The sequence below is a fragment of the Azospira sp. I13 genome, from assembly GCF_003112695.1.
In the GTDB taxonomy this organism is placed as follows: domain Bacteria; phylum Pseudomonadota; class Gammaproteobacteria; order Burkholderiales; family Rhodocyclaceae; genus Azospira.
On record NZ_BFBP01000004.1, the window covers coordinates 102,232 to 156,445 of the forward strand.

Annotated in this window: 52 protein-coding genes and 1 riboswitch; of the genes, 27 read left to right on the forward strand and 25 right to left on the reverse strand. The window is 66.5% G+C overall.

The window, feature by feature from the left end:
* From AZSI13_RS05165 to AZSI13_RS05175, 3 genes are all read right to left on the reverse strand, one after another.
* Positions 1 to 211: ESPR-type extended signal peptide-containing protein (locus AZSI13_RS05165; protein WP_201262313.1), on the reverse strand; the 211-nt coding region annotated here is incomplete at its 3' end.
* A 59-nt stretch (positions 212 to 270) separates the two neighbouring features.
* Positions 271 to 1,962 carry a ShlB/FhaC/HecB family hemolysin secretion/activation protein gene (locus AZSI13_RS05170; RefSeq protein ID WP_109040112.1) on the reverse strand — a complete coding sequence of 564 codons (1,692 nt, stop codon included), beginning with the start codon at positions 1,960 to 1,962 and terminating at the stop codon, positions 271 to 273.
* 405 nt (positions 1,963 to 2,367) lie between these two features.
* Complete coding sequence (locus tag AZSI13_RS05175; protein ID WP_109040113.1) at positions 2,368 to 4,527, reverse strand: hypothetical protein; 2,160 nt, start codon at positions 4,525 to 4,527, stop codon at positions 2,368 to 2,370.
* A gap of 385 nt (positions 4,528 to 4,912) precedes the next feature.
* Here AZSI13_RS05175 and AZSI13_RS05180 point away from each other — a divergent pair, with 385 nt between their 5' ends.
* Positions 4,913 to 5,302 (forward strand): hypothetical protein, encoded by a 390-nt coding sequence (locus tag AZSI13_RS05180; RefSeq protein ID WP_109040114.1) that lies wholly within the window; start codon positions 4,913 to 4,915, stop codon positions 5,300 to 5,302.
* Between the two features lie 101 nt (positions 5,303 to 5,403).
* Here the strand turns inward: AZSI13_RS05180 and AZSI13_RS05185 are convergent, their stop codons facing one another.
* Entirely contained in the window at positions 5,404 to 5,970 is a 567-nt protein-coding gene (locus AZSI13_RS05185; protein ID WP_109040115.1) for a hypothetical protein, read from the reverse strand.
* A gap of 165 nt (positions 5,971 to 6,135) precedes the next feature.
* Positions 6,136 to 7,107 carry a sensor domain-containing diguanylate cyclase gene (locus AZSI13_RS05190; protein ID WP_201262314.1) on the reverse strand — a complete coding sequence of 324 codons (972 nt, stop codon included), beginning with the start codon at positions 7,105 to 7,107 and terminating at the stop codon, positions 6,136 to 6,138.
* A gap of 397 nt (positions 7,108 to 7,504) precedes the next feature.
* Between AZSI13_RS05190 and AZSI13_RS05195 the strand changes: the two genes are divergently transcribed.
* Together AZSI13_RS05195 and AZSI13_RS05200 are read left to right on the forward strand one after the other, a co-directional pair.
* Positions 7,505 to 7,735 (forward strand): DUF3079 domain-containing protein, encoded by a 231-nt coding sequence (locus AZSI13_RS05195; protein WP_109040117.1) that lies wholly within the window; start codon positions 7,505 to 7,507, stop codon positions 7,733 to 7,735.
* Between the two features lie 323 nt (positions 7,736 to 8,058).
* The gene (locus tag AZSI13_RS05200; RefSeq protein ID WP_109040118.1) at positions 8,059 to 9,147 is read left to right on the forward strand and encodes a DUF4062 domain-containing protein; all 1,089 of its coding nucleotides are present in this window, start codon (positions 8,059 to 8,061) and stop codon (positions 9,145 to 9,147) included.
* A 367-nt stretch (positions 9,148 to 9,514) separates the two neighbouring features.
* On the opposite strand, the gene AZSI13_RS05205 is transcribed toward AZSI13_RS05200, so the two are convergent.
* The 6 genes from AZSI13_RS05205 to aspA all read right to left on the reverse strand — a co-directional run bounded on the left by AZSI13_RS05205 (position 9,515) and on the right by aspA (position 16,939).
* Positions 9,515 to 10,858 (reverse strand): sigma-54 dependent transcriptional regulator, encoded by a 1,344-nt coding sequence (locus AZSI13_RS05205; RefSeq protein ID WP_109040119.1) that lies wholly within the window; start codon positions 10,856 to 10,858, stop codon positions 9,515 to 9,517.
* The gene (locus tag AZSI13_RS05210) at positions 10,855 to 12,738 is read right to left on the reverse strand and encodes an ATP-binding protein (protein WP_109040120.1); all 1,884 of its coding nucleotides are present in this window, start codon (positions 12,736 to 12,738) and stop codon (positions 10,855 to 10,857) included. Before AZSI13_RS05210 ends, AZSI13_RS05205 begins: the two co-directional genes overlap by 4 nt.
* Before the next feature lie 119 nt (positions 12,739 to 12,857).
* The gene (locus tag AZSI13_RS05215; RefSeq protein WP_109040121.1) at positions 12,858 to 13,643 is read right to left on the reverse strand and encodes a sulfite exporter TauE/SafE family protein; all 786 of its coding nucleotides are present in this window, start codon (positions 13,641 to 13,643) and stop codon (positions 12,858 to 12,860) included.
* A 102-nt stretch (positions 13,644 to 13,745) separates the two neighbouring features.
* Positions 13,746 to 14,096, reverse strand: coding sequence for a GlpM family protein (locus AZSI13_RS05220; RefSeq protein WP_109040122.1), 351 nt, complete (start codon positions 14,094 to 14,096; stop codon positions 13,746 to 13,748).
* Positions 14,097 to 14,126: 30 nt separating this feature from the next.
* On the reverse strand, positions 14,127 to 15,437 hold the full coding sequence (locus AZSI13_RS05225) for a dicarboxylate/amino acid:cation symporter (protein ID WP_109040123.1): 1,311 nt from the start codon (positions 15,435 to 15,437) through the stop codon (positions 14,127 to 14,129).
* 83 nt (positions 15,438 to 15,520) lie between these two features.
* The gene (gene aspA, locus AZSI13_RS05230; protein ID WP_109040124.1) at positions 15,521 to 16,939 is read right to left on the reverse strand and encodes an aspartate ammonia-lyase; all 1,419 of its coding nucleotides are present in this window, start codon (positions 16,937 to 16,939) and stop codon (positions 15,521 to 15,523) included.
* Positions 16,940 to 17,367: 428 nt separating this feature from the next.
* On the opposite strand from aspA, the gene AZSI13_RS05235 reads away from it, so the two are divergent.
* The 3 genes from AZSI13_RS05235 to AZSI13_RS05245 all read left to right on the forward strand — a co-directional run bounded on the left by AZSI13_RS05235 (position 17,368) and on the right by AZSI13_RS05245 (position 19,784).
* A complete protein-coding gene (locus tag AZSI13_RS05235) occupies positions 17,368 to 18,549 on the forward strand; it encodes an MFS transporter (RefSeq protein ID WP_109040174.1) in 1,182 nt (393 codons plus the stop codon).
* Between the two features lie 47 nt (positions 18,550 to 18,596).
* Positions 18,597 to 19,094 (forward strand): single-stranded DNA-binding protein, encoded by a 498-nt coding sequence (gene ssb, locus AZSI13_RS05240; protein WP_109040125.1) that lies wholly within the window; start codon positions 18,597 to 18,599, stop codon positions 19,092 to 19,094.
* Between the two features lie 105 nt (positions 19,095 to 19,199).
* Positions 19,200 to 19,784 (forward strand): flavin reductase family protein, encoded by a 585-nt coding sequence (locus AZSI13_RS05245; RefSeq protein ID WP_109040126.1) that lies wholly within the window; start codon positions 19,200 to 19,202, stop codon positions 19,782 to 19,784.
* A 134-nt stretch (positions 19,785 to 19,918) separates the two neighbouring features.
* Here the strand turns inward: AZSI13_RS05245 and AZSI13_RS05250 are convergent, their stop codons facing one another.
* Positions 19,919 to 20,959: an alpha/beta hydrolase gene (locus AZSI13_RS05250; RefSeq protein WP_109040127.1), complete on the reverse strand. Its 1,041-nt coding sequence runs from the start codon at positions 20,957 to 20,959 to the stop codon at positions 19,919 to 19,921.
* A 325-nt stretch (positions 20,960 to 21,284) separates the two neighbouring features.
* Here AZSI13_RS05250 and pyk point away from each other — a divergent pair, with 325 nt between their 5' ends.
* The 12 genes from pyk to AZSI13_RS05310 all read left to right on the forward strand — a co-directional run bounded on the left by pyk (position 21,285) and on the right by AZSI13_RS05310 (position 34,776).
* Complete coding sequence (gene pyk, locus AZSI13_RS05255) at positions 21,285 to 22,730, forward strand: pyruvate kinase (RefSeq protein WP_109040128.1); 1,446 nt, start codon at positions 21,285 to 21,287, stop codon at positions 22,728 to 22,730.
* 52 nt (positions 22,731 to 22,782) lie between these two features.
* A riboswitch (cobalamin riboswitch) is annotated at positions 22,783 to 22,977 on the forward strand.
* Between the two features lie 45 nt (positions 22,978 to 23,022).
* Entirely contained in the window at positions 23,023 to 23,799 is a 777-nt protein-coding gene (gene bluB / locus AZSI13_RS05260; protein ID WP_109040129.1) for a 5,6-dimethylbenzimidazole synthase, read from the forward strand.
* 249 nt (positions 23,800 to 24,048) lie between these two features.
* On the forward strand, positions 24,049 to 25,113 hold the full coding sequence (fba, locus tag AZSI13_RS05265; protein ID WP_109040130.1) for a class II fructose-bisphosphate aldolase: 1,065 nt from the start codon (positions 24,049 to 24,051) through the stop codon (positions 25,111 to 25,113).
* A 73-nt stretch (positions 25,114 to 25,186) separates the two neighbouring features.
* Positions 25,187 to 26,488: a DUF3422 family protein gene (locus tag AZSI13_RS05270; protein ID WP_109040131.1), complete on the forward strand. Its 1,302-nt coding sequence runs from the start codon at positions 25,187 to 25,189 to the stop codon at positions 26,486 to 26,488.
* Positions 26,489 to 26,557: 69 nt separating this feature from the next.
* On the forward strand, positions 26,558 to 27,496 hold the full coding sequence (locus AZSI13_RS05275) for a phosphoribosylaminoimidazolesuccinocarboxamide synthase (protein ID WP_109040132.1): 939 nt from the start codon (positions 26,558 to 26,560) through the stop codon (positions 27,494 to 27,496).
* Positions 27,497 to 27,624: 128 nt separating this feature from the next.
* Positions 27,625 to 28,395, forward strand: coding sequence for a DUF2189 domain-containing protein (locus tag AZSI13_RS05280; RefSeq protein ID WP_165833346.1), 771 nt, complete (start codon positions 27,625 to 27,627; stop codon positions 28,393 to 28,395).
* Between the two features lie 128 nt (positions 28,396 to 28,523).
* Positions 28,524 to 30,590, forward strand: a complete 2,067-nt coding sequence (locus tag AZSI13_RS05285; protein WP_109040134.1) for a M3 family metallopeptidase — start codon at positions 28,524 to 28,526, stop codon at positions 30,588 to 30,590.
* 30 nt (positions 30,591 to 30,620) lie between these two features.
* On the forward strand, positions 30,621 to 31,154 hold the full coding sequence (locus AZSI13_RS05290; protein ID WP_109040135.1) for a glutaredoxin family protein: 534 nt from the start codon (positions 30,621 to 30,623) through the stop codon (positions 31,152 to 31,154).
* 148 nt (positions 31,155 to 31,302) lie between these two features.
* Complete coding sequence (xth, locus tag AZSI13_RS05295) at positions 31,303 to 32,070, forward strand: exodeoxyribonuclease III (RefSeq protein ID WP_109040136.1); 768 nt, start codon at positions 31,303 to 31,305, stop codon at positions 32,068 to 32,070.
* Between the two features lie 9 nt (positions 32,071 to 32,079).
* A complete protein-coding gene (locus AZSI13_RS05300) occupies positions 32,080 to 32,748 on the forward strand; it encodes a Crp/Fnr family transcriptional regulator (RefSeq protein WP_109040137.1) in 669 nt (222 codons plus the stop codon).
* A gap of 167 nt (positions 32,749 to 32,915) precedes the next feature.
* Positions 32,916 to 34,514, forward strand: a complete 1,599-nt coding sequence (locus tag AZSI13_RS05305) for a diguanylate cyclase (RefSeq protein WP_109040138.1) — start codon at positions 32,916 to 32,918, stop codon at positions 34,512 to 34,514.
* Between the two features lie 70 nt (positions 34,515 to 34,584).
* Positions 34,585 to 34,776 (forward strand): DUF2892 domain-containing protein, encoded by a 192-nt coding sequence (locus AZSI13_RS05310; protein ID WP_109040139.1) that lies wholly within the window; start codon positions 34,585 to 34,587, stop codon positions 34,774 to 34,776.
* A 186-nt stretch (positions 34,777 to 34,962) separates the two neighbouring features.
* On the opposite strand, the gene AZSI13_RS18155 is transcribed toward AZSI13_RS05310, so the two are convergent.
* The gene (locus AZSI13_RS18155; RefSeq protein WP_109040140.1) at positions 34,963 to 35,964 is read right to left on the reverse strand and encodes a hypothetical protein; all 1,002 of its coding nucleotides are present in this window, start codon (positions 35,962 to 35,964) and stop codon (positions 34,963 to 34,965) included.
* Between the two features lie 110 nt (positions 35,965 to 36,074).
* Here AZSI13_RS18155 and AZSI13_RS05320 point away from each other — a divergent pair, with 110 nt between their 5' ends.
* Positions 36,075 to 36,362, forward strand: coding sequence for a hypothetical protein (locus tag AZSI13_RS05320; protein WP_109040141.1), 288 nt, complete (start codon positions 36,075 to 36,077; stop codon positions 36,360 to 36,362).
* 99 nt (positions 36,363 to 36,461) lie between these two features.
* On the opposite strand, the gene rsmA is transcribed toward AZSI13_RS05320, so the two are convergent.
* Both rsmA and AZSI13_RS05330 read right to left on the reverse strand, forming a co-directional pair.
* Complete coding sequence (gene rsmA / locus AZSI13_RS05325; protein WP_109040142.1) at positions 36,462 to 37,238, reverse strand: 16S rRNA (adenine(1518)-N(6)/adenine(1519)-N(6))-dimethyltransferase RsmA; 777 nt, start codon at positions 37,236 to 37,238, stop codon at positions 36,462 to 36,464.
* 54 nt (positions 37,239 to 37,292) lie between these two features.
* Entirely contained in the window at positions 37,293 to 37,703 is a 411-nt protein-coding gene (locus tag AZSI13_RS05330; protein ID WP_109040143.1) for an HIT family protein, read from the reverse strand.
* 90 nt (positions 37,704 to 37,793) lie between these two features.
* On the opposite strand from AZSI13_RS05330, the gene AZSI13_RS05335 reads away from it, so the two are divergent.
* Entirely contained in the window at positions 37,794 to 39,008 is a 1,215-nt protein-coding gene (locus AZSI13_RS05335) for a CaiB/BaiF CoA-transferase family protein (RefSeq protein ID WP_109040144.1), read from the forward strand.
* A 12-nt stretch (positions 39,009 to 39,020) separates the two neighbouring features.
* Here the strand turns inward: AZSI13_RS05335 and AZSI13_RS05340 are convergent, their stop codons facing one another.
* Positions 39,021 to 39,605, reverse strand: a complete 585-nt coding sequence (locus tag AZSI13_RS05340) for an energy transducer TonB (RefSeq protein ID WP_109040145.1) — start codon at positions 39,603 to 39,605, stop codon at positions 39,021 to 39,023.
* 198 nt (positions 39,606 to 39,803) lie between these two features.
* Here AZSI13_RS05340 and AZSI13_RS05345 point away from each other — a divergent pair, with 198 nt between their 5' ends.
* Both AZSI13_RS05345 and AZSI13_RS05350 read left to right on the forward strand, forming a co-directional pair.
* The gene (locus AZSI13_RS05345; protein WP_165833348.1) at positions 39,804 to 40,874 is read left to right on the forward strand and encodes an ankyrin repeat domain-containing protein; all 1,071 of its coding nucleotides are present in this window, start codon (positions 39,804 to 39,806) and stop codon (positions 40,872 to 40,874) included.
* Positions 40,875 to 41,015: 141 nt separating this feature from the next.
* Positions 41,016 to 41,552: a DUF2058 domain-containing protein gene (locus AZSI13_RS05350; protein ID WP_109040147.1), complete on the forward strand. Its 537-nt coding sequence runs from the start codon at positions 41,016 to 41,018 to the stop codon at positions 41,550 to 41,552.
* Between the two features lie 454 nt (positions 41,553 to 42,006).
* On the opposite strand, the gene fliD is transcribed toward AZSI13_RS05350, so the two are convergent.
* The 4 genes from fliD to AZSI13_RS05370 form a co-directional block, all read right to left on the reverse strand.
* A complete protein-coding gene (gene fliD / locus AZSI13_RS05355) occupies positions 42,007 to 43,443 on the reverse strand; it encodes a flagellar filament capping protein FliD (RefSeq protein ID WP_109040148.1) in 1,437 nt (478 codons plus the stop codon).
* A 148-nt stretch (positions 43,444 to 43,591) separates the two neighbouring features.
* Positions 43,592 to 44,422 (reverse strand): Sir2 family NAD-dependent protein deacetylase, encoded by an 831-nt coding sequence (locus AZSI13_RS05360; RefSeq protein WP_109040149.1) that lies wholly within the window; start codon positions 44,420 to 44,422, stop codon positions 43,592 to 43,594.
* A gap of 118 nt (positions 44,423 to 44,540) precedes the next feature.
* Positions 44,541 to 44,864 (reverse strand): multidrug efflux SMR transporter, encoded by a 324-nt coding sequence (locus tag AZSI13_RS05365; protein WP_109040150.1) that lies wholly within the window; start codon positions 44,862 to 44,864, stop codon positions 44,541 to 44,543.
* 134 nt (positions 44,865 to 44,998) lie between these two features.
* The gene (locus tag AZSI13_RS05370) at positions 44,999 to 45,691 is read right to left on the reverse strand and encodes a Bax inhibitor-1 family protein (RefSeq protein ID WP_109040151.1); all 693 of its coding nucleotides are present in this window, start codon (positions 45,689 to 45,691) and stop codon (positions 44,999 to 45,001) included.
* A 141-nt stretch (positions 45,692 to 45,832) separates the two neighbouring features.
* Here AZSI13_RS05370 and AZSI13_RS05375 point away from each other — a divergent pair, with 141 nt between their 5' ends.
* On the forward strand, positions 45,833 to 46,180 hold the full coding sequence (locus tag AZSI13_RS05375; protein ID WP_109040152.1) for a nucleotide pyrophosphohydrolase: 348 nt from the start codon (positions 45,833 to 45,835) through the stop codon (positions 46,178 to 46,180).
* 84 nt (positions 46,181 to 46,264) lie between these two features.
* Here the strand turns inward: AZSI13_RS05375 and AZSI13_RS05380 are convergent, their stop codons facing one another.
* The 3 genes from AZSI13_RS05380 to AZSI13_RS05390 all read right to left on the reverse strand — a co-directional run bounded on the left by AZSI13_RS05380 (position 46,265) and on the right by AZSI13_RS05390 (position 48,368).
* Entirely contained in the window at positions 46,265 to 47,020 is a 756-nt protein-coding gene (locus AZSI13_RS05380) for an LrgB family protein (protein WP_109040153.1), read from the reverse strand.
* Positions 47,017 to 47,379 (reverse strand): CidA/LrgA family protein, encoded by a 363-nt coding sequence (locus AZSI13_RS05385; protein WP_109040154.1) that lies wholly within the window; start codon positions 47,377 to 47,379, stop codon positions 47,017 to 47,019. Before AZSI13_RS05385 ends, AZSI13_RS05380 begins: the two co-directional genes overlap by 4 nt.
* 110 nt (positions 47,380 to 47,489) lie before the next feature.
* The gene (locus tag AZSI13_RS05390) at positions 47,490 to 48,368 is read right to left on the reverse strand and encodes a LysR family transcriptional regulator (RefSeq protein WP_201262315.1); all 879 of its coding nucleotides are present in this window, start codon (positions 48,366 to 48,368) and stop codon (positions 47,490 to 47,492) included.
* Between the two features lie 139 nt (positions 48,369 to 48,507).
* On the opposite strand from AZSI13_RS05390, the gene AZSI13_RS05395 reads away from it, so the two are divergent.
* The 4 genes from AZSI13_RS05395 (at position 48,508) to AZSI13_RS05410 (ending at position 51,808) form a co-directional block, all read left to right on the forward strand.
* Complete coding sequence (locus tag AZSI13_RS05395; RefSeq protein ID WP_109040156.1) at positions 48,508 to 49,536, forward strand: quinone oxidoreductase; 1,029 nt, start codon at positions 48,508 to 48,510, stop codon at positions 49,534 to 49,536.
* Between the two features lie 20 nt (positions 49,537 to 49,556).
* Positions 49,557 to 49,865, forward strand: a complete 309-nt coding sequence (locus tag AZSI13_RS18160) for a YciI family protein (RefSeq protein ID WP_109040157.1) — start codon at positions 49,557 to 49,559, stop codon at positions 49,863 to 49,865.
* Positions 49,866 to 49,877: 12 nt separating this feature from the next.
* Positions 49,878 to 50,381: a cupin domain-containing protein gene (locus AZSI13_RS05405; protein ID WP_109040158.1), complete on the forward strand. Its 504-nt coding sequence runs from the start codon at positions 49,878 to 49,880 to the stop codon at positions 50,379 to 50,381.
* A gap of 140 nt (positions 50,382 to 50,521) precedes the next feature.
* Positions 50,522 to 51,808, forward strand: a complete 1,287-nt coding sequence (locus tag AZSI13_RS05410; protein ID WP_109040159.1) for a hemolysin family protein — start codon at positions 50,522 to 50,524, stop codon at positions 51,806 to 51,808.
* Positions 51,809 to 52,136: 328 nt separating this feature from the next.
* Here the strand turns inward: AZSI13_RS05410 and AZSI13_RS05415 are convergent, their stop codons facing one another.
* Positions 52,137 to 52,592 (reverse strand): cytochrome c, encoded by a 456-nt coding sequence (locus AZSI13_RS05415; RefSeq protein WP_109040160.1) that lies wholly within the window; start codon positions 52,590 to 52,592, stop codon positions 52,137 to 52,139.
* Positions 52,593 to 52,776: 184 nt separating this feature from the next.
* On the reverse strand, positions 52,777 to 53,958 hold the full coding sequence (locus tag AZSI13_RS05420; RefSeq protein WP_109040161.1) for an acetylornithine transaminase: 1,182 nt from the start codon (positions 53,956 to 53,958) through the stop codon (positions 52,777 to 52,779).
* Between the last annotated feature and the right edge of the window lie 256 nt (positions 53,959 to 54,214).

Consider the following 54,214-nt stretch of genomic DNA (forward strand, 5'->3'; position numbering starts at 1 on the left):
TTACCTGCCCGCCGGTGGGCAGGGCATTGGCGGCCGGCGGGGCTGCCAGGGCGGAGCCGGCCAGCAGGCTGCCCACCACCAGGGCCAGGGGCTTGAGGCGACGCCCGCCCCGGGAGGCCCGTCCCCCTTTGCTCTTACCCCGGGCACTTTCCGGCGCGGCCACGTAGCTTTGGCTCTGTTCGTTCCAAGCGAGTCGGTAGGTGTGGTTCATGGGGGCCTCGGGGCGGAAAAGGTGGCGTGGGGGGCGTGGGAGGGCTATTGCGGCCGGGTTTAGAAGAATTTGCTCAGGGAGAGCCAGTAACGGGTGTCGCCGGCCTTGCTGCCATCGTTGTTCTTGCCATCGGCAGTGGCTCCAGGATTGCTCCCCAGGGCGGCGGCCACGGAGGCCGTCAGACGCCAGTCGCCGCTACCGGCCCAGCTGATGCCGAAACCGGCGCCGGCAAGGCTGTAGCGGTTGGGCTGGTTGCTGCCGCCCTGCCAGCCCCGCCAGGGGTTCTTGTGCTGGCGCACGCTGCCGCTGTCGTAAAAGGCCTGGGCCTGCCAGCCGGCACCCAAATCCCGTTGCAGTTCGAGCTTGAGCAGGTAGCCCTCGTCGCCGCTGCCTTCATTGACCGGGTAGGCCCGCACGCCGGAGGGGCCGCCGAGGCTGAAGCGTTCGGAGCTGCCCAGGTTGCCGTCGGCCCATTGGCCGTTGAGGGCGGCCTGGAGTTGCCAGCCGCTGCTGCCGAGGGATTGCAGGCGGGCCAGCTGGAAGGCCAGCTTGCCGTAGTTGCCCGCGGTGCGTGGGCCAGCGGCATCCGCCGCCCGGTCGCCCGCCACGTCGTCGATGTGCAGGCGGCCCTGGGTGTATTGCAGGCTGCCCCAGGAGGCGCCGCCGCCCCCAAGGCCGTCGTTGCGGTCACCGCTGAGGCCCAGGGTCAGGGCATTGATGTTCTGCCGGCGCAGGGCGGCGGACAGGGCGTCGTCCTCGTAGTTACGGTGTTCCGCCGCCAGGCTCAGGTTGAGGTTGCGGTCGCTCTGGCGAATGACGGCGTAGCCCAGGTTGAGGCCCGCCGTGGTGGCCCGGCCTTCGGCCCGCAGGCTGGTGAAACGGTCCCCCAGCTTGTAGTCCATGGCCGAGGCGGAGGCGCCCAGGCGCCAGCCGTCGCTGCCCAGGGGCGTGGCGTACTGGAAGGTCAGGCTGTTCAGGTTCTGGGCCGTCAGGGCCCGCAGGGAAAGGCGGTCGCCGTAGCCGCTGAGGTTGTTGAGGGCCAGGCCGCCGAGCAGCTGGAACACCCCGGTGGACTTCACCCCCTGATTATTGAAGCTGAGGTCGCCGGTGACGAAGGGCGTGTCATCGGTCTGCAGCAGCAGGCGCGAGGTGCCGGCCTCCTCGCCGGCCTCGAGGACGCCGGTGGCGCGAATGCCGGAAAGGTCATTGGCCAGCAGCAGGCCCCGTTCCAGGTCGCTGGCGGAAAGGGGCTGGCCGGCTTGCAGGCGGCGGGTGGCCACGGCCTCGACAAAGGGGCCGTTGGCCCGCTGGCCCTTGTCCTCCCGCTGGACGCCGCCGTAGCGTCCTTCCAGCACCTGGATGCGGATTTCGCCGCCGGTGACGTCCTGCACCGGCAGGTACACCCGTACATACCAGCCGCGCTGGCGGTAGTGCTGGGCGATGCGCTGGGCCGCCTGTTCCAGCTCGGCCAGGGTCAGGGATTGGCCCGTCAGGTCCTGGATGAGGGCGCTCAGCTCTGCCACCGGAATCAGGGAGGCGCCGTCGATGACGAAGCTGCGCACCGTCACCCGCAGGGCCTTGGCATCTTCCGCCATGGGCTTGGCCTGGGGGGCGCCCAGGGCCGGGCGGGGGGTGGGCGCCCGCAGGGCCTTGCCGGTCTCCCGTTGCAGGCTGCCCGCATCTGGCGGGGTTTGGGCGTGGGCGGTAGCGGTGGCCAGCAGCAGGGCGGTGCTCAGGGAGGTCAGTTTCATGGACGCGGACGCAATGGGGGAACGATATTGACGTGAGCATAAGCAGTGAGCGTAAGAGCAGCGTAAGAGCGATGCCGCGGAGTCGGTGTTTTGTCTTACGTTACTGGCCGGAATCGCCAGGCCGCCAGGTAGCACAAGGCTGGGGCAGCCGGAAGAAAGGAACGTGAAGGGGGAGGAGCGGCAGGAAAGCGGTAGGAAAGCGGCTTGCAGTGACCAGGGCCTTACCTGCAACAGGTGGGTCAGGCGATGCGAAGGATGGGGAGGTCAGGAGCGGAGGGCGGGGCGCTCAGGCTGCGGGACAGTCGCGGCGGTTGGCCGGAGAACCAGCGGGAAGGTGAGAAAAGGCGGACGGTAAACGCCGCGAGGCCGCCCGAATGGGGCGGCCTCGCGGGGACAGGGGGCGGCTTAGAAGTGGCCGCGCAGCACGACCCAGGCAAAGACAGCCAGGGCGATGCCGAAGAGCAGGGCCCAGGGCCAGACCCGGCGCTTTTCCGCATAGGGGTCGGTGAGGGTCCGCTCCGCCCCTTCCGGCAGCTTGGCCAGTTGGGTGAGGGCGGTGCCGAAGGGGATGTTGATGCGGGCCCGGGCATTCACTGCCCAGCCGTTGGCGTCCAGCAGGGGGCCGAGGGTGCGGCCCCGCAGCTTGAACCAGGCCAGCAGCATGGAGGGGCCGGAGACCATCAGCATCAGGCCGCCGATGGCAATGGGCATCTGCCACCAGTGCAGGCCGAGAAAGCCGGTGACGACGGAGGCGATGGCGGTGCCGATGGCGCCCACGGCCAGACCCAGGGCGGCGAAGATGCCGGCGAACTTGCCGGCGTCGAAGGGTGCCGGCGGCTGTTTGGCGGGAGCGGCAGCCGGGGCGGCCTCCACCTTTTTGGCGCCGTCGGCCACCAGGGCGGCGGATTGCTGCTCCACGGCGGCGGCCTTGGCGGCGGCAAATTTCTGGAACTGCTCACCCACCAGACGGGCCACCTTGCGGTAGGGCGCCCAGAAAGCCTGGCGGATGCTGATGGGGTGGTCCACGATCTTGGTGATGGTGGCGTCCCAGTCCCGGCCCTGGCGGTCGTAGAAAACGCCGTTGCGGCCCACCAGCAGCTGGTCGGAATCACCGGCGGTAAAGGCGGCGGCAATGCTCATCTTTTCGCCATTGCGCTGGCAGTCGCAGTAAACCAGGCAGATGCGGGAAAGGCTGGCCAGGGCGGCGTGGCGGCCGGCGTCGTTCACCGGGATCACCAGCTCGCAGCTGCGGCCATCCAGGTACAGGGTGCCGGCCTGGAAGACGGCTTTGCCGCGGCGGGTGTAGAAATCCCGGAAGGAGACGAAGTTGTTGGCCAGCAGGGCCAGGTCCCGCACGTAGCGCACCAGCCGGTCGGCGGCGCTGATGGCCTCGAATTCCTCCGCCAGGGCCGCATCGGCGGCAATCAGGGCAGTCAGCCGGGCGGGCAGGTCACTCTCGAGAATGGCGGCGATACGGGCTTCGCCCAGGGCCGCCACCGGAGTTTCCACCCGGGCGGCCAGCCAGGTTTCGTAGGCGGCCAGCCGGGCTTGCAGGGCTTGCCAGTCGGCTTCGCTCAGGGCCGGGCGCTGGCCCAACAGGGGCGCCACTGCGGCAGCGGCCAGGGTGGCGATGCGTTCGGCCCAGGCCGGGTTGATGCCGTCCTGCAGGGGCAGGGCGCGGCCGGCTTCCACCCGGGCCAGGGGCAGGGCGGCGATGGCCTCGTCGGTGGTGCCCAGGGCGCGGGCGGCCAGGGCCTTGAGGTCTTCCTCGGCACCGTTCATCAGCTCGCCGGCCCGGGGGTCGAAGGCGGCCAGGCGGCAGCGGGTGAAATAGTCGTCCACCTTGGCCCGCACGGCGGCCACGGCTTCCCGGGCGGCAGCGGTGTCCTCGCCCAGGGGCTGGATGGCGGCTTCCTGGCGGGCGGCAGCCTGCCAGTCGTACCAGGCCCGGGCTTCGCTGAGGAAGCGTTCGGCCTGGGCCTGGCCGATGCCGGCCTCGCCGCTGCGGTCCGCCTCGCTGCCCAGGGTATCCATGATTTCCTGCACCAGGGCGGCCAGGGCTTCGTCCGGGGTGCCGGCTTCGGTCTGGCAATTGGCCGGGGTGACGATGCCATCGCCGTTGAGGCGGGCGGCGGCGAAGATGGCGGTGCTGTCGCCGGTGTCGTCCACCGACAGGGCGGTGGCGTTGTCCTTGCCCAGGCTGTGCAGGATGCGGCGGGCGGCGGCCAGTACCCGGCGTCCCTCATCGCTGGCGTCGTCAATGGCGTCCAGGGGCAGGGGGGTGGCACCAGTGGCCAGCAGGGCCTTGTCACGGATCAGGCTGCCGGTCCATTGCAGGCCGGCGATCAGTTCCGGGGCGCGGATGTGGCCGTCCTGGTCCGTATCCAGCAGGGCCAGGGTGCGGGGATCGAACTCCAGGCCCTGCAGGGGGCAGGAGAGGGCAACCCACAGCTTCTGGTCCAGCTGGTCCAGGTTGAGCAGGTCTTCGGCCCGATCCAGGCGTACCTGGTCGAAGCCGCCGGCGCGGAAGAAGCGCCAGGTATGGGGGGAGGTGGGTTGGGTCATGGTCTAGGGCACCTTGGCCGCCAGGCCGGCCGGGGGCCGGTGCGGGGCGGCGGGGTTGATGATGTTGTTGGCACACTATACCGCTGCTCAAGGGCCGTGGGTATTGTTCTGGCGGGCTGCTGCGGGGTGCCGGCAGTGCCCTTGGTCCGGGGGAAGGAGTAAGGTGTCATGCAGGGCGCCATATGCTGTCGTGCTTGCTGCGGTTGTTCAGGTGGTTGCGATTGCCTATGCCGCGCATTGTGCGCATTGCCCACCCGTAGCCTGCCGGTATGGCTTCAGGCACCGTTGCCCCGCAGGGGGCAGGCGGCAGGGCGTAGTGAGGTGTCGTGGGCAGCCAGAGGCAGACCGCCCCGTCATGCCGTCAAACCAAAAAGAGGAGACCACCGTGTCTTTCGTCAATGAATGGCGGGATCATCAGGTGCACAAACGCTTCGCCGCCCAGGTGACGGGCAGCGATTTCGTCCGCTCGGTGCGGGCGGTGTGTGAAGACGAACGCTTTGACCGCCTGGAAGCGGTGATCAACGATTTCAGCCAGGTTACCTCCCTGGACATCGACCACTCCGCCATGACCGATGCCGCAGCCCTGACCATCGGCGTCAGCGTTACCAACCCCCGCCTGAGGGTGGCCTTCGTCATTCCCGAGGGAGAAGTGGGGGAGCAGATCCGCTCGGTGCTGGCGCCCCAAGTGGTGCCCAGCTTCCGCCATCGCGTTTTCGCCACCCTGGCCCAGGCCCAATCCTGGATTCAGGAATCCGGCAAACTCGCCCCCCGGTAATTGCCCCTATCTGCCAAACCGGGGCCGGGCACCACCTGACGAACCCGCAAAGCAAAGGGCCGGCGCCATGGCCGGCCCTTTTTGCATTTGGAAAGACCCCCTTAGCGGCTGGCCTCGCAGCCCAGAGCCTTGCCCTTGGTGAAATACTCGGTGCCCGCCGGGCAGTTCAGCGGATGTTCCGGTTTGGCCGGATTCTTGGACCCCTTCGCCGGGCCACAGGTGAAGCCGCCATCCTTGCGGGTCTTGCCCTGCTGGGCCCAGCCCTGGGGACAGAGGGTGCCACCCGCCGCAGCGCCAGCCCCGCCGCCGATGGAGGCGGTGGTTTCAGCCTCGCCCACGCAGGGGAAGTAGGTGCCCTTGCGCTTGCCATCCACCTTCACCTGGTAGTTGCCCGGCTTGGCATAGACGTGGCTGAAGGTGCGGGGAAAACCCTCGTGGGAGCGGCTGCCCACCTTTTCCACGATTTCCTGGCCGTCGCCGAACTTGACGCGCAGGCCGCAGACGGACGTTTCATCCACATCCTTGGCGGAAATGGTGATCTGGCTCGGCTGGCCGGCCGGTGCGGCGGTGACGGTGACCTTGTCCAGGGCCGTGGCGCTGGCGCTACCGGCCGCCAGCAGGCCGGCGGCGATGAACAGGGCAGTGGTGGTGCGATGCAGGAACGGCATGGCAGTACTCCTCGCTGTTGTGGGTTATGTCGCCAGTATAGGAAAGGTCCTTACGGCTGGATAGGGGCTGGAGTCGCCCCGTTGGGCGTGGCAGCGAGGCGTCTGGAAACGCGGGGGAACGGGAGCGGCGCAACAAATGGCCCCGGCAAACCACCGCCGTCAGGTTCAGCTGGCCGGCTGCTTGCGCCGCCGCTTGGTGGCATACATGCGCTTGTCCGCTACTTCCAACAAACGGTCGGACTCGGAACCATCCACCGGGGTGACGGCCGCGCCGATGCTTGCTTCCAGTTGGTAAGGCTGGTCCTCGAAGAAGAAGGGGCGGCGGATTTCCTCGTCAATGCGCCGGACGGCTGCATCAATGCTTTCCACATCCTCGATGGGTGTCAGGATGACGCCGAATTCGTCGCCCCCCAACCGGGCCACCGTGTCCGTGCTACGCGTACCCGCCTTCACCCGCTGGGAAAATTCCACCAGTACGGCATCCCCCACCCGGTGCCCATAGACATCGTTGATCTGCTTCAGACCATCCATGTCGATCATCAGCACGCCGGAAGGCTGGCATTCCCGATGGCTGTGGGCCACCACGTTCTTCAGCCGGTCCATGAACAGGGCCCGGTTGGCCAGCCCGGTCATGCCGTCGTGGGTCGCCTTGTAAAACAGGTCGTCGCTGTCGTACTTGGCCGAAAAATACATCGCCGCGGCCACTACTTCCGAGAGCATCCCCAGCAGCATCATGTCCCGTTGCTGGAACTTGTTCGGCTCCGCAGACATGGCTTTTAGCACCCCCACAGTGACGCCCTTGTGCTTGAGCGGCATGACGATCATGGAACGCAGGCCCACCTTGCGGCAGGCCTCCCGATCCACCCTCGGGTCCGTTTCCGAATCCGTGCAGTTCAGGGTTTCACCGCTGATGACGCTGAGCCCGGAAAGACTGGCGTTGATTTTCAGGTGCAACCCCAACTGCGGCCCAGCAATACCCGCCGCCGCCCGGTAGACCATGTCCCCGTCTTCCGCCAGTTCAATGGCCGCCCCATTCGCATCAATCAGGCCCAGGGTTTGTTCCACGATGTACTGCATGACTCCGCCCAGGTCGAGCCCAAGCTTGGCGATTTCGGTCTGAATGCCGATGATTTGCATCAGCTGCTGGTGAGATGGCATGGTGCGTGCGGTTGGCTGAAAAGGTGATAGTGGCGGAAGTAAAGGCGGGCAGCCGGAGATGCGGGCCTCTATAGGTTATATGACTTTAGATGTAGCAAGTGTATCCCGTCCCCCGGGCCTGCAATGTGGAAAATTTCTCAATAGTACCGCGGACTTAGCGTCGTTTCGAGGGACTGCTCCAACATCCTCTGTTATTTGCCGTACGGCAGTTTCTGGGGGCTCCTTCTCTGGCCTCCAGCCTTCCCCGTAATACGCCTCTCAGCACTGTCCGGTAATTTTTTGATGAGGATCAGGCCGTGCATCTTTTTTCCCGAGTATTTTACTCGGGTATGGGTGGCCCACCCTCTTGCCCCATTCCCGTGCAGGTACTGCGTCCATGTCCAAGAAATTCCCTCTCCACCCCAAACACCCCGAGCGCATCTGCTGGGGGTGCGACAAATATTGCGCGACGGACAACATGCTCTGCGGCAACGGCTCGAGCCGGACCCAGCATCCGATGGAGTTGCTGGGAGAGGATTGGTATGAGTTTGGGGATTGGGGAATTGAGGTGACGAAGGGGGATGATGATCCTTCTGCCTTGGGATCAGAATCGGGTTCGGCGGCTTGAGGCTTTTGGATTCGTTGGACGTGGTGGGTTGATTGGCGGCTGGGTTCCGCGCCGCCGCGCGTGTTCCTTTTCTTGCTTCCCCAAGAAAGGGAACCAAAAGAAGGGGAACCCTCACCCCCGGCCCTTCGGGCTCCCCTGCGCTGCTCAGTCGAGCGGGGCGGCTGCGGAACTCGGCCCTGCGGGCCTCAGACAGTCCTCGCCGACAACCCCCCGCCCGCCTTGCGCTGCTCGGCGGGGGGGGGNAATGTGTAGTTTAGTCACGGGAAGAAAATGATAATTTAATACCGAGAACACAACTTTCTACGTACGGAACCCCAAAAGCCATGCCAGAAAAGAGATTTCAGGTCTTCGTTAGTAGCACTTTCCGAGATCTTGAGGATGAACGGCAGGAAGTGATGCATGCATTGCTAGAGTTGGATTGCATGCCAGCGGGCATGGAGTTGTTTCCTGCAGCGAACGAGTCTCAGTGGAATTTGATCAAACGCGTTATTGACGACTGTGACTATTACATTCTCATCTTGGGCGGGCGATATGGCTCAATCGGACCTGAAGGCTTTAGCTATACGGAGATGGAGTATCGATATGCGCTAGATACTGGTAAGCCCATCATCTCTTTCCTACACCGTAATCCTGGCCAAATCGTGGCAGACAAGAGTGAACAGTCGCAGGAGGGAAGGGAGAGGCTTGCTGCGTTTCGAGCTCTTGTTGAACAACGCCTCTGCAAGCATTGGGAGTCAGCTGCAGACCTCGGGTCAGTTGTTAGCCGTAGTCTGATTCAGTTGATTAAATCAGCGCCCGGGATTGGATGGGTTCGGGCTAATGAGCTACCTGACAAAGATGCAATGTCAGAATTATTGCGACTTCGGCGTCAAGTCGATGAACTTCAGGTTGAGCTTGCAAAGAGCCGTATTACAGCCCCAAAGGGCGCAGAAAATCTTTCTCAAGGCACTGACTCCCACGAGTTGAACTGCCTTGTTACTACTCGACAACCTAGTCATTCTGGTTACGGCGATAAAGATTGGAGCTATTCCCAAGATTTGACGTGGAACGATATTTTTTCGTCAGTTGCACCATTGATGATTCATGAAGCACCCGAGGCTCAATTGAAAAAAGCATTAGATTCATTGGTGCAGGAAAAGCTCGGGCCTGTGGTTGCAAACGAACGGGAATTTGTAGGACGTAAAATCATCCGAATTACGCTAGATGATCAAGACTTCCAGACGGTAAAAATTCAACTTCGTGCTCTGGGTCTGATGGCGAAAAGTGAAAAAGCCCGTAGCGTAAAAGATTCAGGTACCTATTGGACTCTTACCCCCTATGGCGACGAAGTGATGACTAGGCTGCGTGCTATACGAAAGGCTCCTCCCTCACCGCACAATCCACTTGAGGGTGTAGGAGCAAATGTGAACTAATAATTTTCAGGGGGGCATAGGGCTCGTTTTTGGTACTTTTTGTGTTAGACATTTTGCAAAATGGAGTGAAGGTGCCCCTTCGCCCTGTGCGGCGCCGAGCAACGGAGCTTCTGGCGGGAAAAGGGCGAGCACTGTTTGAGGCCGTAGGCCGAGTTGCGCAGCCCCCGCCGGAAGCGAGTAGCGCAGGGAACCCCGCGGAACGCGGGGCGCCAAACCGGGCTCGCGTTTTCTTTGGTTACTTATCTTTTGGCGATACAAAAGAAAGTAACCCGCGCGTCAGGCGCGGAACCCGGCGGTAAAACTAAAAATCACGCCCGAGGGAAAATCACCCTCAAAGCCCCAACCCAATACAGCCCAGGGCTAAAACCTACCCCTGTTCCCCCAACCGATACTTCCGAATCTTGTCATGCAAAGTCGTCTTGGCCACCCCCAGCGCCTCCGCAGTCCGCGCCAGACTTGCCCCATTGCGGGCTAACGCATCCGCAATCAACGCCCGCTCAAACGCCTCCACCGTCTCCGCCAACGGCCGCGGCCCGGACGGCGCGGCCACGGCGAACGGTGCCACCCCCGCCTCAATCCCCAACACGCAACGATCCGCTACGTTGCGCAATTCCCGCACATTCCCAGGCCAGTCATAGGCCATCAGCGGCCCCATGCGGGCCGGGTCGGCCGCGGGCACCGGCCGCTCGTGGCGGGCGGCGGCCTGCAGCAGGAAGTGTTCGAAGAGCAGCGGAATGTCCTCCCGCCGCTCCCGCAGGGGCGGCAGGGGCAGGGTGGCGACGTTCAGCCGGTAATAGAGGTCGGCGCGGAAGCGGCCCTGGTCGGAGAGTTCCTTCAAATCCGCCTTGGTGGCGGCGATCACCCGGCAATCCACGGGAATGGGCGTGTTGGAGCCCAGGCGCTCCAGGCTGCGTTCCTGCAACACCCGCAGCAGCTTGATCTGCATGGCGATGGGCATGGACTCGATTTCGTCCAGGAACAGGGTGCCGCCGCTGGCGTACTCGATCTTGCCGATGCGCTTTTTGGCGGCGCCAGTGTAGGCGCCGGCCTCGTGGCCGAAAATTTCGCTCTCGAAGAGGGTTTCTGGCAGGCCGCCGCAGTTGATGGCGACGAAGTTGCCGTTGCGCCTCGGCCCTGCCTCGTGCAGGCAGCGGGCCACCAGTTCTTTGCCGGTGCCGGTTTCGCCGTGGATGAGGATGTCGGCGGCGCTGTTGCCTAAGTCGGCCACCAGCTGGCGCACCTTGACCATGGCCGGGGAGCGTCCGATGAGGCGGGCTTCCAGCTGGTCCCGGCTTTCCAGGCGGGCCCTGAGTTGCCGTACCTCCAGGGTCAGGCGGCGCTTGTCCAGGGCGCGGCGCACCACTTCCACCAGGTAGTCGGGGGAGAAGGGCTTTTCGATGAAGTCGTGGGCGCCGCCCTTCATGGCCTGCACCGCCAGGGAAACGTCGCCGTGGCCGGTGATGAGCACCACCGGCAGATCCGGGTCGATGGCCTGCAGTTCCGCCAGCAGGGCCATGCCGTCCATGCCCGGCAGGCGGATGTCGCTGACGACGATGCCGGGAAAGTCACGGCTCAAGCGGCGGCGGGCCTTCTCGGCGCTATCGACGCTGCTCACCGCAATGTCTTCCAGTTGCAGGGCCTGTTCGCAGCCCAGGCGCACGTCCGGGTCGTCTTCCACCAGCAGCACTTGTAGGGAGTCTTGTTGGCTCATGAGGGGGTTCCAGGGGCGGCGGCGGGAGCAGCCGGCAGGTCCAGGGTGAATACGGCGCCGCCGTCGGGGTGGTTGTCCCCGCTCAGTGTGCCGTTGGAATCGGCGACGATGCCGGCGGAAATGGCCAGGCCCAGGCCCAGGCCGCTGCCGGCTTCCTTGGTGGTGAAGAAGGGCTCGAAGAGGTGGGCCCGGGCTTCTTCGTCCAGGCCCGGCCCCCGGTCCCGCACCTGGATGACAAGCCGCTCCCCGGCGCGCCGGGCGCTGATGTCGAGGGCGGGGTCGGCGCAGTCGGCCATGGCGTCGAGGGCATTGGCGGCCAGGTTCACCAGCACCTGCTCCAGCCGGTTGGGGTCGCACCAGGCTTGCAATTCCTCCTCCGGCAGGTCGATACAGGCCACCACGCCGGCTTTCTTGAGGCGCTGCTCGAGCAGGAAGAGGGCGTTTTCCACGGCCCGGCGCAGGGGCACGGCCTGGGGCTGGCCGGTGGATTTGCGGGCGAAGGATTTCAGCTGGCCGGTAAGGCGGCCCATGCGGTCCACCAGTTCGCCGATGCGCTCCAGGTTGCTGCCGGCGGTTTCCTGGTCGCCCCGGGCGAGGAACTTGCGGGCATTGCCGGAGAGGGTGCGCAGGGCCGCCAGGGGCTGGTTCAGCTCGTGGGCCAGGCCGGCGGAGAGCTGGCCGATCACCGCCAGCTTACCGGCCTGCACCAGTTCATCCTGGGCCGATCTCAAGGTGCGTTCGGCCCGGGTGCGCTCTGCCACTTCTTCCTGCAGGCGGGCGTTGGCGGCGGAGAGATCGGCGGTGCGCTCCTCCACCTTGCGCTCCAGCTCGTCGTGGGCCTTTTGCAGGGCTTCCCGGGCGGCCAGGCGGTCTTTCACGTGGCGCCGCCGCTCGTTGAACATGAGGGCGACGATGCACAGGAAAGCCGCGCCGATGCCGGCCAGGGCGGCCCGGTTGGCGGCAATCTCTCGCACCTGCTCCTGGTGGGAAAAGACGGTGATGCTCCAGGGCGTGCCCGGCAGGGGCTGGGACTGGGCGAGGAAGATGCCGGCCACGGGGAACATCGACACCATCTCCGGCCCGGCCTTGGGCAGGCGCACCAGGCGGGCACCGTGGTCGAGCTGGGCCAGTTCAGCCACTCCCAGGGGGTTGAGGGCGCGGCGGTTGTATTGCTGGGTCTGGTCGAAGGCCCGCCGGGTTTCGTCGTCCAGGGGCTTCAGGGTAGTGAATTTCCAGTCCGGCACCGAGGCCAGGATGACCACGCCGTTCTCGTCCGCCACCAGGGCCGGGGCTTCCACCGTGGCCCAGGTCTTCTCCAGCTGCTGCAGGCCCACCTTGAGCACCGCCACCCCCACCGTGCCCTGTCCGTTGGTCAGGGCCGAGGCTAGGTAGTAGCCCGGCTCGCCCCGGGTGGTGCCGATGCCGAAAAAGCGGCCGCTGCCCGTATCCAGGGCCTGGCGGAAATAGGGGCGGAAGGAGAGGTCTTCGCCGAGAAAGCTGTCGGGCCGCCGCCAGTTGCTGGTGGCCATGACCTGGCCCTTGGCGTTGAGCACGTAGATGGAGAGGGTGCCGGCCCGTTCGTTGAGCTGCTCCAGGTAGAGATTCACCTCCTCGGTCTGGGCCGGCGTCGGGCGGGGCGTTGCCAGCAGGTGCAGCACATCCTTCTCCAGGCCCAGGGTGGTGGGGAAGTAGGCGTACTTGTCGATTTCCCGCTCCAGGCTGGTGGCGTAGAGATCCAGCCGGTGGCGCCCGGTGGCCTGGAGATCGGCCAGACCCATGGCCAGGCTGAGGCGGAAGGCAAGCAGGCTGGTGCCGCCCACCAGGGCGGCAAGGCCCAGGATGAGCAGGAGGAGGCGGGTGAGGCGCGGGCTGGGGGGCATGGGCGTATCGGCGTGTCAGGGGCCGCGTTCGGATTTCCGGATTATGCCGGGCTGGCAGGGCGCGTGGGGGGCTGGCGGAGTGGTGGCCGGGGTCGGGATGAGGCCGCGCCGGCAGCCGTTCAGGAAGCTGACCAGGCGGAAAGCCAGGGCGCGACCATGTCCCAGCCCAGCTTGACGATCAGCACGGCGACGATGATGAGAAAAGCCTGGCGCACGAAGCCGGCGCCCCGCTTCAGGGCCAGCCAAGTGCCCACCTGAGCGCCGGCCAGGTTGCAGGCGGCCATGAGCAGGCCGACGGTCCACAGGATGGGGCCGTGGCTGGCGAAGAAGGCAATGGCGGAAATGTTGGTGGCAGTGTTGATGACCTTGGCGCTGGCCGAGGCCTTGAGGAAGTCCATGCCGAAGAAGCGGACGAAGCCGAAGATCAGGAAGCTGCCGGTGCCGGGGCCGAAGAAGCCGTCGTAGAAGCCGATGGCCAGGCCCAGCAGCAGGCCGCGCCAGCGGTCGGCCCGGGTCAGCTCTCGCGTGGCGCTGTGGCCCAGGTCCTTGCGGCGGAAGGTGTAGATGGCCACGGCCAGCATGAGGATCAGCACCAGGGGGCGCATGGCCTCCCGGGGCAGCCAGGCCACCACGGCGGCGCCCAGCCAGGCGCCGAGCAGGGCGGCCAGGGTGGCGGGCAGGACCACGGCCCAGGGAATCGAAACGGAACGGGCATAGCGCCACAGGGAGGCGCCGGTGCCGGCGATGGACGACACCTTGTTGGTGCCGAACAGGGTGGGAATGGCGGTCTGGGGAAACTGGGAGAGCAGCACGGGCACCTGGATCAATCCGCCGCCACCCACCACGGCATCTACCATGCCGGCGAAAAAGGCAGCGGGAGCGAGAAGGAACCAGTTGAAATCCATGTCGGGGCTCGAAAAAAGTGCCCGGCATTGTATGCCGGGCCAAAGCGGAGGGATAAGACAACGGTGGGGCGGGCAGCCCGTGACGGCAGCTGCCTGCCCGGTTCAGTGAGCGGCTGGAAACAGCCGGGTCCAGGCCAGGAGCAGCACGCCGGCAGCGCCCAGCCAGGCCACCGTGGCACTGGCCAGGGTGACGGTGAGACTGCAGCGCAGGCTCAGCCAATAGACCATCAACAGGTAAATGCCGTAGGGCGCCAGGGACCACAGCCCGAAGAGGGCCGTGGTGCGCAGCTCCGCCATGCCCCGCTCGCCGCCGACAATGGCATGGGCGATCAGGGCGAAGGTGGGAAAGAGCGGCACCAGGCCGGCGATGAAGAAGCTCTTGCTACGAGACAGCAGGGCAATGAGCAGGACGGCCAAGGCCCCCAGCAGGCTCTTGAGGAACAGGGCGAACATGGGGGCGCCGGCCGTCTTGCTGGCGTTGGCTCAGGCCGCGGCCTTGGCCACCAGGGGCTCGTCTTCCGGCACCGGCAGGGATTCCTCGGCCTCGGCCAGCTCCTCGCTCACCGGGTCGATGGCGCCTTCCCACTTGGCCACCACGGCAGTGGCGATGGAATTGCCCAGCACGTTGGTGACGGTGCGGCCCATGTCGAGGAAGTGGTCGATGCCCAGCACCAGCAGCAGGCCGGCTTCCGGCAGGTTGAACATGGGCAGCACGGCGGCCACCACCACCAGGGAGGCCCGGGGCACGCCGGCGATCCCCTTGGAGGAGACCATCAGCACCAGCAGCATGGTGATCTGGGCGGTCAGGCTCATGGGGATGTCGTAGGCCTGGGCGATGAACAGGGCCAGGAAGGTGGTGTACATCATGGAGCCGTCCAGGTTGAAGGAATAACCCAGGGGCAGGACGAAGCCGGTGACGCGGGTCTTGATGCCGAACTTCTCCAGCTGCTCCATCAGCTTGGGGTACACGGACTCGCTGGAAGCGGTGGAGAAGCCCACCAGCAGCGGGCCGCGCACCAGCTTGATGAGGCGGAAGACATCCTTGCCGAGCACGATGAAGCCGGCCAGGATCAGGAGGGCCCACAGGGCGGCCAGGGCGATGTAGAAGCTGCCCATGAACTTGCCGAAAACCAGCAACATGCCCAGGCCGTTGGTGGTGATGGCACCGGCGACGGCGCCGAAGACGCCGAAGGGGGCGAAGCGCATGACGTAGTCGGTGACCTTCAGCATGACGTGCACCACTTCGTCCATGGTATTCACCAGGGAGCGGGCGGTCTGGTTGTGCAGGTGGCCCAGGGCCAGGCCGAAGAACAGGGCGAAGACCAGAATCTGCAGCACTTCATTGCCGGCCATGGCTTCCATGATGCTCTTGGGGAAGACGTGGGTGATGAAGTCCTTCAGGTTGAGGGCCCCAGTCTTCAGGTTGAGGCCGGCGGCGGACTCGGGCAGGGGCACGCTCAAGGCGTGGCCGGGCTGCAGCACATTGGCGAAGAGCAGGCCGATGAGCAGGGAACAGAAAGAGGCGCAGATGAACCAGCCCAGGGCGCGGCCGCCGACGCGGCCCACGGCCTTGGCGTCGCCCATGTTGGCCAGGCCCGCCACCAGGGTGGCGAAGATGAGGGGGGCGATGATCATCTTGATCAGGCGCAGGAAGATGTCGGTGAGGATGCTGAAGTAACCGGCGATTTCCTTGGCGGTGGCGGCATCCGGGGCCAGGGCGTGGCAGGCATAGCCGACGCCGACCCCGGCCAGCATGGCCAGGACGATCCAGGTGGTGAGCTTGTTCATTTTCATGGTGAGGCTCCGTTGCCGCGGGGGCGGCGGTCAAAGAGTGAAAAGCAGGTAAAAGCGGAAGGCAGTCGGTGGCCGGTGCGGGCTCAGGCGGCCTTGTGGGGCAGGGCCCGGGGCTGGGTCAGCACCTCGGGGCGCAGTACGTCGTCCAGCTCGGCCCGGCTCATGAGGCCCCGGGCCAGCACGATCTCGGCCACGCCCTTGCCCGATTCCAGGGCTTCGGCAGCCACCGAGGTGGCGGCGGCGTAGCCGATGTAGGGGTTGAGGGCGGTGACGATGCCGATGGAGTTCTCCACCCGGGCCCGCAGGGCATCCCGGTTGGCGGTGATGCCGTCCACGCAGCGGTCGGCCAGGGTCAGGCAGCCCTGGCGCAGGTGGGTGACGCTCTTGAACAGGCTGTGGGCGATGATGGGCTCGAAGGCGTTGAGCTGGAGCTGGCCCGCCTCGGCGGCGAAGGTGACAGTTTGGTCGTTGCCGATGACCTCAAAGGCGATCTGGTTCACCACCTCCGGGATCACCGGATTGACCTTGCCCGGCATGATGGAGGAGCCGGCCTGGCGCGGCGGCAGGTTGATCTCGCCGAAGCCGGCGCGGGGGCCGGAGGAGAGCAGGCGCAGGTCGTTGCAGGTCTTGGAGAGCTTCACCGCCACCCGCTTCAGCACGCCGGAGAGCTGCACGAAGGAGCCGCAGTCCTGGGTCGCTTCCACCAGGTTGGGAGCGGTGATGACCGGCACGCCGCTGGTTTCGGCCAGCAGGCGGCAGACCAGGGGCGCGTAGTCCGGGTGGGCGTTGATGCCGGTGCCGATGGCGGTGGCCCCCAGGTTGATTTCCCGGATCAGCAGGGCGGCTTCCTTCAGCCGTTCCTCGTCCTCGCCCAGCATCACGGCGTAAGTGGAGAATTCCTGGCCCAGGGTCATGGGCACTGCGTCCTGCAGCTGGGTGCGGCCCATCTTCAGCACGTCCTTGAATTCCTCGGCCTTGCGCTCGAAGGTGCGGCGCAGATAGGCCAGGGCGTCCACCAGGCGGAAGATGCCGACGTAGGTGGCCAGCTTCAGCGCCGACGGATAGACGTCGTTGGTGGACTGGCTCATGTTCACGTGCTGGTTGGGGTGCAGGTACTGGTACTCGCCCTTGGCGTGGCCCATCAGTTCCAGGGCCCGGTTGGCGATGACCTCGTTGGCGTTCATGTTGGTGGAGGTGCCGGCACCGCCCTGGATGACGTCCACCACGAACTGCTCGTGCAGCTTGCCGGCGATTACCTCCTGGCAGGCGGCGACGATGGCTTCGGCCAGGGGGGCTTCCAGCAGGTCCAGCTGCTGGTTGGCCCGGGCGGCGGCCAGCTTGATCTGGGCCAGGGCCCGGATCAGGTCCGGGTAGATGGAGATGGGGGTGCCGGTGATGGGGAAGTTCTCCACCGCCCGCAGGGTATGGACGCCGTAGTAGGCCTCGGCCGGGACCTTGCGGTCGCCCAGCAGGTCGTGCTCGACGCGATGGGGGGTATTCATGGTGTCTCCTCTGTCTGTCTTGGTTTGGCCGCTCGCCGGCGGCCCTGGCCTATCAGCACGGGTCGTGCCAGTCGTAAGACAGAGGTGGATAGTGGTAGTGCCTTGTTTTTAAAGGAGGTGGCGACCTGTCTTGCAGCGTGTTGTTCGGAAATCCGTACTGGCGCTGGTGATAGCGTTCGGAAAGCCGAACGATTGCTCCGGGGCGATGGGCTGGAGCGGGGTGGTGGGCGTGGCCGGGCGTGAGTCGTGCGGGGCCGCGGCGGGCGTGGCATTGCTCCGGGCCGGCCCCGGGGCGGGGTGGTGAAAGCTGTGGCTGACAGCAAGGGGGCGGGCAAACCTGCTAAGATTCGCCCCTGCCTTTCCCGCCTGTTTTGCCATTCCCCGTGTCTGCTCAGCCCTTGCCCGATACCGGCGCCGCCGGTGATGCCATGACGCCAGAGGAGCGCCGCGCCGGCGCCAGCCTGGCCTCCATCTTCGCCCTGCGTATGCTGGGCCTTTTCCTCATCCTGCCTGTCTTCGCCGTCCACGCCCATACGCTGCCCAGCGGTGGCAACACGGCCCTGGTCGGGTTGGCCATTGGCGCCTATGGCCTGACCCAGGCTCTCTTCCAGATTCCCTACGGCATCGCCTCGGACCGCTTCGGGCGCAAGCCGGTGATCGTCTTTGGTCTGCTGCTCTTCGCCCTGGGCAGCTTCATCGCCGCCGTGGCCGACAATCTGCCCCTGATCATTGCCGGCCGGGTGTTGCAGGGGGCCGGTGCCATTTCTGCCGCCGTCACCGCCCTGGCCGCCGATCTGACCCGGGAGCAGCACCGCACCAAGGTGATGGCCATGATTGGCTCCTCCATCGGCCTGGTCTTCGCCCTTTCCCTGGTGGCTGCGCCCCTGCTCTATGCTGCCATCGGTATGGCCGGCATTTTCGGGCTGACCGGCGTGCTGGCCCTGCTGGCCATCGTTGCTCTCTATAAGGTGGTGCCTCCGGCGCCGAAACTGCTGGTGGATGGCGGGCGCACCCGCTTCGCCCAGGTGCTTTTCCACCCCCAGCTGTTGCGCCTCAACTTCGGCGTGTTCGCCCTGCACCTGACACAGACCGCCATGTGGGTGCTGGTGCCGGCCGCCCTGGTGCAGACCGGCGGCCTGCCCGTGGCCGAGCACTGGAAGGTCTATCTGCCTGCCGTGCTGGTGTCCTTCGCCTTCATGGTGCCGGCGGTGATTGCCGCCGAGAAGCGGGGCCGCATGAAACCGGTGTTCCTCGGTGCCATCGTCCTGCTGCTGCTGGTGCAGGCCGGCTTCGGTCTCTTTGGTCAGGGCCTGTGGCCCTTGGCCCTGCTGCTGACCGCCTTCTTCGTCGCCTTCAACATTCTCGAAGCCACCCAGCCCTCCCTCATTTCCCGCATTGCGCCGCCGGAAGCCAAGGGGGCGGCCCTGGGGATTTATAATACGACCCAGTCCCTCGGCCTGTTCCTTGGCGGCGTCATCGGCGGTATGCTGGCGCAGCGCCTCGGGGTCGATGCTGTCTGGATAACCACCGGGGGCCTCTGCCTCGCCTGGCTGCTGCTGGGCCTGGGCATGACGCCACCGCCGGCCCGCGCTGCGCAGCGCCCGGCCTGAGCCTGAATTCCGCATTCCACACCTTTAACCATTGGGGATAAATCAAGATGGCCGCAGTCAATAAAGTGATTCTTTTGGGCAACCTGGGGGCCGATCCGGAGACCCGCTACATGCCCAACGGCGACGCCGTGGCCACCGTGCGCCTGGCCACCACCGAGTCCTGGAAGGACCGCAATTCCGGCGAAAAGCGCGAGTCCACGGAATGGCACCGGGTGGTGTTCTTCCGCAAGCTGGCGGAAATCGTCGGCCAGTACCTGAAGAAGGGGTCCTCCGTCTATATCGAAGGCCGCATCCGCACCCGCAAGTGGCAGGACAAGGACGGCCAGGAACGCTACACCACCGAAATCGAAGCCACCGAAATGCAGATGCTCGGCGGCCGTAGCGGCCAGGGTGGCCAGGGTGGTTCCGGCGGCGGCGCTTCCTATGGTGGCGGCGGTGACGACTTCGGCGGCGGCGATTTCTCCCCCCGCTCCGCCCCTGCGGCGGCTGCCCCGAAGAAGAAGGCCCCCTCCTTCGACGACATGGATGACGACATCCCCTTCTGAGCCTGATCCGGTCTTCCGGGCACGCCCAGACGAAAGCCCGCTGCTCCCCGGAGCCGCGGGTTTTTCTTTTTTGCAGCCACCAACCCCGTCCAGCAAGGAATCACCATGCATGACAACTTCGCCCCGGTGGCGTTGAAAAACGCCTACCGCCTGATCAACCACGGCCCCACCGTGCTGGTGTCGGCCCGCCATGGCGGCGTCGATAACGTGATGGCCGCCGCCTGGGCTTGCGCCCTGGATTTTGCGCCGCCGAAGCTGACGGTGGTCCTCGACAAGAGTGCCCGGACCCGGGCCCTGGTGGAGCAAAGCGGCCGCTTCGTCATCCAGGTGCCCACTGCGGCCCAGTTGCAGCTGACCCATGGGGTCGGCACCCACAGCCTGGCCGAGATGCCGGACAAGCTGGCTCGCTGCGGTGTCACCCTGTTCGACATTCCCGGCCAGGATCTGCCCTTTGTTGCCGGGTGCGCCGCCTGGCTGGCCTGCCGGCTGGTGCCGGAGCCCCACAACCAGCTGGCCTACGACCTCTTCATCGGCGAGGTGGTGGGGGCCTGGGCCGATACCCGGGTGTTCCGCGACGGCCACTGGCAGTTCGAGCAGGCCGGCCCGGAGTGGCGCAGCCTGCACTACGTCGCTGGCGGGCATTTCTACGCCATTGGCGACCCCCTGACGGTGCCGGCAGCGGACGACTGATCGGGCTCCCGGACGCCCCGCGCTCCTGGCGGGCTGGGCGTGGGACTGCGCGGTGACACGCCTGGGGTCAAGACCCCTGCCGCCCGGCTCTGGCGGGTCGGGCGGCAGCTTGGTGCGGGATGACCTCGCGTTGCCTAGCGACGGCTTTTGAGGAAGCTGCGGACTTCGCGGAAGAGGCTGTCCCGCCCGGTTTCGGCGATGAGGAAGTGGCTGAGGCGGGGCAGTTCGCTGAGCTGGCGCACCGGGGCATTCTTCAGCTGGGCGAAGAGGTTCTGGGAAAGGCTGCGGGGCGTCAGCTCGTCCCATTCGCCGCGTACGATGAGGGTGGGGGCAGTGATGGCGCCGGCATCGTAGGGCGCCTGGGCGCGCCAGGAGACGTCATGCAGTACGCCGGTGGGAGAGCGGAATCGCTCCGGGGTCTGTCGGGCCGCCTCCGGCTGGCTTTCCCGCACCGCCTTTTCCCACAGGGCGACGGTTTCCGGTGGCAGGATCAGGCTGGTTTGGTCCGCCGGTACACCTTTCTGGATGCGGCTGCGGGAGTCCGCCAGATTCCACTCTTGCCAGGCCTTCTGGGGCGGGTTGGGGATCACCGGCGTGTCGAAGGCCCACAGGGGCGCCACCAGGACCAGGGCATCGACCGTCCGGGGCTGGGCCGCCGCGTAGCTGCCGGCAATCACGGCGCCCCAGGACCAGCCGATCAGTTGCAGGCGCTCCAGCTTGCGCTTGGCGCGGATGAAGTCGGCGGCGGCCGCAAAGTCGGCCACCGCCTCGGCCGTGGTGGCCACCGGCGGGTTGGCTTCCGCCGGCTGTTGCAGGGCCGCCGGCCAGGTGGAACGGCCGTAACCCCGCACGTCCACCAGCCATACGTCCCAGCCCTGTTCGGCCAGATCGTCGGCCCAGGAGCGGCCGCCGATAGGCAGGTCGAAGACCAGTTCGGAGGCCAGGGTGGCGCCGTGGACGTAGAGCACGGTGCGCTCCGGGGTGAATTTCTTCAGGCCGGCTGGGCGCTTGTTGCGCAGGAAAAGCTCGATGCCCGGAGCGGGGGAGGCAATGCGGAATTCCTCCACCACTACCCGGGGGCCGGCGAGGGCAGCGGGAGCGGCAAAGCCGAGGAGGCCGCCGAGGGAGAGCAGGGCGAGCAGGGGAAATAGCGGTAGAGTTTTGGCAAGGGACATGGCGGGTTCTCGTCGTGTGGGTGGGGAAGGGCAGGCGGCTGGGGGCCAAGAAGCCAAGAGGCCGGCCGGCAGATGGCTTGCCCGGTGCAGCCAGGCGCGGCCTGGAGCTTAGGCGGCCTGCCGGGTCACGGCCGGGGCCGACCACAACACCAGCCTAAGTAAGGCGGCGGCGAGAACGAATGCATATTTTTTCATAAGCTAATGCCGCCGCTGCGGCACCTCGGCCCGCCTCCCCGTGGCAGCGGGGCAGGGCGGAGGCGCCCGTCCCTGGCGGGCTGCGCTAGAATCCTGTCTATAAGTCCAACATCAACAACAGGAACCTGCCATGGCCCGCCACACCAAGATCGTCGCCACCCTCGGCCCCGCCTCCACCGACCCCGTCGTTCTCGAGCGCCTGATCCGCGCCGGCGTGGATGTGGTGCGCATGAACTTCTCCCACGGCACCGCCGAGGACCATATGGCCCGGGCCCGCACCGTGCGCGAGATTTCCGCCAAGGTGGGCCGTCCGGTGGGCATCCTGGGGGATTTGCAGGGGCCGAAGATTCGCGTCGGCAAGTTCGAGAACGGCAAGATCACCCTGGAGAAGGGCGACAAGTTCATCCTCGACGCCAACTGTGCCCTGGGCAACCAGGAGCGGGTGGGCCTGGACTACAAGGACCTGCCCAGGGACGTGGAAGCCGGCGCCGTGCTGTTGCTGGACGATGGCCGCATCGTGCTGGACGTGGAACGGGTGGTGGGCGCCGAAATTCACACCGTGGTGCGCCATGCCGGCGAACTCTCCAACAACAAAGGCATCAACCGCCAGGGCGGCGGCCTCTCCGCCCCGGCCCTGACCGCCAAGGACATGGACGACATCAAGACGGCGGCCCAGATCGGTGTCGATTACATTGCCGTCTCCTTCCCCAAGAGCGCCGCCGACATGTACATGGCGCGCCAGCTGATGCGGGCTGCCGGCAGCCGCGCCCTGACCATTGCCAAGATCGAGCGCACCGAGGCGGTGGCGGCCCTGGATGAAATCCTTGATGCCTCCGATGGCGTCATGGTGGCCCGGGGCGACCTGGCCGTGGAGGTGGGCGACGCCGCCGTGCCGGCCCTGCAAAAGAAGATGATTCGCCACGCCCGGGAGAAGAACAAGCTGGCCATCACCGCCACCCAGATGATGGAATCCATGATCCAGTCGCCGGTGCCGACCCGGGCCGAAGTCTCCGACGTGGCCAACGCCGTGCTGGACGGCACCGATGCGGTGATGCTCTCCGCCGAGACCGCCAGCGGTAAGTACCCGGTGGAAACCGTGGAATCCATGGCCCGGGTGTGCATCGAGGCCGAGCGCTCCGCCGAAGTGACCCTGGACCGGGAATTCCTCGACCGCGTGTTCACCCGCATCGACCAGTCCGTGGCCATGGCCGCCATCTGGACCGCCCACCACCTCAAGGTGAAGGCCATTGCCGCCCTGTCCCAGTCCGGTTCCACCGCCCTGTGGATGAGCCGCCTCAACTGCGGTGTGCCGGTCTATGCCCTGACCCCCGATGCAGAAGCCCAGACCAAGATGTCCCTCTACCGGGAAGTGACGCCCCTGCTGATGAGCCAGCAGCATTCCGACCGCGACGTACTGCTCTACGAAGCCGAGCAGCTGCTGATGGAAAAGGGCGCCGTGGAGAAGGGCGACCTGATCGTGCTGACCATTGGCGAGCCCATCGGCACCCCGGGGGGCACCAACACCCTGAAGATCGTCAAGGTGGGGGAGCATCCCGCTCCGCCGGCCAAGGATTGATTCGGGCCTTCTGCTAAAATCCGTGCGCCCCGCCTTTGAGCGGGGCGTTTGTTTTACCCAACTGTCTCCAGGTGCCCGCAAGGGAGAATCGGGAATGCGGTGCGGCAGGCCCAGCCTGCCTATTCCGCAACGTGCCCAACGCTGTGAGGGGGACTGCGACGGCAAAGGCCACTGATCTGCGGATCGGGAAGGCGCCGGCGCAGGAGGAACCCGAGTCAGAAGACCGGCCAGGAGACCCATCCACGGCGCGCACGGCCAGGCACGCCGCCACCGCTCTTCAGAAGGGGACTCCATGAAGAACGAGCAGCACCACGCCACTCCCAACGTCATCTCCCTCGCCGGCTACCAGAACGAACACGAGTTCTCCGCCGCCGCCCGGGATGCGCTCTACCACACCATCTTTTCCCGCCGCGACGTGCGCGGCCAGTTCCTCTCCGACCCGGTGCCGGAGGAAGTGCTGGCCCGGGTGCTGACGGCCGCCCACTTCGCGCCTTCCGTCGGCTACATGCAGCCCTGGAGCTTTCTCCTGGTGCGGCAGGCCGAGACCAAGGCGCGCATCCACGCCGCCTTCCAGGAGGCCAACCAGGAGGCCGCCGAGATGTTCGAGGGGCAGCACCAGGCCATCTACAAGGAACTGAAGCTGGAGGGCATCCGGGAAGCCCCCATCAACCTGCTCATCACCTGCGATCGGGACCGGGCCGGCCCGGTGGTCATCGGCCGTACCCACATCAAGGCCATGGACCTCTATTCCAGCGTCTGCGCCGTGCAGAACCTCTGGCTGGCGGCCCGGGCCGAGGGTCTGGGGGTGGGCTGGGTCTCCATCTTCCACCAGCAGGCCCTGCGCGACATCCTGGGCCTGCCGGCCCGCATCATTCCCGTGGCCTACCTGTGCCTGGGTTACGTCAGCCACTTCAAGGAAAAGCCCGAGCTGGAAAGCGCCGGCTGGCGCCCCCGTCTGCCCCTGGCTGACCTGGTATACGACGGCCAGTGGGAAAAGCCGGTGGAAGACAGCCTGCGGGCGGTGCTGGAAGAGCACCAGGCCAAGGCCCAGGAAAAACGCCGCTTCTAGGCGGGACAGGGCGGAGATGGCCGCCGGACGGGCCTTTCCAGGCCCTCTCCGGCGGCTTTTTTCCGGCTTTTTGCGGGGTTTTTCCCTTCCCGTTACCGGGGGCGGGGCAGGCCTGGGGCGGGAGACTCGCCCGGGGACCAAAGCCAAGCTAAAATCACGGTCTTTCCGAGCAGCCCGCCAGTGGCTGCCGATCGAGTCATCGACGCAAATCTATCGACGCAGCGCTGCGTCGCCCATTGGAGGAACACCATGCCCATCGTATCCATGCGCCAGCTCCTGGACCACGCCGCCGAGAACGGCTACGGTCTGCCCGCCTTCAACGTGAACAACATGGAACAGGTATGGGCCATCATGGAGGCCGCCAACGAGGTGAATGCCCCCGTGATCATGCAGGCCTCCGCCGGTGCCCGTAAGTACGCTGGCGAAGCCTTCCTGCGCCACCAGATCCTCGCTGCCCTGGAAGCCTATCCCCACATCCCCGTGGTGATGCACCAGGATCACGGCCAATCCCCCGCCGTCTGCATGGCCGCCATCAAGTCCGGCTTCTCCTCCGTGATGATGGACGGTTCCCTGCTGGAAGACGGCAAGAGCGTCGCCTCCTACGACTACAACGTGGCGGTGACCAAGGAAGTGGTGAAGTTTTCCCACGCCATCGGCGTTTCCGTCGAAGGCGAACTGGGCGTGCTGGGCTCCCTGGAAACCATGAAGGCCGACAAGGAAGACGGCCACGGCGCCGAAGGCCACATGACCCGGGAAGACCTGCTGACCGATCCGGACCAGGCCGCCGATTTCGTTGCCCAGACCAACTGCGACGCCCTGGCCATCGCCATCGGCACCAGCCACGGCGCCTACAAGTTCACCAAGAAGCCCACCGGCGACATCCTGGCCATCGACCGCATCAAGGAAATCCACGCCCGCATCCCCAACACCCACCTGGTGATGCACGGTTCCTCCTCCGTGCCCCAGGAACTGCTGGCCGAGATCCGCCAGTTCGGCGGCGACATGAAGGAAACCTACGGCGTGCCCGTGGAAGAAATCGTGAACGGCATCAAGCACGGCGTGCGCAAGGTGAATATCGACACCGACATCCGCCTGGCCATGACCGGCGCCGTGCGTCGCTATCTGTTCGAGAATCCCGCCAAGTTCGACCCCCGCGACTTCCTCAAGCCCGCCCGCGAAGCCGCCAAGAAGGTCTGTCTGGCCCGCTACCAGGCTTTCGGCTGCGAAGGCCAGGCCGGCAAGATTCAGCCCATCTCCCTGGAGAAGATGGCCGAGCGTTACAAGAAGGGCGACCTGAACCAGATCGTCAAGTAAGCCGGGGCAACCCCTTACCTCGTGACCGGCGCCGGTGCCTTTGCCCCGGCGCCCTCTTTTTTTGCAGACCACCATGACCCTGCCCCTTGCCGAGCACCCCCAGCGCCATCGTCTCAACGACGAGGTCCATGCCCGACCGCCCATGCTGCTGGAAGGCGGGGAATGGATCAGCTACCTGGCGGTGCTGCACGAAGGTGCCGAAGCCGCCGAGGAAGAAGCCCATCTGCACCGCCTGTGCGAAATCCTCGGGGCCAAGATGTGCCCCCTGGTGCAGGGCGACCATTGGGTGATGGAGGCCGGCCCCCTGCGCCTGAAGTGGGAACGGCACAACGAATTCTCCGGCTACACCTTCTATCTCCACCGCCAGCCGGAGGATGACCCGGAAACCTCCGCCATCGATGCCCTGCCGCCGGACTGGCTGGCGGGCATTCCCGGCTCGGTGATCGTCGCCACCCACGTGGAGTTCTGCCCGGCATCCGCCGTGGATCGGGATGAAAAACTGGCGGCCCTGACCCTCACCGGGGAAACCTGGGTGGCCACCCAGGTGGCCGACGGTGCCGCCTGGGTGATCTCCGATTTCCGCCTGCATCATGGCTGGTCCCGCTTCCTGGTCATCGACGACCACCTGCGCCATCGCCAGGCCGGCCGCACGGTGCAGCGCCTGCTGGAGATCGAGACCTACCGCATGATGGCCCTGCTGGCCTTCCCGGTGGCGAAGGAAGTGAGCAAGCGCCTCTCCCGGGTGGAGGCCGATCTGGCCAGCCTGATGGACGACATGACCGAGGCCCACACGCCGGAAGACGAGCGCCGGCTGCTCTCCACCTTGACCCAGCTGGCGGCCAAGGTGGAGCGCTCCGTGACCCGTACTGCCTTCCGCTTCGGTGCGGCCGAGGCCTACTACGCCCTGGTACAGCAGCGCATCGGGGAGCTGCGGGAACAGCGCCTCAACGGCTTCCCGCCCATTGCCGAATTCATGGAGCGGCGCCTGGCGCCCGCCGTCAATACCTGTTTGTCCGTGTCCCGCCGGCAGAACGAACTATCCACCCGCATTGCGCGCAAGAGCGCCCTGCTGCGCACCCGGGTGGATATCGAGCTGGAACGCCAGAACCAGGAATTGCTGGCCCAGATGAACCGCCGCGCCAGCCTGCAGCTGCGCCTGCAGGAAACGGTGGAGGGGCTTTCCGTGGTGGCCATCACCTATTACGCCTCCCAGCTGGTCAGCTACCTGGCCAAGGGTTTGTCCAAAACCCTGCTGCCCCAGCTCTCGCCGGAAATCGCCTCCGCCGTCTCCATTCCCCTCATCGCCGCCGTGGTGGCCTTCGGCATTCGCCGCATGCGCCGGGCCCTGGCTGCCGAGGAAGGCCATGGCGCTTAGGCGGGCGAAGCCCACCGCGCCTTTACCTTTATAATCCGCCTTTAGCTTTCATTTTTTCGGGACCCTGCCGTGACCGCTCCCCTCTTTGAATCCACCATCACCAGCCTGCCCCTCGTTGCCCGGGGCAAGGTGCGCGACATCTATTCCGTCGATGCCGACCACCTGCTGATCATCACCACCGACCGGCTTTCCGCCTTCGACGTGATCCTGCCGGACCCCATTCCCGACAAGGGCAAGGTGCTGACCCAGGTGGCCAATTTCTGGTTCGAGAAGCTCGGCCACATCCTGCCCAGCCAGCTCTCCGGCATCGCTCCCGAATCCGTGGTCAGCGCCGCCGAGCGTTCCCAGGTGGAAGGCCGTGCCCTGGTGGTGAAGCGCCTGAAGCCCCTGCCCATCGAGGCCGTGGTGCGCGGTTACCTGATCGGTTCCGGCTGGAAGGATTACCAGGCTACCGGCGCCGTCTGTGGCATCGAACTGCCTGCCGGCCTGCAAATGGCCGCCAAGCTGCCCGAGCCCATCTTCACCCCGGCCACCAAGGCCGACGTGGGCGACCACGACATCAACATCTCCTACGAGGAATCCAAGGTGCGCTGCGCCGCTCACTTGGCCGACGACCTCTGGGGTACCGGCAAGAACGGCGCCCAGCTGGCCGAGGAAGCCAAGAACGCCGCCATCGCCCTGTACACCGAAGCCTCCGTTTATGCCCGTACCCGGGGCATCATCATTGCCGACACCAAGTTTGAATTCGGTATCGACAAGGCCGGTACCCTGCACCTCATCGACGAGGCCCTGACCCCCGATTCCTCCCGCTTCTGGCCTGCCGACGGCTACGCCGAAGGTATCAGCCCCCCCAGCTTCGACAAGCAGTTCGTCCGCGACCACCTGGAAACCCTCACCTGGTGGGACAAAAAGGCCCCCGGCCCGAAGCTGCCGGACGACGTCATCACCAAGACTGCCGCCAAGTATCGGGAAGCCTACGAGCGTCTCACCGGCCACACCCTGCCGTAAGGCGGGTCGGCCCAGGCTGCCGCGGGGCGGGAGGAAACTCCCGCCCCGTTTGTTTTTGCGAACCCTGGCCCGGCGACGCGGTCAAAGAAATGTCCCCCCTCCTGAACTTCTTCGGAAAGGAGATCATCATGGACATCCTTCACCATTCAGGTCACCACGACTTGCCCCAGGTGCGGCACGTTGCCTGGAACCAGTCCTTCCAGTGGCTGGGCCAGGGCCTCGTAGACCTTTTCCACCATCCCACCCTCAGTCTGTCCTTCGGTGCCTGCTTCACCCTGGCCGGCGTGATCATTTTCGCCCTGGCCCAGAGCCGGCCCGAGCTATTGCTGGCAGCGGTTTCCGGCTTCCTGCTGGTGGGTCCCCTGCTGGCTGTGGGCTTTTACGAGATCAGCCGGCGCTCTGCCAGCGGCGAACCGGTTGGACTGTTCCCCGTCTTCCGCTCCCTGGGCGCGCACTGGCGCCCCCTGGCCCTCTTCGGGGTGTTCCTGGCCATGATCTATTTCATCTGGGCCCAGCTGACCACGGCCCTGGTGGCCTACCTGCTGGGCAATGAATGGATCTGGGGCTTCGAGGAACTGGTCCATGAAGTGTTCTTCTCCGGCCTCCATCCCAAGCTGGCCGCCCTGTGGACCCTCAGCGGCGCCACCCTGGCCGCCTTCACCTTCCTCATCTCGGTGGTCACCGCCCCCCTGCTGCTGGAACGGGAGTTGGAGGTGCACCACGCCATGGCCACCAGTGTCCACACGGTGATGGAAAACCTGCCGGCCATGCTGGTCTGGTCCTTCATGATCGTGGCCCTGACCTTCTTCGGCTTCATCACCCTGATGGCCGGCCTGGTGGTGATCATGCCCCTGCTGGGCCATGCGACCTGGCATGCCTACAAGGACCTTGTAGAATAGGCATCAGCCCCCATCTGCAAGGATGGCCCAGTCCTGATGGCGCCCCTGTGGCGTCAGCCCACGGGCGGCCCCGGCCGCCCGTTTTTATTTGCCCCGCCCCCATTTTCAGAACTTCCAGAGACCCCTCCATGAGCGCCAATCCCCTACTCGCCACCGTCGGCCAGCCCAAGGCCGTGCTGCCGCCCTTCGACCGCATTCAGCCGGAGCATGTGCGCCCGGCCATCGAGCAATTGCTGGCCGACAGCCGTGCCCTGGTGACGCGCCTCACCGCCCCCGGCGTGCCGGCGACCTGGAACGACTTTGCGGCCCCCCTGGGGGATGGTATCGAGCACCTCTCCTGGGCCTGGGGCATCGTTGGCCACCTGCACGGCGTCAATGACGTGCCCGAATGGCGCGAGACCTACAACGACCTGCTGCCGGAAGTGACCCGCTTCTATAGCGAGTTGGGGCAGAACCTGGCCCTCTTCGAGAAGTACAAGGCCCTGGCGGCTTCCCCCGAATTCGCCAGCCTTTCCCCGGCGCGCCAGAAAATCGTGCGCAATGAAGTGCGCGATTTCCGCCTCTCCGGCGCCGAGTTGCCGGAAGACCAGAAGCCCCGCTTTCAGGCCATCCAGGAAGAGCTGGCCAGCCTTTCCGCCAAGTTTTCCGAGAACCTGCTGGATGCCACCAACGCCTTCGCTGAAATCGTGACCGACGAGGCCGAACTGGCAGGGCTGCCGGAAGACGTGCAACTGGCCGCCCGGGCCGCCGCCGAGCGGGATGGCAAGGCCGGCTGGAAATTCACCCTGCACGCCCCCTCCTACCTGCCGGTGATGCAGTACGCCGAGAGCCGCCGTCTGCGCCAGGTCATGTACCGGGCCTACGCCACCCGGGCCGCCGAGTTCACGGATGGCAGCAGCAAGGCCGAATGGGACAACACCCCCCTGATCCGCCGCATCCTCGAACTGCGGGCCGAAGAAGCGCAGATGCTGGGCTTTGACACCTTCGCCCAGGTTTCCCTGGTGCCCAAGATGGCTGACAGCCCGGAACAGGTGCTGGCCTTCCTCAACGACCTGGCGGTAAAGGCCAAGCCTTTCGCCGAGAAGGACCTGGCCGAACTGAAGGCCTTTGCCAAGGCCGAGCTGGGCATGAACGACCTGGAACCCTGGGACATCGGCTGGGCCTCGGAAAAGCTCAAGCAGGCTCGCTATGCCTTCTCCGACGAGGAGGTGAAGCAGTACTTCCCCGAACCCAAGGTGCTGGGCGGCCTGTTCAAGGTCATCGAATCCCTCTTCAACGTCAAACTGAAGCCCGATGCGGCCCCCGTGTGGCATTCGGACGTGCGTTTCTTCCGCATCGAGACCGCGGCAGGCGAGCTGGTGGGCCAGTTCTACCTGGACCTCTACGCCCGGGAAACCAAGCGGGGCGGTGCCTGGATGGACGAAGCCATCACCCGCCGCGCCACCGCTGCCGGCATCCAGACCCCGGTGGCCTACCTCAACTGCAACTTCCCCGCTCCGGTGGGCAACAAGCCCGCCACCTTCAGCCACGACGACGTCATCACCCTGTTCCACGAGACCGGCCACGGCCTGCACCACCTGCTGACCCGGGTGGAGGAACTGGGCGTCTCCGGCATCCACGGCGTCGAGTGGGATGCGGTGGAACTGCCCTCCCAGTTCATGGAGAACTACTGCTGGGAATGGGAAGTGCTGCAGGGCATGACCGGCCACGTGGATTCCGGCGAGCCGTTGCCCCGGGCCCTCTACGACAAGATGCTGGCGGCCAAGAACTTCCACAGCGGCCTGATGACTGTGCGCCAGCTGGAATTCTCCCTCTTCGACCTACGCATCCACCACGGCTTCGATCCCAAGGGCGAGAAGACCGTGCTGGACGTGCTGAACGAGGTGCGCCAGGAAGTGGCGGTGTTGATTCCCCCCGCCTGGCACCGCTTCCCCAACAGCTTCGGCCACATCTTCGCCGGCGGCTACGCGGCGGGCTACTTCAGCTACAAGTGGGCCGAGGTGCTGTCGGCGGATGCCTACGCCGCCTTTGAGGAGGCCGGCAATCCCTTTGATGCCACCACCGGCAAGCGCTTCCTGGACGAGATTCTCTCCGTCGGCGGTTCCCGCCCGGCCATCGAATCCTTCAAGGCCTTCCGGGGTCGGGAACCCAGTGTGGATGCCCTGCTGCGCCACAATGGTATGATCCCAGCCTAGTTTTTCCAGGGTTTCAGGGAGGCTCCCGCCGTGAAAATCATCCTTTCCCTCATGCTGGCCGGCCTGGCCTGGAGCGCAGGCGCCCAGGCCCAGGTGCAGAGCACCTACCGCTGGATCGACCCCCAGACCGGCCAGGTGGTCATTTCCGACAAGCCGCCCCCCGCTGGCGTCAAGCAGGTGAACAAGCAGCTCATGGGCAGCAGCGACGACAGTAGCCAGTCCCTGCCCTATGACACCCGCCAGGCGGCCCAGAAATACCCGGTGGTGCTCTACTCCAGCCCCGATTGTGGCGAGCCCTGCCGTCAGGGCCGTGAGCTGCTCAACAGCCGCGGTGTGCCCTTCCGGGAAAAGGTGGTGGCCACCAGCACCGACATGGAAGCCCTGAAGCAGGTCAGCGGCGGTGAGGGCTTCATCCCCTACCTCACCGTCGGGCGCCAGGGCGCCAAGGGCTTCCTCGCCGAATCCTGGCACAGCCTGCTGGACATGGCCGGCTACGGCAAAACCGCCCCCTACGGCTACAAGCCTCAGGGCGCCCCCGAAGCACCGAAACCCGCGACCCGCTAAAGCAGGGCAGGCCTGACCCGCGGCGTTGTTCCGGGCGGTTTTCTGCTGCGACAAGCCGCACCGGACGCACCCCCGCACCTGCCGTGCCGGGTGCGTTGCGGGTGCCACCCTTGCGCTCCTTATTCCCCCTTTTGTTCAAGCACCCGACATGAAACTTGCCACCTGGAACGTCAATTCCCTCAAGGTCCGCCTGCCCCATCTGCTCGACTGGCTGGCCACGGAAAAGCCGGATGTGGTCTGCCTCCAGGAAACCAAGCTGGAAGACCACAACTTTCCCCAGGCCGAGATCGAGGCCGCCGGCTACCACGTCGCCTTCATCGGCCAGAAGACCTACAACGGTGTCGCCCTGCTGTCCCGCCAGCCCCTCAGCGAGGTGCAGCGCGGCAATCCCCATTACGAGGACCCCCAGAAGCGCCTGATTGCCGCCACGGTGGATGGGGTGCGGGTGGTCTGCGCCTATTTCCCCAACGGCCAGGAAGTGGGCAGTGAGAAGTACGCCTACAAACTGGAATGGCTGGCGGCCCTGGAAAAATGGCTGGCCGAGGAACTGGCCGCCCATCCCAAGCTGGTGCTGGCTGGCGATTTCAACATCGCCCCAGCCGATGCCGACGTACACGACCCCAAAGCCTGGGAAGGCAAGATTCTCTGCTCCGAACCGGAGCGGGCCGCCTGGCAGCGCCTGCTGGGCCTGGGCCTGACTGACAGCTTCCGTCTCTTCGAGCACCCGCCGGCCACCTTCTCCTGGTGGGATTACCGCATGGCCGGTTTCCGCCGCAACCTGGGCCTGCGCATCGACCACGTGCTGCTCTCCGCGCCGCTGGCCGCCAGCTGCAGCGCCGGCCGCATCGACAAGGAACCCCGCACCTGGGAGCGGCCTTCCGACCACGCCCCGGCCATCGCCGAATTTTCCGTCTGAGCCGTCGCCATGGAACTGACCCCCGACCGTCTGCTGGCCCTCTATCCCTCCCTGGCCAGCCTGCCCGCCGACCAGCTGGCCGGCCTCTGCCGGCCCGAGGCCCGGATGCACCTGCCCGCCGGCACCCAGCTGTTTGCCGAGCGGCAGCCCTGCCAGGGTTTTCCCCTGCTGCTGGAAGGCAGCATCAAGGTGGTCAAGACCGCCGCCAGTGGTCGTGAAATGCTGCTCTACCGGGTGGAGCCGGGGGAATCCTGCATCATCACCTCCAGCTGCCTGCTCGGCCACGCCCCCTATACCGCCCGGGGCGAGACGGAAACGCCGGCCACCCTGCTGATCCTGCCCAGCGGCATTTTTGACCGCCTGGTGGCGGAGCAGGCCCAGTTCCGGGATTTCGTCTTCCACCTCTTTTCCGAGCGTCTGGCGGAGCTGATGCAATTGGTGGAGGAGGTGGCCTTCCACCGCCTCGACCAGCGCCTGGCCAAGCTGCTGCTGGCCAAGCCGGGGGAAACCCTGCACGCCACCCACCAGCAACTGGCGGAAGAACTGGGCAGCGTGCGGGAGATCGTCAGCCGCCTGTTGAAGGGCTTTGCCGCCCAGGGCCTGGTCAGCCTGGGCCGGGAGCAGATCGCCATTCTCGACCGGAGCGGCCTCAAGGCCCTGGCCGAAGCCAGCCGCTGAGGGGCCAGGGCGCAGCCGCTTGCCGGGAAGGCCGAGGGGCTGCTGCAACAATGGCGGCCTCCATGGGGCTGAAGGGGCGGTGTTCCGCTGGCTGACAGCTTGGCGGGTTATGCTGGGATTCCCGTGCGTCGCCGGGCCTGCAACCTAGAGACGGGTCGTGCCAATCCATGCTTGTCCGTAAAAGCCAGTTCCGCACCGAATGGGCGCTTCTGCTCGGCTGCCTGCTGACCCTGGGGTCGGTCATCGCCATCGCCCTGGTGGATGAGCGCCAGGGCCTGGAGATTCGGGAGCGCGAGCGGCTGGCCACCCAAGCCCGGGTCATCAACGACAACCTGGGACGCCAGCTGGAGGCCACCAGTCGGGCCCTGACCAGCATCCGCGACGACGTGCCGTTCTGGTTGCGCCAGAAAGACGGCATGGCCGAGGCCAGCCGGCAACTGCGGGCGTTCACCGATGCCATGCCCGGCGTCCGCTCCATGCTCATCCTGGATGCCCAGGGCACCGTCCTGGCGGCCAGCCGGCCGGTGCTGATGGGGCAGAATTTCAGCCAGCGGGATTACTTCCAGCAGGTGCTGCGACAGCCGGATGTCGATACCCTCTACGTGGCGCCGCCTTTTACCACCTCCCTGGGCATCTGGGCCATCAATCTGGTGCGCATGATTCCCGGCCCCAAGGGGGAATTCGCCGGCCTTGTGTCCGCTACCCTGGACCCGGACGAATTCAAGATCGTCCTCGATTCGGTGCGCTATGCGCCGGATATGTGGACCGCCATGGCCCATGGTGACGGCCTGCAGTTTGTCATGGTGCCGGAGCACGCTGGTCAGCCCGGCAAGAACGTTGCCCGGCCCGGCACCTTCTTCAGTCGCCACATGGCCGAGGGCCAGGTCAGCGATGTCATGACCGGCACGGTCTACGCCACCGGTGAGTACCGCATGATGGCCCAGCACACCGTCCAGCCCGCTGCCCTGCACATGAACAAGCCCCTGGTGGTGGCGGTGGCCCGGGACATGGAGGCCATATTCGCCGAATGGCGGCGCGACGTCTGGCGCCAGGGCGGGCTTTTCCTGTTGCTTCTGCTGATTGCCGTTCCCGGGCTTCACCTGCTGCAGCGTCGGCGCCGCGCCGCAGCCCAGGCCGAACAGGCGGCGGCCCTTGCCCTGCGCGCCAAGAATGCCGAGCTTGAAGCCGTCAATGCCCAGCTGACGGCCCAGAGTGAGCTGCTGCAATCCCTGGCCTTCGTCGATGGCCTCACCGGGGTGGCCAACCGTCGCCGCTTTGACGAGATGCTGGAGGTGGAGTGGCGGCGCTGTCGACGGGAATCCCAGCCGCTCAGCCTGTTGATGATCGATATCGACTACTTCAAGGCCTTCAACGACTGTTACGGCCATCAGGCCGGTGATGTCTGCCTGCGTGCCGTGGCCACTTGCCTGCGGGAGGCACCGGGTCGGGCTCCCGACCTGCTGGCACGCTACGGCGGTGAGGAATTTGTCTATCTGCTCCCCGAGACGGATGGTGCCGGGGCCCAGGCCAAGGCCGCTTCGTTGTGCCGTGCTGTGACCGCCCTGGCAATCCCCCATGAGCGTTCTGCCTGCGGGCCCTGTGTCACCGTCAGTATTGGTTTGGCCGTGGCCTGGCCGGGAACGGGTTTTTCTGCCCAGGACCTGCTTGCCGCCGCCGATGCTGCCCTGTACTCCGCCAAGAGCGCCGGGCGAAATCGCATTGCCGGCCCGTCTGCCGTGGCCTTGAGCGAGGGCGGCAGTGTGTGACCCAGGTTACATACCTTTGCCGGGGCCCCGGCTATCCTGGGTGCGTCAAAACTCACCGGAGGCAGCAATCATGAAAGCAAACGTTGGCGGCATCGACAAAATTCTGCGTATCGTCGCCGGCCTGGCCCTGGTGGCCTGGGCCATCATGGGCGGTCCCGTCTGGGCCTGGATCGGCGTGGTGCCCCTGGCCACCGGCTTCATGGGCTGGTGCCCGGCCTACACCCTGCTCGGCGCCAATACTTGCCCGATGAAGAAAGACTGAGGCGGCACAAGCCTTTTCAGGCTTTTTGCACAAAAGGCGGCCGGGGCGACCCGGGCCGCCTTTTTCGTTTGGCTGGCCCTCAGGCGCTATTGCCCGGAACAAGTCTGGGATCGAAGAAGCCAAGGCCTCTGGCTTTCATTTTTCATCCGACGCCGCTTTACTGCATGACGCGCCGCTCGCCCCGGCCTAGAGCAGGCGCAGGGCCGCATCCAGGTCCAGCTGGCGGAGCGCCACGTCCCGCCGGGCAATGCGGGCTGGGAAGGAGAGGCGTAAGGAGCTGTCGGGACGGGCGATTTCCGTCAGGGGAATGGGGGTGGCCTCCGGGTCCTCCGGGGCGACCACGATGTTCATGGCGTTGAGCCACAGCACCACGGGCTGGATGGGCAGGCAGTGTTCCGCTGCGGCCAGGTTGGCCACCAGCCGGGTGAGGGTGGTTTCCAGCCAGCCACTGCCGCTGCGCAGGGCGGCCAGGGCACTTTCGTTATCGGCCAGCTGGCGGCGCAGCAGCTCCACATCCTGATGGTGGTCGCCTTCCCGGTGCAGGCTATTGAGGCCGGCCCGGCTCTGGGAGAGCAGCCCCAGGCGGTGTTCGAGCAGGCGGTGTTCCGCTTCCAGGGCCTGGCTGCGGGCCTTGCTGGCGGTGATTTGTCCCAGGGTCTCCAGCACCAGGGCTTCCAGAATCATGTCCTGGATGCGGGCGGTGAGGGTTTCCGGGCTGGGGGAGAGCCCGGCCAGGCGGAAATCCCGGAAACTGACGCTGCGCCGCTCCACATCCCGGCGCAGCACGCCGTTTTCCATGGCCGTGCCCAGGGTGGTGTGTTCCACCGGGGTGGCGGCGACGATGCAGAAGATGTCCTCGCCCCCGTCGTGGCCGGCGAGGAATTCCCGCAGGTCCGCATTGCTGTTGAGGGTGCGGGCGATGTCGTCGGGCTGGGCGAAGAGGGCGCGGAGGATGGGGCTGGCAGCCCAGTTCTCCGGCCGCATGGCGGTATGGGGCGGCTGCTGGGTGCTGATGCGGCGGGCGTAATCGAGGGCGTGGGCCACCGCCGGGGCGAGGCGCTCCCGGGCGCCGGTCATGGCCTTCAGGCGCGGGTCGGTGCCGGCCATGACCTGGCGGATGGCCCCTTCCAGGGCATCATCGGCCGGGGTGGCGCCGGAGGTGCCGAGCAGCCAGTCAAAGAAGCCCATGGGCGCCTAGCTTTCTTTCCTTGCCCCAAGGGGGCGGCAATTGAGTAGAGTGCGCCTGTTCACGGTTTGCTCCGCTCTTCTTCACGACTTTTCGCTACTGACGATCCGACATGAAAATTCATCTGCTTCCCATGGGGGCCCGCTTTGAGTACGAAGGCGAGGTCTATAGCAAGACCGGCCCGATGATGGCCCGTTCCGAGGCCGGCGTGACGCGCATGGTGCCGCGCTACGCAGTGCTGACGCCCCTGGACGGTGCCGCTCCGGCGGCAGCGCCGGCCAGCGGCGACCTGCGCCAGGCCTTTGCTGAGTTCTATGCCGTCTGCCAGGGGCTGGTGCCGGCGGCTGCCCAGGCCGAACTGGCCGCCGCCCGGGACCGCTTCCTGGCCCGTCTGCCCTGATGCGGCGCCGGCCGGAGCGCCTTTAGCAACGCTACGGGGAACGTCCGGGAGACAGGTGTCGGGAGGCGGGTGTCGGGAGGCGGGTGTCGGAAGACAGGTTCAGGCGGCCGGGCGCACCAGGCTGTTGGCCAGGGCGATGTAGGCGGCCACCGGCACGTCTTCGGCCCGGGCCGTGGGGGCGATGCCATGGGCTTCGAGCCAGGCTTCGCCGCCCAGCTCCTTGAGGGTGTTGCGCAGCATCTTGCGGCGCTGGGAGAAGGCGGCGGCTACCACCTTTTCCAGCAGGGCCGGGTCCTCGGCGGTGAGCTCGCTCTGGGGCCGGGGAATCAGGCGTACCACCGCGGAATCCACCTTGGGGGCGGGGTCGAAGGATTCGGGCGGCACGTCCAGCAGCCAGTCCATGTAGAAGCGGTACTGCAGCATCACCGAGAGGCGGCTGTATTCGCTTTCCCCGGGCAGGGCCACCATGCGTTCCACCACTTCCTTCTGCAGCATGAAGTGCATGTCCCGCACCATGGGGGCGAAGCTGGCCAGGTGGAAGAGCAGGGGGGTGGAGATGTTGTAGGGCAGGTTGCCGACGATCTGCAGCTCCGGGCCCAGCTGCCCGAAGTCGAACTCCAGGGCGTCGCCCTCGTGGATGGTCAGCTTGTCCTTGGGGTACTGCTTTTTCAGACGGGCGATCAGGTCCCGGTCGATTTCCACCACGTGCAGGTGGTCCACCCGGGACATCAGGGGCACGGTCAGGGCGCCCAGGCCGGGGCCGATTTCCACCACCTGGCCGTTGCGGGGCGGGTTCACCGCATTGACGATGTCGGCGACGATTTGCCGGTCCTGCAAAAAGTTCTGGCCGAAGCGTTTGCGGGCGATGTGTTTCATGGCGGAAGACCGGGGGAGGGGAAGGGCGGGTATTTTACCCGCTGGCCTGCCCCTTTAGTCCTTTACCTTGATTTTTGCGGCCAGTTCCCGCAAATGGTCCAGGCCCGGGTCCTTGCGCGGCCAGCCCAGTTCGACGCCGTCGGCGGCGTAGCGGGGCAGCACGTGCAGGTGCAGGTGGGGCACGGTCTGCCAGCCCTGGGGCCGGTTGGCCTGGAGAATGGTGAAGCCTTCGGGGCCGAAGGCGTCCTGCACCGCCAGGGCGATCTTGCGGGCGGCACGCATGAGGGCAGCGGCGGTTTCCTCGTCGGCGTCCAGCAGGGTTTCGAAGGGCTTCTTGCTCACCACCAGCACGTGGCCCGGATTGACCTGGCCCGCATCCATGAAGGCGAAGACATGCTCGTCTTCATAGACCTTGGCGCAGGGGAGGTCGCCCTCGATGATGCGGGTGAATACGGTCTGGCTCATGGCGGCTCCGGGCAGCGGGTTGAAGTGCCGGGGAGTATAGGACAGATGCCTATCCGGGCATAATGGCGCCTTCCCTTACAGGCCCTGCCCATGACTGCTGCCACTCCTTCCGCTGCCCCCAAGCCCCTGGCCGGCCTCAAGGTCGTCGAGCTGGGCACCCTGATTGCCGGCCCCTTCGCCTCCCGCCTGCTGGCGGAGTTCGGCGCCGAGGTGGTGAAGATCGAGTCGCCGGATGGTGGCGATCCCCTGCGCAAGTGGCGCAAGCTCTACGAGGGCACGTCGCTGTGGTGGTTCGTCCAGTCCCGCAACAAGCAGTCGGTGACGGTCAATCTCAAACACCCGGAAGGCAAGGCCATCGTGCGCAAGCTGGTGGCGGAGGCCGACATCGTGGTGGAAAATTTCCGCCCCGGGGTGCTGGAAAAACTGGGCCTCTCCTGGGAGGAGCTGTCGGCCCTCAACCCGGGTCTGGTCATGCTGCGCCTTTCCGGCTTCGGCCAGAGCGGTCCCTACAAGGAGCAGCCGGGCTTCGGCGCCGTCGGCGAGAGCATGGGCGGGCTGCGCTACATCACCGGGTTTGCCGACCGGCCGCCGGTGCGCACCGGCATTTCCATCGGCGATTCCATTGCCGCCCTGTGGGGCGTTTTCGGCACCCTCATGGCCCTGCGCCACAAGGAGGTCCAGGGCGGCAAGGGGCAGGTGGTGGATGTGGCCCTCTACGAAGCCATCTTTGCCATGATGGAATCCCTGGTGCCCGAGTTCGATGTCTTCGGCTTCGTGCGGGAGCGCACCGGCAACATCATGCCCGGCATTACTCCCTCCAACACCCACAAAACCCGGGACGGCAAGTTCGTCACCATCGGCGCCAATGGCGATGCCATCTTCCAGCGCCTGATGCGGGCCATGGGCCGGGAGGATCTGGCCGCTGATCCCGGCCTGGCCGACAACGCCGGCCGGGATGCGCGGCGGGACGAGGTGTACGCCCTGATCGACGCCTGGGTGGCGGGGCTGGACGAAGCCGACCTGCTGGCCCGCCTGGAAGCGGCGGAGGTACCGGCCTCCCGCGTGTACTCGGCGGCCGATATGTTCGCCGACCCCCAGTTCCTGGCCCGGGAAATGATCCAGTCCGCCCGCCTGCCGGACGGCAAGGAATTCAAGGTGCCCGGCATCGTGCCCAAGCTTTCGGCCACGCCGGGCGGCACCGAATGGCTGGGGCCGGCCCTGGGGGAGCATACGGAGGTGGTGCTGCAGCGCCTTGGCTACGACGCCGCGGCCATTGCCGGACTGCGCGAGGCCGGCGCAATCTGAGAGAATCTGCCCTCAGTCGAGGCGAAAGCGCACGGGCAGGATGGTTTCCCGGGCCACGCCTTCCGGCAGGGCCTTCAACTGGCGGGCGGCCTTGGCCGCAGCCTGGTCCAGCAGGGCGTGGCCGCTGCTGCGTTCCACCCGGGCAGCCAGCACATTGCCGGCCCCGTCGAGAAAGAGCAGCAACAGCACTTCACCCTGCAGGCCCAAGTCAATGGCCTCCTGGGGGTAAAGGGGCTGGCGGCCCAGCTGGTTCAGGGCGTAGCGGGCGGCCCCGCCGCTCAGCACCGGGTAACCGTTGAAGGTGGCCGGGGGCTCCTTGAAGCGCACCGGGGCCGGCTTGGCCGGGCTCGGCTTTTCCGGTTTGGGCGGCTTTTGTGGCTTGGCCGGCGGCGCTTTCTGCTCCGGTTCCGGCGGCGTTGGCTTCGCCTCCGGGGGCGCTTCCTGCCGCTGGGCGGGCGTCGCCGGCGGCGGCCTCAGGCGCGCCTCCAGCCGCACCACTGCCGGCACCGGTTTGGCCGGAGCGGGCGGCAAGGCGAGCAGGGCACCGTGGAGGGCGGCGGAGCAGAGAAGGGCGGCGTGGAGCCGGTGGAACCGCATCGGCAACTGGCTAGGCTTGAACAGGTTGAACGGGTGGCAGAAGTGGCAAGGATTGATCCGGTGTTGAACGCCGTTGTTGTGCGTCGCTCTTGTTCGTCGTCTCCCCTCGGGGTGGCGGACGAAAGCGTCTTTAGACCACAAGCCGGGGGGGCGATGCAAGCGCCGCCGACGGTGACAGGCAAGGAAATGATGGAAAACATGAAGTCTCTCCCCATTGCAGCGCACTTCCCGATGGTGGCCGGCCGCCGCTTTGGCCACCGCTTCGGCCACAAGTTCACTGGTGTCCTGGTGTGCGCCCTGGCCTTCGGCCTGGCGCCCGCCTGGGGCCAGGCCGCCAAGCCTTTCCAGCCGCCCAGCCCGGTCACCTACGGCGTTGCCCTGGAACTGGGCAACCTGAGCCAGGCCCGGGAATGGCTGGATGCCGGCCTCTCCCCGGACTATCTGGCGGACCGGGTGGGCACCGGCCTGATGATCGGCGCCTGGGAGGGCAACCTGCCCCTCATGGAACTCTTCCTGGCCCGGGGCGCCGACATCAATGCGGTGAACGACAAGGGCGAGCAGGCCCTCCTGCTAGCGGCCTGGAAGGGCCATTTGCCGGCCGTGAAGTGGCTGGTGGAACATGGTGCCGCCCTCAATCGGGAGGGCTACCAGTGGAGCGCCCTGCATTACGCCGTCTTTGCAGGCCATCAGGAGGTGGCGGAATGGCTGCTGCAGCAGGGGGCCAACGTCAATGCCCAGGCCCCCAATGGCTCATCGGTGCTGATGATGGCTGCTTACGAAGGCAAGGACGCCCTGGCCATCCGCCTCATGGAACATGGGGCGGACCCTGCTATCCGCAATGAAAACGGCCACACTGCCCTGGATTGGGCCATGAAGTACGACCACGTGAAGGTGGCCCGGGTCATCACCAACCCGGAGGAATTCATCGAAGCCGCCAACCGGCCCCGGGCCGACTGGGGCCAGGGCCGCAAGTCGGAAAAGGTGCCGGCGGAAATCCAGCGCCTGCTTGAAGTGCGCCGGGCCATGGAAGCCAAGGGCTACGACCTCGCTCGCATTGATCAGCGCATCTCTGCCGCCCGGGCCCGCTATGCGCGCCTGCCGCCGGGCGCCCGGGATCTGCCGCCGGCCATCGGCCTGGAAATCTCCGCCAGCCGCGCCGCACCCCAGGTGCAGAAGGCCCGCCTGGTGAGCAAACCGGCCCCCGCAGCAGCCAAGCCCGCCGCCAGGGCAAAGGCCGGTGGCAAGGCCGTGGCGGCGAAGAAGCGTTAAGCGCTTTCCCCGCCCGGCGTGCGGCGCCTTGCCGGTCGGCCGGGGAGATTTGCTATCCTCGCTGGCGAATCTCGCCCTTCATTTTTTCCGGGTCGCTGTCCCTGTGCGGGCCGGCCCACAGTATTGACGGAGTAAAGCCCTATGGCTTCCTTGCAGGAACAGTTTCTCAAAGCCGGCCTGGTGGACAAGAAAAAGGCCAAACAGTCCCAGCACGAAAAGAGCCGGCAGCAAAAGGTGGAACGCAGCACCGGCGTGCAGAGCGTGGATGAAGCCCGCCTGGCGGCCCAGGAAACCCTGCGCAAGAACGCCGAACGGGCCCGGGAGCTGAATGCTCAGCGGGATGCCGCCGCCACCGAAAAGGCGATCCGCGCGCAGATCGCCCAGATGGTGCAGCAGAGCCGTCAGAGCCGGGGTAACGGCGACATTGCCTACAACTTCACCCGTAACGGCAAGATCGAGCGCATCTACGTTTCTGCCGCCGTCCAGGCCGACCTGGTGGCCGGCCGCCTGGTCATCGTCTGCCAGGGCGGCACCACCGAACTGGTGCCCCGGGTCATCGCCGACAAGATCGCCGAGCGGGACGCGAGCCTGGTGGTGCGGGTGAACAAGCCGACCACCGAGGTGGCGGAAGACGATCCCTACGCCGACTTCCAGGTGCCGGACGACCTGATGTGGTGAGCCCGGGCCCCACTCCCGGGCCGGTTCCAGGCCGTGGTGGCGCGGCGCGGCTCGGTGCGGCAGGGGCAGAGAAATTCCATTAGGTTCGCCAGCGCTGGCAAGCGCGCCCAGACACCCGAACAGCGCGACACGCGATACACACGAAGCTCCGCGCAGGCATTCAAAGGTACTTTAAGCGGCATGGATGGTCGGGAAGGCAATAGGCACGCCATTCTTCGAGGTCATGCCCCGCTCAGGCAGGCGGGATGCGCCTTTCGTGGCATGTCCCCGACAGACGTGGGTTTCCGGGTGTTTTTAAGCGCAGGTTGCCCATACAACGGGCTGATATTGGGTTTGAAGCCTGACCTGAAGCGGAGCCAGAAGCGGGGTGTAGCACTGCGGTTTCGATGACGCTGCTGCCGCAATGAAAAAGGGCGATCCCGCGGGATCGCCCTTTTTTTCCGCCCGGCCGTCTTCAGCGGCTGAACAGGGAATTGGCCAGGCCCGGATTGTTCAGACCGCCCAGCAGCCCCAACCCGCCCAGGCCGCCACTGCTGTTGCCCAGCAGGTTGCTGAGCAACTGGCCGGTGCTGTTGAGGGAAGCGGTCAGGCTGCCCAGGCTGCCGTACTGGGAAAGCAGGCTCTGTTGCTGGCTGAGCAGGGAACCCACCAGGCTGCTTTGCAGGCTGTCGCTGGAGAAGCTCGGGGAGGCGAGGCTGGGGGCCGCTGTTTTCAGCAGGTTATCCACCGAGAGGCTGCCGCCGCTGTCCACCTGGGCCAGCACCCGGTTGGCCACGCCCTGTTCGGAGGTGGTGGTGAATAGCTTGGCCACCCCATCCGGATTGCTGGTGATGGCGGCCTTCAGCTTGTTGTTATCGACGCTCAGGGTGCCGTTGGCGTTGCTGCTGATGCCGATGTCGGCCAGCTTGCGTGCATTGTCACCGCCCGCATCCTGGCCCGGGGTCAGGGCGTTGGCCAGACCGTTGCGCAGGAAGGACGAGGTCAGGCCGAATCCGGTGTATTCCTTGCCCAGACTGCTCAGGCTGTTTTGCACCGTGTTGTAGGCATCGACGAAATCGGTCACCGCCTTGGCCTGATCGGGATTGGCGCCGACGCTCAGGGTGCTGGTGCCGGTGGCGGTGAGCTTGAGGGTCAGGCCCTCCACCGAAGTGGTGGCGGTGTTGGTGCCGGAAGTGAAGGCCGAGCCATTCACCGTGCCCTGGGCGTCTTGGGCCTGCTGGGTGAGCAACAACCCGTTGCCGCCGGGCGGGCTGCTGAAGAAGCCCTGCAGGGTGGCATCGCCGCTGGCGCTGACGGTGAAGGCATTGCCGGCGCCGCTTTCGCCGCTTAGTTTCAGCTGGTAGCCGTTGGCACTGCTGACCACACTGGCGCTGACGCCGATATCTGCCCGGTTGATGGCGTCGGCCATGCCCTTGAGGGTGTTGTCACCGCCACCGATGTCAACGCTGGCGCTACGCCCGCTGGCGAACTGGAAGGTCACCTTGGTGTCGGCGCCGCTGCCGACCGTATCGTACTTGGACCCCTGGGTGGCGGAGGTCAGCACCTGACCCTGGGCCAGCTGATCCACCTTCACCGTGTAGGCGCCCTGGGCGGTGCCTTCGGCGGCGCTGCCCTTGACCACGCCGGAGGTGGAGGAACTCACCGCCAGGGAGGAGAAGGAACCCGGCTGGGTCAGCTTTTCTGCTGCCGTCTGCAAATCCGCCACGGCGCTCAGGGCCTTGCCCAGGCTCGATACCGTGGTGCGGCTGCTGCCGCTCAGCGCCGAAATGCCGCTGCTTTCCTGGCTGCGCTGGGTGGCAGAAAGGGGCGAGAGGCTGGAGGTGCTGTTTAGCCCATACAGGCCATAGGGGCTGTAGTAGGCAAAGATCGAGTTGAGGCTGCTGGTGTCCATGATGGTGCCCTCACGACAAAACCGGGGTCACTTCCTTTATAGCACCGGCATTTACAAATTTCCTGTGAAATATCCAACGGTTGCGGCATTTTTGTGGGGTTTTTTCATTCCTTCGGCATCCGCTGCCGCCTGCCCTGCGGCGTGGCGGTTAATCCAGGAAGCCGGCTGCCCGCAACTCCCGGGCGATGGCCTGGAGCCCCACGTGGGCGCCCAGGGCCAGGCTCACCGCCTGGCCGGTGCACACCTCCGGTTCCCCGGGGTTGATGCGGATGAGGGGGGCACCGCGCATTTCCCCGAACCAGCGCACCGTGGGAATGGCCGTGCCGGCGCCGATTTCCACCACCACCGGCCGTTCCACCGTGGCCAGCCAGTTCTCCAGGCGCTGCCGTTGCACTTCGGTACGGCCCGATTGCCAGTTCCAGTCGCCGAACATCAGTACATTGGGTCGGGCCAGGGCGCCGCAATCCGGGCAGCGGGGCAAGGGCGACAAGAGGCGGCAGCGCGCTGCGTCCACCGTCGGTGAAAAATCCTCCGCCGGCCAGATGTGGCCCCGGCAGTCGTGAAAACACTGGAGGTAATGCAGGCTGCCGTGGCATTCGGCCACCCGGGCCGCATCGAAGCCGGCCTTCTGGAACTGGCCATCCACATTGCTGGTGAAGACGAAGGCGCCCCGGGGCAGCCGCTCGGCCATGGCCAGCAGCAGGGCGAAGCCGGGGTGGGGCTGGGTCTCCCGGTAGAGGGCCAGGCGATGGGCGTAAAAGCCCCAGGCCTGCTCCGGGTCCTGCACGAAGGCTTCGGGATTGGCAATTTCCTCGAACAGGATGTGGGCCCGCCCCAAGGCCGGGTAGGCCCGCCAGAAGCCCTGGGGGCCACGGAAATCCGGTAGGCCGGAATCGATGCCCATACCGGCGCCGGCGGTGATCAGCAGACCATCGGCATCCAGCAGATATTGGGCGGCAGTGGTGACGGGATCCTGCATGGGCGACCCAGGAGCATGACGGGATGCTGTCAGTGTAATGCTGCCGGGCACCCGCGCACAGGGGCGGCCGGGGCCAGGCATGACCCAGCGGGGAGTCAGCCGGTACTTGGCCGGGTGCTTAGCCGGTGGCCAGCTTCATGCCCACCACGCCGACGATGACCAGGGCCATGGCGCCGATCTGGCCGCCGTTGAGCTGCTCCCCAAACAGCAGGGCGCCGCAGAGGGCCACGCCCACCGCACCGAGGCCGGTCCAGATGGCATAGGCAACGCCGGCCGGAATGCCCCGCATGGCGAAGGAAAGCAGGGTCATGTTGATCAGGGTGAGGCCCAGTGAGCCCACCATGGGCCAGGGGCCCGGGTGCTGCTGAATGAATTTCAGGCTGAGGGCCCAGAGGATTTCCGTGACCACTGCCACGGCGAGAATCAGCCAATAGCCGACCATAGCTTGCTCCTTGCAAGGTGATCGGGCTCATGCTGCGAACGGAACGGCCCCTGGAAACCCGCAAGAAGGCGCCGCATCCGGGCGCCGGAGCGCCGGGAGGGGCGCGATTATGCCACGGCCGGGCGGCGATGCTTTCAACGGTGCAGCAAATCCAGCAGGTCAAGGAACAGGTTGATGATGTCCAGGTACAGGCTGAGCGCCAGACTGAAGGCCTTTTCCCAGGTATTGACGGGGCTGAGGGTGACGCGGTTGAAGTCGTAGACCAAATAGCCGACAAAGATGATGCAGCCGCACAGGGCTTGGATGCGCCGCCAGGTATCCGAGATGGAAAACAGCAGGCGGTAGAGGCCGGCCAGGATCAGCAGTATCAGGCCGGTGAAGAGGATGCCGCGGAGGAAGGAGAAGTCGATGCCTGAGTAGTTGCCAACGAGAAAGGCGACGAAGGTGAGCATGGCGGTCAGGGCCAGGATCTTGGCTCCGAGGTTTTCGTCCACCATAACCAGACTCAGGGCCAACTCGATACCCGTCAGGACTGACCACAGGCAGAAAAGGGGAACGCCGATGGAGAGATTGCCCTTGCCAACGAAGATCAGCAGGAGGAACACGAGAATGTCCACGCCAAGGAGGCTCCAGAACCAGGGCGCGACCGTCGGCCAGTCCAGCGTCAGGTCCAGTTCGCCGGACAGGGGCTCGGTTCCGCTGATCCAGTCGGCCTGGGCGTAATAGCATTGGCGCAGCCAGAAAATGAAGGCGACGGTGCTGGCCCAGGTCAGGGCCAGCTGCAGGCTCAGAATGAGGAAGGTCTTGCCGTAGAGGGTGTCGAGCATGGCGGCGCATCAAGGTTGATCAACCATGATTATGCCATTGGCGTTGTCGCGCCGCTCTGGGGAAGGCGGGGCGCAGAGGCCGATCCTGGCCTGCCGGCTCCGCTATGATGGCGCCTTGCCCCTTTTTCGCTCCCCGCCGCCATGACCCAACTGGAAGAACTCCGCGCCGTCGTCCGCCAATTCGTCAGCGAACGGGGCTGGGACCAGCATCACAACCCGAAAAACCTGGCCATGGCCATGACCGTGGAGGCGGCGGAGGTGCTGGAGCATTTCCAGTGGCTCTCCGAAGCCGAGAGCTTCCGCCTCTCGCCGGAAAAGCGGCGGGAAGTGGCCCATGAACTGTCCGACGTACTGATGGGCGTCATCCGGGTGGCCGACCTGCTGGAGATCGACCTGGCCGCCGCCTTCGCCGAAAAGATGGCACTCAACCGCGAGAAATACCCGCCTGAGAAGGTCCGGGGGCGGGCCGTGAAGTACACTGAGCTTTAAGGGGGCTGCCCTGGCAACCAGGCGGGACGGGCATGAGCGCCATGTCCATGGCGGCAAGCCGCGTCCCTATTGCCTTGCAGCCGGTCAGGCCAGCCAGGCCTTGACCCAGGGCAATACCAGCGGCAGCAGCAGGGCCGTCAGAGCGCCGTTGAGGCCCATGGCCAGGGCGGCGAAGGCGCCGCATTGTTCGCTCACCTGGAAAGCCCGGGCGGTGCCGATGCCGTGGGAGGCGATGCCGATGGCGAAGCCGCGCACGGCGTGGTCCTGAATCTTCAGTCCGTTGAACAGGTAGCGGGCGCCGACTGCGCCGAGGATGCCGGTGGTGATGACCAGCACCGCGGTCAGCGACGGCAGGCCGCCGGTGCGCTCGGCGATGCCCATGGCGATGGGCGTGGTCACCGACTTGGGGGCCAGGGAGAGCAGGGTGGCCAGGCTGGCGCCGAAGAGCTTGCCCACGGCCATGGCCGAGAGGGCGGCGGTGAGGCAGCCGGCCACCAGGGCGATGACGATGGGCCAGAACATGGCCCGGACACGCTTGATCTGAGCGTAGAGGGGGATGGCCAGGGCCACGGTGGCCGGGCCCAGCAGGAAATGCACGAACTGGGCGCCGTCGAAATAGGTCTGGTAGGGCGTGCCGGTGAGCGCCAGCAGGGCCACCAGAAAGGCCACCGCCAGCAGCACCGGGTTGGCCACCGGGTGGAACTTGGCCTGGCGGTAAAGGGCGAAGGCCCCCTGGTAGGCCAGCAGCGTGACGGTGAGGCCGAGCAGGGGCGAGGCCGCCAGATAGACCCAGATTTCCGCTAGGGGGGCGGTGAGGGGGGCGATGATCGGCGCACTCACGGCTGGCTCTCCCCGCGGGGAGCCGCATGCCGCGTCAGGGCCTTGAGCAGCAGCCCGGTGGCCGCCAGGGTGATGGCGGTGCTGATGAACAGGGAAAGGGCGATGGGCAGCCATTCATCCTGCAGCCGGTGCAGATGGAGCATGACCCCGGTGCCGGCGGGCACGAACAGCAGGGAAAGGTGCTGCAGCAGATTCTGGGAGGTGCTCTGCAACTCGTGGCCCGGCCCCTGGCGCAGCACCAGGAAGAGGAACAGCAGCACCATGCCGATCACCGGCCCGGGCACCGGCAGGGCCAGGCCGTGGGCAATGATTTCGCCAGCCAGTTGGAAAAGCAGGAGTTGGGTGAGGGCGGCAAGCATGGCGCGCTCCTTTCAAGGGGAAGGGTCGCAGTATATTTGTGACTAATAAGAAAAATTAGATGCAAATATGGCGATTAATATTCGACAAAAAGTAAAGAATCGGCGGGGATTCAATCGCGGCTGCCGGTCTCTTCGGTACCGGTCGGCAGGCTGAACAGTGCTTCCGCCTCCTGCACCAGTTGGGCCAGGGCATCGGCCACGGCCCGTACCCGGGGGGAGCGGCGCACGTCCGGGTGCATCACCAGCCAGAGCTGGCGCTGCACGGGGCAGGGCGGGCCCTCCACCACGGCCAGGGCCGGATCGTGGCGGCCGAGAAAGTGGGGCAGTACCGTGACCCCCAGACCGGCCCGGGCCCCCTGGTAGAGGGCGGCCAGATCGTTGCTGCGCAGGATGAAGCGGCGCCCGGCCGCCACCGCTTCCAGCCATTGCTGCTGGGGCACCTGGCGCAGGCTTTCGTCGTAACCGAGAAATTCCCATTCTTCCGCCGGGCGCTGGCTGTAGCCCGGCGCCGCGTAGAGGCCGTAGCCCATCTCGCCCAGGGAGCGGGCCACCAGGCCGGGGGCATTGGGGCGGGAGAGGCGCAGGGCCAGGTCCGCCTCGCCCCGGGCCAGGTTGGCTTCCCGGCTTTCGCCGACGATTTCCAGGTCGATGCCCGGCCAGTGCCGCCGCAGCGGCGCCAGGCGGGGCACCAGGAAATGGCTGGCCACCACCGGCGGGGCCGACAGCCGTACCGTCCCCTGCAGGGCCGAGACGCCCAGGGCGGCCCGGGAAAAGGCCAGGGCCTCATCCTCCAGGCGCCGGGCCTGGGCCGCCAGGGTTTCCCCTTCCGGCGTCAGTTGCCAGCCCCGGGGCAGGCGGTCGAAGAGGCGCAGGTTGAGGCTCAGCTCCAGGGCCTCGACGCGCCGCGCCACGGTACTGTGTTCCACCCCCAGGCGGCGGGCGGCGCCGGAGAGGCTGCCCTGGCGGGCCAGTTCCAGAAAGTGGCGCACGTCGTCCCACTGCAGGTCCCGGGAGGGAGCTGGGCTGTTTGTGTTTTTTTGCACAATGATTGTGTGTTTATTGGGAATTGTTGGGCAATTTTCATCGGGATACGCTGGCGGCGCAATGTTCATTTTCACGGAGCCCCTCATGAATGCCGTTCTCTCCCCCACCACCGCCGCCCAGCCTGATGCTGGCGCCGACATCGTTTCCCAGGTACGCCTGCAGGCCTATGGCGACGCCTCTGCCCTGAGCGTGGAGGCCGGCGTGCTGCCAGCCCCCGGCCCCGGCGAGATCCGGGTGCGCCATACCGCCATCGGCGTCAATTTCGTCGACATCTACCACCGCACCGGCCTCTACCCCCTGCCCGCCCTGCCGGCCACCCTGGGGGTGGAGGCGGCCGGGGTGGTGGAAGCCCTGGGGCCCGGGGTGACGGAGCTGGCCGTGGGCCAGCGCATCGCCTACGCCGGCCCGCCCGCCGGCAGCTACGCCAGCGCCCGCAACCTGCCTGCCGCCCGGGCCATTCCCCTGCCGGCTGCGGTGGCCGACGACACCATCGCCAGCCTGCTGCTGCGGGGCATTACCGCCCACATGCTGTTCGCCCATGTGCGGCGTTTGCAGGCCGGGGAGACGGTGCTGGTCCATGCCGCCGCCGGTGGCCTGGGCCTGGTGCTGGTGCAATGGGCCAAGGCCCTGGGCGCCCGGGTGATCGGCACCGTGGGTAGCCAGGCCAAGGCCGAACTGGCCCTGGCCCACGGCCTGGACCACGCCATCCTCTACCGGGAGCAGGATTTCGTGCCGGCAGTGCGGGACCTGACCGGCGGCGAGGGCGTGGATTACGCCATCGACGGCATCGGCGGCCAGACCCTGCTGGCCACCCTGGGGGCGGTGCGGCCCTACGGCATGGCGGCCAGCATCGGCCAGGTGGCCGGCGACAGCGGCCCCCTGGACCTGGGCCAGCTGGGGCCGGCCCGTTCCATCGCCCTGTCCCGCCCCGGGGTGTTCCGCTTCATGACCGATCCGGCCCGCTACCGGGAAGGGGCGGCGGCTACCCTGGCCATGCTGGCAGCCGGCCTGCGGCCCCAGGTGGGAGCCGTGCTGCCCCTGGCCCAGGCCGCGCAAGCCCATCGCCTGCTGGAAGCGGGGGAGACCGTGGGCGCCCTGCTGCTGCGTCCCTGAACCTTTGAAGGAGCCGAACCATGCTTTATCTCGTCGTGCTGACCTACCTGCGGCCTCTGGCCGAGGTGGATGCCCAACTGGCGGCCCATCGCGCCTACCTGACCGAGCATTACCGGGCTGGCCATTTCCTCCTTTCCGGCCCCCAGGACCCTCGCCGGGGCGGTGTCATCCTGGCCCGGGCCGATGCCCGGGAGATCGTGGAGACCTGGGTGGCCCAGGACCCCTTCCACCGTGCCGGCGTGGCCAGCTATGAGATCATCGGCTGGCAACCCCTGCTGCGGGCGGCGGAAGTGCCGGAGTGCCTGGCCCCCGCCGCCAGCGTCCCCTGAAAGGAGCGCCCCATGCCGACCCCCGTTCGTCCCGTCCTGCATTCCCATGACCTCGAGTGGCGCGACCACGCCCAGGGGGAGCGCTACCAGGCCCGCTTTGCCCCGGTGGCCGGCCCCCTGGGGCTGACGGCCCTGGGGGGGCGGCTGGTGGAGCTGCCGCCGGGCAAGCGGGCCTGGCCGTTCCATCACCACCATGCCAATGAAGAACTGGTGGTGATCCTCTCGGGCCGGGGCGTGTGGCGCTACGGCGATGCCCGCCACGAAGTCGCCGCGGGGGACTTGCTGGGGGCGCCCGCTGGCGGGCCGGAAACGGCCCACCAGCTGATCAACGAGGGTACGGAGCCGCTGCGCTATCTGGCGGTGAGCACCATGATCGCCTCGGATGTGATGGGTTACCCGGATTCGGGCAAGTTCGTGGTGATGGCCGGTGCCGCCCCCGGCGGGTCCAAGGCCCGGCGTACTTTCGAGCATGTGGGCCGCCTGGCGGATGGCGTGGATTACTGGGACGGCGAGTAGAAAGCCGGGCAACCTGGCCGACGGGCCGACGTGCCGTAAGGTGAGGATGCAGGCGCCCCGGCCGCCCCACGGGCAGCGCCGGACCGGGAAATGGTGGCAGCGGGCGTAGAATCTGGCGATCCAGTCAATGGAGCATTCCCATGGATCTCTGGATTCTGATTTTTCTCATTCTTGGCAGCGGCGTGTTGTCCCTGGCCGAAATGGCCGTCGGGGCGAGCCGCAACTCCCATCTCGCCATGCTGGCCGAAGGCGGCTCCGCCGGGGCCGGCACGGTGCTGCGCTTCCGCCAGCATCCCAGCCGCCTGCTGGCCACCACCCAGCTGGGCATCACCGCCCTGGCCATGCTTTCCGGCGTTTTCGGCGAATCCCTGTGGGTGCCCCGGGCCGAGCTATGGCTGCGGGAGGGCGTTGGCCTGGCCGAGGCGCCGGCCTATTGGCTGGCCCTGGGCGGCGTGGTGACGGTGATCACCTTCTTCACCCTGGTCTTCGGCGAGGTCATTCCCAAGCGCCTGGCCCTGGCCAAACCGGAAGCCACCGCCGTGGCCCTGGCCGGGCCAATCAAGCTGCTGCTGCGCTTGGTTCATCCCCTGGTCTTCATCGTTTCCTGGGTGTCGGACCGCATCCTCGATCTCTTCCCCGCCAAGGGCACGGCGGAAGCGTCCGCCGCCGACGAAATTCGCTTCCTCATCGAATCCGGGCGCAAGGAAGGCGTGCTGGACCAGACCGAGAGCGAAATCCTCGGCAACGTCTTCCGCCTCGACAACCGCCGGGTCGGCGCCATCATGACCCCGGCCACCGGCATCGCCTACCTGGATCTGAGCCAGCCCCGGGAGGCCAACATGAAGGTGCTGCAGGAGCGGGCCGTCTCCCGCTTCCTGGTCTGCAAGGGCGGCTTCGGCAATCCCCTGGGCTTTGTCGAGAGCCGGGAATTGCTGCAGGCCCTGCTGGTGGGCAACGGCCTGGATTTCGGCAAGCTTTCCCCCAGCCCGCCCTTCTACGTGCCCAACAGCCTCTCCCTCATCGGCCTGCTGGAATTTTTCAAGGCCAACCAGACCCAGATCGCCCTGGTGGTCAATGAATTCGGCGGCACCGAAGGGCTGGTGACCCTCTCCGACCTGATGGGCACCGTGGTGGGCGACGTGCTCTCCGGCGCCGTGGAAGCGCCCCTGGCCCTGCAACGCAGCGACGGCAGCTGGCTGCTGGACGGCCTCTTGCCCATCGACGAGCTGAAGGAACTGCTGCAGATGGCCGAGCTGCCGGAGGAAGACCTGGGCAACTACCACACCGTAGGGGGCTTCGTAGTCTACCAGCTGGGGCGCATCCCCAAGAAGACCGAATCCTTCGAATGGGCCGGCTGGCGCTTCGAGGTCATGGACATGGAAAAGAACCGGGTGGACGAGGTGCTGGCCAAGCGCCTCGAGGGCTGATGGCCGCGGGCCGCCGGGTTTGCTGCCGCTGGCGGCGGGCCAGGGGAGGGCCAGGGAGTGGTGGGTGAGGACGGGCGCGTCAAGGTGGCTTCAGGTCGGCGCGATGGCGCCGGAGCCTGGAGCGACTTGGCGGCCCGGCGGATGGGCAGCGATGGAATGCCCCGGAAAATGCCCTGAAGCCCAGGCGGGGCGCGGGGCATGTCTGATCGCCGCGCCCAGCTTGCCTCCCGGCGGCAAGGGGGCGGAGATGCCCGTCCCTATTGCCCTGCCGGGGTGTTACGACGTTGCTTTCGGGCCGGGCGCAATGGCCATGCCCGTGGGGGAAAGCCTACTTCTTGAAGGTCTTGTGGCAGCTGCGGCAGGTGTTGTGGGTGGCCTCGTAGGCGGCGGTGGCCTTGGCTTCGTCCTTGCTGCGAGCGGCTTCCAGCAGGCGGCTGGTGGCGGCCAGGAAGGCCTGGCGCTCTTCCTCGAACTTGGCGCTCTCGCTCCACACCTTGTCCGTGGCCTTGGTGGGCGGGTAGTTGCTGTCGGCGGTGAAATGGCGCCACGGGCCTTCCTTCGCCGCCTCCAGCTTTTCCGCCGATTGCAGGAAGGCATCGGCATCGTAGCGTTTGTCCCGCAGCATCATGCCCATGGGCTCGAAAGCCTTGAGGATGGTGTTGAAGGCCGCCCGGCGCTGGGTCACGGGCTTGTCCGGGTGGGTGTCCGCCGGTTCGCCGCAGGCGCTGAGCAGCAGGGGCAGGGCGGCGAGACACAGGAGGGAACGCAAGGTGGGGGCAGGCATGGGGCTCCGCAAGGCAGCAGGAAAGATGCGCATTATGCCGGGGATGGCCCCGCCCGGTGTATTCGTGAAGCACCTCACCCCGACCCTTGCCCGGCTGCGTCCGGGCCGGGCCACGGTCAGCCGCGACCCGGCTCGGGCCGCCAGGCGGTGCCCCGCCCGGCGCTCTGCCCGGGGGCTGGGCGCCTCAGGCAGCCAGCAGTTCCTCCAGCCAGGCCAGCATCTGGTCGATCTCTTCCCGGCTCACCGTCAGGGCGGGCATGAAGCGCAGCAGGTGGGGCCGCGGGGCGTTCAGCAGCAATCCTTGCGGGGCCCGCTGGCGCGCCGCCTCCACCAGGGCCGGGCCCCGCTCATCCGGCAGCAGCAGGGCCCGCAGCAGGCCGCTGCCCCGTTCGCCGCCCAGCCCCTGCCGCTCCGAAAGGGCTTGCAGCCCGGCGGCCAGATACTCGCCCTTGGCCGTCACCTCCTCGAGAAAGCCCGGCGCCGTCAGCACATCCAGCACCGCACAGCCCACCGCCGTCATCAGCGGGTTGCCGTTGTAGGTGCCGCCCTGGTCGCCGGCCTCGAAGCAGCACACCGATTCCCGGGCCAGCAGGGCCGAGAGGGGCACGCCGCCGCCGATGCCCTTGCCCAGGGTCATGATGTCCGGGGTGATGCCGGCGTGTTCGTGGGCGAAGAGCTTGCCGGTGCGGCCCATGCCGGTCTGCACCTCATCGACGATCAGCAGCAGGCCCCGGTCATCGGTGATCTGCCGCAGCAGTTGCAGGAATTCGACGCTGGCTGGCACCACCCCGGCCTCGCCCTGCACCGGCTCCAGCATGATGGCCACCGTCTGGTCAGTGATCAGGGCGGCCACGGAATCCAGGTCATTCAGCTGTGCCTTGGGAAAGCCCGGCACCTGGGGGGCGAAGAGCGTGTCCCAGCCCGGCTTGCCGGAGGCCGACATGGTGGCCAGGGTGCGGCCGTGGAAGCCGTCGGCAAAGGTGATGATCTCGTGGGCGCCGCCCTTGTGCTTCTGCCCCCACTTGCGCGCCAGCTTGATGGCGCCTTCGTTGGCTTCGGCGCCGGTGCTGGCGAAGAACACCCGGTCGAAACAGGAGCGCGCGGTCAGCCCCCGGGCCAGTTGCAGGGAAGGCGCGTTGTAAAAGGCCGGGCTGGGGTTGATCAGCTGGCCGGCCTGGGCCGTCAGGGCGGCGACGATGGCCGGGTGGCCGTGGCCCAGGCAATTCACGGCCCAGCCCTGGACGAAGTCCAGATAGCGCTTGCCCTGGTGGTCGGTGATCCAGGAGCCTTGGCCGCTGGTGAAGACGAGGTCGGGCCGGTGGGTGATCCACATCAGGGCGTCCTGGGCGGCGAGGGGGTGTTCCATTGCTGCGTTCTCCTTGTGGGATGGTAAAAAAACAAAAAGGCCACGGGGTTGCCGTGGCCTTTTGCGGGATGGGGGTCGAAACCCCCGGGGTCGGGAAGCGACTGGACCTTATCTCCGGACGACGGACGGCACGCGGGCGGAAAGCCGGCGGCGTCGCAAAGCGGTGGTGGAGAGGAAGTCGGTGCAGTACATGGGGAAAGAGTTTGCCACAGCCCGTTCGTGCTGCGGCATGAATTTTCTGCGACAGGGGGGGGGG

Excerpts from the sequence above, each read along its gene's own strand:
- AZSI13_RS05370 (WP_109040151.1), bottom strand. The coding sequence starts at position 45,691 with ATGCTCGACACCCTCTACGGCAAGACCTTCCTCATTCTGAGCCTGCAG.
- AZSI13_RS05345 (WP_165833348.1), top strand. The coding sequence starts at position 39,804 with ATGAAGTCTCTCCCCATTGCAGCGCACTTCCCGATGGTGGCCGGCCGC.
- AZSI13_RS05205 (WP_109040119.1), bottom strand. The coding sequence starts at position 10,858 with ATGAGCCAACAAGACTCCCTACAAGTGCTGCTGGTGGAAGACGACCCG.
- AZSI13_RS05200 (WP_109040118.1), top strand. The coding sequence starts at position 8,059 with ATGCCAGAAAAGAGATTTCAGGTCTTCGTTAGTAGCACTTTCCGAGAT.
- AZSI13_RS05170 (WP_109040112.1), bottom strand. The coding sequence starts at position 1,962 with ATGAAACTGACCTCCCTGAGCACCGCCCTGCTGCTGGCCACCGCTACC.
- AZSI13_RS18160 (WP_109040157.1), top strand. The coding sequence starts at position 49,557 with ATGCTTTATCTCGTCGTGCTGACCTACCTGCGGCCTCTGGCCGAGGTG.
- ssb (WP_109040125.1), top strand. The coding sequence starts at position 18,597 with ATGGCCGCAGTCAATAAAGTGATTCTTTTGGGCAACCTGGGGGCCGAT.
- AZSI13_RS05350 (WP_109040147.1), top strand. The coding sequence starts at position 41,016 with ATGGCTTCCTTGCAGGAACAGTTTCTCAAAGCCGGCCTGGTGGACAAG.
- AZSI13_RS05305 (WP_109040138.1), top strand. The coding sequence starts at position 32,916 with ATGCTTGTCCGTAAAAGCCAGTTCCGCACCGAATGGGCGCTTCTGCTC.
- xth (WP_109040136.1), top strand. The coding sequence starts at position 31,303 with ATGAAACTTGCCACCTGGAACGTCAATTCCCTCAAGGTCCGCCTGCCC.
- AZSI13_RS05195 (WP_109040117.1), top strand. The coding sequence starts at position 7,505 with ATGTCCAAGAAATTCCCTCTCCACCCCAAACACCCCGAGCGCATCTGC.
- aspA (WP_109040124.1), bottom strand. The coding sequence starts at position 16,939 with ATGAATACCCCCCATCGCGTCGAGCACGACCTGCTGGGCGACCGCAAG.
- fliD (WP_109040148.1), bottom strand. The coding sequence starts at position 43,443 with ATGGACACCAGCAGCCTCAACTCGATCTTTGCCTACTACAGCCCCTAT.
- AZSI13_RS05310 (WP_109040139.1), top strand. The coding sequence starts at position 34,585 with ATGAAAGCAAACGTTGGCGGCATCGACAAAATTCTGCGTATCGTCGCC.
- AZSI13_RS05250 (WP_109040127.1), bottom strand. The coding sequence starts at position 20,959 with ATGTCCCTTGCCAAAACTCTACCGCTATTTCCCCTGCTCGCCCTGCTC.
- AZSI13_RS05415 (WP_109040160.1), bottom strand. The coding sequence starts at position 52,592 with ATGCCTGCCCCCACCTTGCGTTCCCTCCTGTGTCTCGCCGCCCTGCCC.
- AZSI13_RS05185 (WP_109040115.1), bottom strand. The coding sequence starts at position 5,970 with ATGCCGTTCCTGCATCGCACCACCACTGCCCTGTTCATCGCCGCCGGC.
- AZSI13_RS05225 (WP_109040123.1), bottom strand. The coding sequence starts at position 15,437 with ATGAAAATGAACAAGCTCACCACCTGGATCGTCCTGGCCATGCTGGCC.
- fba (WP_109040130.1), top strand. The coding sequence starts at position 24,049 with ATGCCCATCGTATCCATGCGCCAGCTCCTGGACCACGCCGCCGAGAAC.
- AZSI13_RS05210 (WP_109040120.1), bottom strand. The coding sequence starts at position 12,738 with ATGCCCCCCAGCCCGCGCCTCACCCGCCTCCTCCTGCTCATCCTGGGC.
- AZSI13_RS05335 (WP_109040144.1), top strand. The coding sequence starts at position 37,794 with ATGACTGCTGCCACTCCTTCCGCTGCCCCCAAGCCCCTGGCCGGCCTC.
- AZSI13_RS05330 (WP_109040143.1), bottom strand. The coding sequence starts at position 37,703 with ATGAGCCAGACCGTATTCACCCGCATCATCGAGGGCGACCTCCCCTGC.
- AZSI13_RS05175 (WP_109040113.1), bottom strand. The coding sequence starts at position 4,527 with ATGACCCAACCCACCTCCCCCCATACCTGGCGCTTCTTCCGCGCCGGC.
- pyk (WP_109040128.1), top strand. The coding sequence starts at position 21,285 with ATGGCCCGCCACACCAAGATCGTCGCCACCCTCGGCCCCGCCTCCACC.
- AZSI13_RS05285 (WP_109040134.1), top strand. The coding sequence starts at position 28,524 with ATGAGCGCCAATCCCCTACTCGCCACCGTCGGCCAGCCCAAGGCCGTG.
- AZSI13_RS05405 (WP_109040158.1), top strand. The coding sequence starts at position 49,878 with ATGCCGACCCCCGTTCGTCCCGTCCTGCATTCCCATGACCTCGAGTGG.
- AZSI13_RS05320 (WP_109040141.1), top strand. The coding sequence starts at position 36,075 with ATGAAAATTCATCTGCTTCCCATGGGGGCCCGCTTTGAGTACGAAGGC.
- AZSI13_RS05340 (WP_109040145.1), bottom strand. The coding sequence starts at position 39,605 with ATGCGGTTCCACCGGCTCCACGCCGCCCTTCTCTGCTCCGCCGCCCTC.
- bluB (WP_109040129.1), top strand. The coding sequence starts at position 23,023 with ATGAAGAACGAGCAGCACCACGCCACTCCCAACGTCATCTCCCTCGCC.
- AZSI13_RS05420 (WP_109040161.1), bottom strand. The coding sequence starts at position 53,958 with ATGGAACACCCCCTCGCCGCCCAGGACGCCCTGATGTGGATCACCCAC.
- AZSI13_RS05245 (WP_109040126.1), top strand. The coding sequence starts at position 19,200 with ATGCATGACAACTTCGCCCCGGTGGCGTTGAAAAACGCCTACCGCCTG.
- AZSI13_RS05220 (WP_109040122.1), bottom strand. The coding sequence starts at position 14,096 with ATGTTCGCCCTGTTCCTCAAGAGCCTGCTGGGGGCCTTGGCCGTCCTG.
- AZSI13_RS05190 (WP_201262314.1), bottom strand. The coding sequence starts at position 7,107 with ATGCAAATCATCGGCATTCAGACCGAAATCGCCAAGCTTGGGCTCGAC.
- AZSI13_RS05360 (WP_109040149.1), bottom strand. The coding sequence starts at position 44,422 with ATGCAGGATCCCGTCACCACTGCCGCCCAATATCTGCTGGATGCCGAT.
- rsmA (WP_109040142.1), bottom strand. The coding sequence starts at position 37,238 with ATGAAACACATCGCCCGCAAACGCTTCGGCCAGAACTTTTTGCAGGAC.
- AZSI13_RS05215 (WP_109040121.1), bottom strand. The coding sequence starts at position 13,643 with ATGGATTTCAACTGGTTCCTTCTCGCTCCCGCTGCCTTTTTCGCCGGC.
- AZSI13_RS05385 (WP_109040154.1), bottom strand. The coding sequence starts at position 47,379 with ATGCTTGCCGCCCTCACCCAACTCCTGCTTTTCCAACTGGCTGGCGAA.
- AZSI13_RS05235 (WP_109040174.1), top strand. The coding sequence starts at position 17,368 with ATGACGCCAGAGGAGCGCCGCGCCGGCGCCAGCCTGGCCTCCATCTTC.
- AZSI13_RS18155 (WP_109040140.1), bottom strand. The coding sequence starts at position 35,964 with ATGGGCTTCTTTGACTGGCTGCTCGGCACCTCCGGCGCCACCCCGGCC.
- AZSI13_RS05280 (WP_165833346.1), top strand. The coding sequence starts at position 27,625 with ATGGACATCCTTCACCATTCAGGTCACCACGACTTGCCCCAGGTGCGG.
- AZSI13_RS05375 (WP_109040152.1), top strand. The coding sequence starts at position 45,833 with ATGACCCAACTGGAAGAACTCCGCGCCGTCGTCCGCCAATTCGTCAGC.
- AZSI13_RS05365 (WP_109040150.1), bottom strand. The coding sequence starts at position 44,864 with ATGGTCGGCTATTGGCTGATTCTCGCCGTGGCAGTGGTCACGGAAATC.
- AZSI13_RS05300 (WP_109040137.1), top strand. The coding sequence starts at position 32,080 with ATGGAACTGACCCCCGACCGTCTGCTGGCCCTCTATCCCTCCCTGGCC.
- AZSI13_RS05410 (WP_109040159.1), top strand. The coding sequence starts at position 50,522 with ATGGATCTCTGGATTCTGATTTTTCTCATTCTTGGCAGCGGCGTGTTG.
- AZSI13_RS05270 (WP_109040131.1), top strand. The coding sequence starts at position 25,187 with ATGACCCTGCCCCTTGCCGAGCACCCCCAGCGCCATCGTCTCAACGAC.
- AZSI13_RS05395 (WP_109040156.1), top strand. The coding sequence starts at position 48,508 with ATGAATGCCGTTCTCTCCCCCACCACCGCCGCCCAGCCTGATGCTGGC.